The following is a 57,671-nucleotide window of genomic DNA, read 5'->3' as shown; positions in this document are numbered from 1 at the left end:
TTTGGAGAGTGGCAATCACTAAAAGATGACTGATAAGGACGCATTCTGATGAAGCCTGTAATGGCCGGTTTCAGGATGCGTCATTTTTTCACTTTAAGAAGTTTAATTTTGTTAAAGGATTAAAGTATAAGTAAAACGAAGGCTTCAGCCATAAGGACTTGGCGACAAGCCAAGTTTTCTAATGCCTGGAAGATAAGCTTTTGCTGATTGTAATATGCTCATTCAGCACTTAATTAAGCTCGCCAACGCATGAATACGCTCGTTCCGTACAGAAATAACGCTCGCCCAGCCTCCATTTATGCTTGCCAATGCGCAATATATGCTCGCCAGACTTCTATTAGCCGCTCTCTCTACTCATCTAGGCTACTAACCGTGGAATAAGCTTTTGCTTGTGATGAACATCACAACTCCACTGCTGTTATTCAGCTACAATAAAAACATGAAGATGGTGGAAATGAGAGTTATTTTTAAGGGGGAAATATCATGTTCAACCGTGATTACAACGAAAATCCTTTTATCGTGATATGGGAATTGACGAGGGCTTGTGAGCTGAAATGTCTACACTGCCGTGCGGAGGCTCAATATAAACGAGATCCAAGGGAATTGACATATGAACAGGGTAAAAAACTGATCGATGACATTTATGAAATGGACAATCCGATGCTTGTATTTACTGGGGGAGATCCGCTCATGCGGCCGGATGTATTTGATATTGCAAAGTATGCAGTGGATAAAGGTGTCAGGGTCTCCATGACACCATCTGCCACTCCTAATGTGACGAAGGAGGCAATGGAAAAGGCCCGTGATGTAGGATTATCCAGATGGGCATTCAGTCTGGATGGGCACAATGCAGCCATCCATGATCATTTCCGCGGCACAAACGGTTCGTTCGACTTAACGATGAATGCTATCAACTACTTGCATGAATTAAACATGCCTATTCAAATCAACACGGTTATTTCCAGGTACAATTATGATTATCTGGAGGAAATGGCTGCTTTGATTGAAAAACTGGATTGTGTGTTATGGAGTGTATTTTTTCTTGTACCGACAGGCCGAGGTCAGGAAAAAGATATGATTACACCTGTTGAACACGAAAAAACATTCATTTGGCTGTATGAATTGTCAAAACGGGTTTCCTTCGATATTAAGACAACTGCGGCTCAGCATTATCGTCGAGTGGTCATTCAAAAGAAAATGAGGGAACAAAAGGTGGGTAGTGATGGCAGGGAAATCCGCTATAAGGATGCACTGATGAATGGCACGACAGGCATGATTGACGGGCTTGGCCGTGCACCAAAAGGAGTAAATGATGGCAACGGATTTGTTTTCATCTCTCATATCGGTGATGTTTACCCGAGCGGGCTGCTGCCGGTTAAAGCAGGGAATGTTAAGGAAACACCACTCGCTGCCATTTATCGTGAGTCTGAAGTGTTTAAAAATCTCAGAAATCCCGATGCTTATAAAGGAAAGTGCGGCGTTTGTGAGTTCCGGCATGTCTGCGGCGGTTCACGATCAAGAGCTTATGCGATGACAGGAGATTATATGGAAAGTGAACCATACTGTGTCTATACACCAAAAGCGATGCGGGAGAAAAAATTGTCCAGTTAAATGGGATTTGAAGAAATGAATTAGGAGGGAAGGGCATGAATTTATATATGCCGAAACAACATGGCGCATGGGCGATGCTGGTACTGCCTTTTTTACTTGGAATAATTGCTGGAGGATTCAGCTGGTGGCAGGTACCTTTATTAATTGGCTGGATTTCCTTGTATCTGGCAACCTATCCATTGATCATGGCAGTAAAGAAAAAGAAGATAGAATTCCATTTGTCCTGGTTCTATAAATATATAAGTGTTGCAACACTTGCTCTGTTACCTGTTGTAATCTTTAATACGACGTTATTCTGGGTCGGGCTCATGATGGTTCCGTTTTTTATCATTAATATAGTATTTGGGAAACATAATAAAGATCGCTCGTTATGGAATGACTTATCTGCTATCGCTGCATTCAGCTTCAGTGGTATGGCAACCTATTATTTAGGTTCGGGTAGTATAGACAGTACCGCCTGGTTGATTGTCGCGATCCCCATTCTTTTTTTCACAGGAAGTACTTTATTTGTGAAAACTATGATCAGAGAAAAGAAAAATCCAGCTTATCGCTGGATCTCCTGGGGATACCATATCTTTGTTGTCGGATTAGGGGCAGCTTTGGGGTCATGGCTATTGACCGTTGCTTTTCTCCCTAGCCTCGTCAGAGCTGTTTATTTATATGGAAGGAAAATGAAACCGATGGAAATGGGGATTCTCGAAATCGGCAACTCTGCAGTTTTTCTGGCAATCATATCGATAAGCTTTTTCTGATTATTCGATCCTGCATAGATAAATGGGGCAGTTGTCACAGTTTATTTCATCTTTTAAAAATGGAAGCTCGTTCACGACAATCTTGTTCCTATCCATGGAAAGAATGCCTTTCTTTTTCAAATCATTGAGCATTCGATTGACACTTTCCCTTGAGGTAGCACAAAAATTGGCAAGCTCCTGGTTGGTAAGGACAATGTCGATCAATATGCCGTCTTCCCGTTTGATTCCATAACTGTTTGTAAGACGAATCAAGGTGGAATACAAAGCGCCTTTTTTACCGTGAAGCACCAAGTCCCGGAATTTTGTCTGGGTCCTTTGTAAATGTTCACTCATCCAGCGCATGAATTCGAAAGCTAGGGGGCTGTTGTGCATCAGCTCCCTTTCGAGATGATCCTTTTTAATGATAGCAACTTCTGCGTCTTCTATAATTTTCGCACTGAACAAATATTTGGCGTCTGCCTGGAACAGGGTCAATTCTCCAGTCATGTCTCCTTCCCGGCAAATACTGATCGATAGCTCGCGCCCGTCCGAGGTGAACTTGCCGATTTGAATTCGTCCGGATTTGATGATGAACAGCTTATCAGCGATTCCCCCTTCATGGAAGAGAAAGCGATTTTTCTTTATTTTCGTGACATGGTCCACGGAGGCTAATAATTCCTTCAAATCCTTGGAGATATACAACCTGGTCTGTTGTTGTTCCACCAAATTGATCACGCCTTATCGTAAATTTTTTCAACACATTGGTTTGGTCTTTTCCATTATATAGGTACCAAAAAGATCCTACAAAGCTTTTTAAACGACAGGATGCCAGGATTTTTGCAAAAAATGGACTGGAAAAAGTTAATAACATAATATAAACCGAACTATTTCATTGAAATAAGTTCGGTTTATAGGTGCGCCAGACAACCGCTTCTTCCAAACACTTCGCTTTCCGTGGCCACGGCTTAAAGTCTTCCTGGTCTGGTGACCTTCTTGGCCAGGTGGACCTTTAACTTGTGCTGTTCCCGCAGTAGTCTTCGTATATACAATGCATCGTTTCTCCCTCTAAGGCTGTCGAAAAAACTTCCGTAACTGTAAAAATAAAAACCTCTCGACGATTTTGGAATGAAGAAGCTTTTCTCAGGTTAAAGAAATAGGATCGCTAATGTTCCTACAATAAAGCAATAGAAGGTAAAATATTTCAAATTACCTTTTGCCATGATATCCATGAACCATAGCAGGGCATAATAAGACGCAACGATAGCTGCTATAACTGCCAGCAGCCAGGGTAGCCAAACCACTGATAAATCATTCTCGAGCAAATCCCCGATAGACAATAACATCGTACCAAGGCTGACAGGGATATATAATAGGAAAGAGAACCGGAGAGCTGTTTCCTGTTTCATCCCGATCAGCATAGCTGCGACAATTGTGGCACCAGAACGGCTTATCCCTGGTATCAAGGCAACGGATTGGGCGAGTCCTACAATCAATGCGTCTTTCCAGGTAAGGGCTCCTTCACCCTTATGCCCGCGCAGGTTTCGGATAATCCAAAGCGCGATGCCAGTGATGATCAATGTAATCCCGACAAGCTTTGGTCCTTTGAAGGTCGCTGCAATCCAATCCTCAAACAATATACCGAGAACACCTGCCGGGATGGTACCGATAATCAGATATAAAATGAAATTGAATTCAGATTGGTCTCTTTCTTCCCGATATTTTATATACCTGAACCCATTCTGAGCAAGCCGGATAATATCATGCCGATAGATGATCAGGACAGCGATCAACGAACCGAAATTGAGGAGGACTTCGAATTCAAGTCCTTTCAGCTGTATGCCAAATATATTCTGAAGCAGTACAAGGTGTCCGCTTGAGGAGATGGGGATAGGCTCGGTAATTCCCTGGAATAAGCCTAAAAATACATATTTTAAAACAATCCAAAATTCTATTGTCGTTTCCACGTCAAAACCCTCCTGATTTTTTACAATTATGTATAGTTGGTATCAAACCTGTCTTCCTGCACATGATAATACTATAAAGACTGGGAAGGAGTGTGTGCAATGGGCCAAAGACACCAATTCAAATCTGGGGACCACGCCCCTAATAATGGTCATTATGTCGAAATAGGTGAAACGGGCAGTATGGTAACGGATCCTCAACATATCCAACTGAAAGCAGGCGACCGTTTTCCGGAAACAACCAATAAAGATCGAGTATGGACATATAAAAGAAAGCCGTAATAAGAAAGCAAAAAGTCGCGCACTGAGCGCGACTTTCTTTCATTCATATGGGATTAAAATCGTGTCAGGCTTCATCCTTAATCAGTGATTCACCAAGCAGGAAGGCAGCTCCTGAGAAGAGTACAGTCAATACAATCACTTGTACAAAGTTGAAATGGGAACCAGACATATTGCTGATTACATATGTAATCATTAGACTTAATAGGAAAGCCCAAAATACCGTCCAAAAATAACGCATGTATGTTCACCTCATTTTGCCTATTCTACACATAGTTTACCAAAGGGCGGCAGAAAAATAAATAGTAATCGCTTGAATGACGGATTAATTGAATATCCCCCAGCCTGGACTGAATAAACTCATAGTATCAAAGGGGGAAATGAAATGGCTTATGTCATCGATTCCTGTTTCCATTGGATTGGTTATCATATGGTTCAGCATTTGCTTAACAAAGGGTTCGAAGTGATTGGTGTGGATGCTCTGGAAGATGAAAAAAAGGAAGCCTTGTATATGTTTGTCGGGAGAAACAGCTGCTTTCAACATTTTCATACACTAGGGGAAATTGAGCGGTATTCAGACCGGGGGCAGATAGATGGGATTATTGGTGTTACGGAAGGGAACTTGCATGATTATCCTTATGGCCAAATTAAAATTGCAGACAGTATTCATGAACTCCAGGAAAGCAAGGATATTGAAAACATACGTGTTCCTCTTTCGTACGGTGAATGGATGCCGCGAGATGAAACTTATGGTTTTCCTGGGGATCATCAGATAGTGATGGAGGATCTGGTTGAATCCGAGTCTGCTTGTTACATTGAAGATTTCATAAAGGAGATTCTTGAAAAGGTTACCGGAAATACCCATAGAACAGGTGGGAAGAGTAACGACATAGCAGCCCGGGACCTGGCAGGCCATTTGAATGACCATTTCCAAAGGCATAAGCACATTTATATGGCAGGTAATTCCATGTGAGAGGCTTTTCACGAACAGCTTAATTGTGTAGAATACGTTAATAATAATGGTAAAACATTTACTTATTGACCAAGATGTAGTTAAAATAAATATAGCAATTATGTATTTTTTTAGGAGTGCTGTTCGTGAAAAAGCTGCTTTTAATGGTATTGTCCCTCCCGGTATTAATGCTTGCTCTTACTGGCTGCAATAACAGCCTCGGTGAGGGCAAGGTCCATTCAGTCGGGATGCTTGTGGAGACCACCATCCATGATCAGGCATGGGGCAAGAAAGGATATGAGGGACTGCTTAAGATTCAAGATAAATACAATGTGGATATCTATTTTAAAGAAGGTGTCAAAAACCAGCAGCAGGTGAACAAAGCCGTGGACGAGCTGGTGGCAAAAGGCGTCAATGTCATTTTTGGACACAGTAGTGTATATGGAGAATATTTTAAAAGCATCCATGAAGCATATCCGGACGTTCATTTCATTTATTTTAACGGTGGGTTTGCTGCAGAAAATGTGACAAGTCTTAATTTCAGCGGGGAAGCCATGGGCTTTTTTGGCGGAGTAGTAGCTGGTGGTTTCACAAAAACCAATCAAGTCGGCCTGATTGCAGCTCACGAGTGGCAGCCTGAAGTGGAAGGGTTTTATGAAGGAGTAAAATACCAGAATCCTGAAGCGGAGGTAAATATCGCTTTTGTCCATAGCTGGGAAAACACAGAGCGAGCGATGAAATATTATGAAAGGATGAAAGAAAAAGGCGTGGACGTTTTTTACCCTGCTGGTGACGACTTCAATCCACCGCTTATCCAGCGCATACAGGAAGATGGGAAATACGCCATCGGTTATGTGTCTGACCAGTCAAGCCTTGCTGAACATACCGTTTTGACAAGTACTGTCCAGCATGTAGATCAAACATATGTACTCGCTATCGAGAGGCTGATTAACGGAGAATTACCTGGAGATACCATGGTGTTTGATTTCCAGGAAGGCGCAATTACGATGGGAAAATACAGTGATGCCGTTCCTGACCAATTAAAAGAAAATGTAAAAGAGATGGTCGCCACGTATAAAAAATCTGGTGAACTTCCAAGAGATAAATAAATGGCCTGGCAGCTGGACTTGAGATTGGACAAGCAGCTGCCGGGTTTTTTTCGCTGTTAAGGAAATTATAATATGAATGGGTGTGGATGACCCTTTGCAGTGGTTTTCATCTAACTTCAGCGCCTACCCCCTCGAGGTCTTAGGCCGAACCTCTCTGTGACATAGCCCGTCACGGCGAGGCTTGGCTTAAGCTGGTCGGGGGTGAGCAAGGCACTTCCGCTTTTGTCGCATCCAGCTTCAGCGCCTACCCCCTCGAGGTCTTAAGCCGATTCTCTCTGTGACAAAGGAGCGTCACGGCGAGACTCGACTTAAGCTGGTCGGGGGTGAACAAGGCGCTTCCGCTTTTGTCTATATAAGGGGAATACTATTTTTTGAACTTTTTGATTGTTTCTGACAAGTTTTTGATGTAAGGAGTAAAGGAACTGTAAGTGTCTGCCATACTTTTCACAATGCTCATCAAATCTACGGATGATTTTTCTTCGCTTTTTTGGTCTTCTTGATGTCCCTCCCGTCGTCGCTGACCAAACATCAGGTCATCGAAGGGGGCACGTCTGTCGTTCGGATTGTCTCGCTGCGCCATAAAAGCACCTCCTGCCACAGTTTATGCGGGAAGGCGGAGATACTCGTGGGCGGGAGAAATGGTTGCGAAAAAGGGTCGGATACATTAAAATTAGTACCAAGTCATAATAATTAGTATTAGATACTACCGTTAAGGGGATGAACACATGAAAGCAGGAATATTAGGTACAGGACATTTTGTACCGGAAAAAGTCCTCACGAATAAAGATTTGGAAGCAATGGTGGAAACCAATGACGAATGGATCCGTACGAGAACAGGTATTGAGGAACGCAGAATTGCTGGAGATGATATCGATACATCTGATATGGCATTCTATGCAGCTGAAAAATCATTGGAGAACGCTGGAATTGCAGCGGAGGAGCTGGATATGATTCTGGTGGCAACTGTAACTCCAGACACACCTTTCCCATCTGTCGCTTGCATGATACAGGAACGGTTAGGGGCTTCTAAAGCTGCTGCCATGGATGTCAGTGCTGCCTGTACAGGTTTTATGTATGGACTGACCACTGCAAAGCAGTTTATAGAATCAGGAGATTATCGTAATATATTAGTAGTAGGTGTAGAAAAACTATCCAAGATAGTCGACTGGGAGGACCGTAATACGTGTGTCCTTTTTGGTGACGGCGCTGGTGCTGCTGTTGTCGGCCCTGTAAGTGAAGGGAAAGGAATTCTCTCTTTTGAACTTGGATCCGATGGGGCGGGAGGCAAGCACCTTTATCAAGGCAAGCACCTCTTTATGAATGGACGGGAAGTATTCAAGTTCGCTGTTCGCCAGATGCCGGAAGCCTCGGTAAAGGTTGTTGAAAAGATCGGCGCCAATAAAGAGGACGTTGATTATTTGATTCCTCACCAGGCCAATATCCGGATCATGGAGGCTGCACGCGAGAGACTCGGTGTTTCGGAAGACAAAATGGCAAAGACAGTCAAAAAATACGGCAACACGTCAGCAGCTTCGATTCCAATCGCTTTAGCAGAAGCGGTGGAAGAAGGTAAAATAAAAGATAATGATCTTGTTGTTCTCGTAGGTTTCGGTGGAGGACTCACCTGGGGAGCCGTCGCTCTTCGCTGGGGAAAGTAGAAGGAGGATTTTAGCAATGGAAAAGAAACGTGTAGTGATTACAGGCATGGGTGCTGTATCACCAGTCGGCAACAATGTCGATGAGATGTGGGATAGTATCATTTCCGGCCGCTCCGGCATTGATACGATTACCAAGGTGAATAAGGACGATTATCCTGCGAAAGTAGCAGCAGAAGTCAAAGACTTCAACCCGACTGATTTTATTGATAAAAAAGAAGCACGGAAGATGGATCCGTTTACACAATACGCAGTAGCTGCTTCTTTGATGGCAGTGAAAGACGCCAACCTTGAAATAACAGATGAAATTGCCTACCGTACCGGAGTGTGGATTGGTTCCGGCATTGGTGGAATGGGAACTTATGAAGAGCAGTTCGAAAAATTCCTTGAAAAAGGTTATCGCCGGGTAAGCCCATTCTTTATCCCAATGATGATTCCGGATATGGCTGCCGGACAAGTTTCCATCACATTAGGTGCAAAAGCCATGAATTCCTGTTCTGTTACAGCATGCGCATCTGGTGCCAATTCGATTGGAGATGCTTTCAAAGTGATTCAGCGCGGTGATGCGGACATCATGATCACAGGAGGCACTGAGTCGCCAATGAACAAAATGTCGTTTGCAGGATTTTCAGCGGCACGGGCTCTATCATTCAATGAAGATCCGCAATCGGCGAGTCGTCCTTTCGATAAAAACCGTGATGGCTTTGTTATGGGAGAAGGCGCAGGAATCATTATTCTTGAAACGTTGGAATCTGCCCAAAAACGTGGTGCACACATTTACGGGGAAATCGTCGGTTATGGCGCAACTGGTGATGCCCACCATATCACAGCACCAGCACCAGAAGGGGAAGGGGCTGTCAGAGCCATGCAGCAAGCGTTGGACGATGCCGGCATGACACCGGAGGATATCGGTTACATCAACGCCCATGGTACTTCCACAGAACTCAATGATAAGTTCGAAACGATGGCCGCCAGACAAGTATTTGGCGATCATGCCAACAAGCTTGCCATGTCCTCAACCAAATCGATGACTGGGCACCTGCTTGGGGCAGCTGGGGCTATCGAAGCCATTATTTCATTAAAAGCTATGGTGGAAGGAACACTTCCTCCAACCATCAACTACGAAACGCCTGATCCGGAATGTGATATGGATTATGTTCCGAATGAAGCGCGTAAAGCAGAGGTTGATGCAGTCATGAGTAATTCACTAGGATTCGGCGGGCATAATGCGAGCCTCGTCTTCAAAAAACACCAATAAATAAATGTAAGAGGATGGCCCGGTTGTTTCAGGCCATCCTCAACTTGTAGAGATTTACTTCTGCAAGTTATTTTTTTGTTTTAATATGCGAGCGAATACCAATCCCTTACCTTGCACGAACACCCAAGGCTCCTAGCGATACTCATGTGGCCATTTTTATAAACTTTTATAAAAGCTAAAGGTACTGTTTAACTTGTGGATTATTCTTACGAATCGCTTGTCGGTGGATGCTTGCCGCGGGCACGGCCTCAGCTAACTTGGTCAAGAAGACCATTTGACCAAGTGGATCTTCGGCTCGTGCTGTTCCCGCAGGCGTCACCACCGATCGCTCATTGTGGAAACGACCAAAATATAATCCTATGTTGTTATAAACTTCAACAGTGGCCAATTTACTCTTGTACCATTACATGAAGCGAATTCCACTCCCTTTCTTTAGACGAACGTTCAAATCACCTGATGTAATTCACATAGCCACTTGAAATACGGCACTGTTAGAGCTTGTTGTTTATTCTTACGAATCGCTTGTCAGTGGATGCTTGCCGCGGGCACGGCCTCAGATAACTTGGTCAAGAAAACCATTTGACCAAATGGATCTTCGGCTCGCGCTGTTCCCGCAGGCGTCATCACCGATCGCTCACTATGGACTCAACTATGATATAACCATAGGTGGTTATAAACATCTCCAATGTCCAGTCAAATAGGGTTGATATACTTTAATTTTAAATAACAAAAAAAACCCCTGATGGAGGTTGTATCTCCTTCAGGGGTTGTCTGTTTTCATCTTATTTGCCAAGAAAATCCTGGATGGCCTGTCGGTTCTCTTCTTCATCATAGGCAAGTATTGCGCCTACACCTGGAACAGAATCATTCCAGAACGAACCTTCAACAGGAAGTCGGAGTGTTTCGACATTCTCCGGTGGGTTCAGGAGAAAATCTTTTGCCAAATCAAGCATCTTGCCGCTCCCGATGTTTGTATCAATGAACGGCTGTAAGGTGCCGATCAAACGCGGGATTTTCAACAAGCCGCTTGCAGACACTAGTTCCTCTTTTAATGCCTTCATGACCTGCTGCTGTCTCCGTACCCGGCCGAAGTCACTTTCTGCATCATGACGGAACCGTGCATATCCAAGCAATTCATCTCCATTAAGCGTCTGCGTTCCTTCCTCAAGATCGATGGTGCCTGCATTATCTTTGTAATACATATCCTTTTCGACATCGATGGTGACGCCATCTGGTGCTATGGTATCCACGATTTGCTTAAAGCCTTCAAAGTCTACTATTGCATAGTATTCAGAATTAATACCGAAATTCTCTTTAATTGTCTGTCTCAAAAGCTCTGGTCCTCCAATGGCAAAAGCAGCATTCAGCTTATTTTTGCCATGTCCAGGGATATCCACATACATATCACGCATCAAGGATACCAGTTTAGCAGAATTTTTTTCTGGATCGTATTGGGCTACCATGATGGTGTCTGTCCGGGCGACATCACCTTCTTCACGGCTGTCTACCCCCATTAGCAGGACGGTAGTTTTTCCGTCTTCATTATCGACACCTTTGAATTCGTCTGCATATTTGCTCACATTTTCGAGCTCACCACTAGATTCACCCATGGCATCGCGTTTTCCTGCCATATATTCATAACTAGTCCAGCCAATACCTAGGAGTAAAAACAGCAGCAGGCTGGATAAGAATATTTTACGTTTACGCTTTTTTTTGTGCCTTCTATATTCACGGCGTGATTCAACCATTACTATCACCTCATTTGATAGGACTCTGTTCATTCTACTTTTTTTGACAACATTCGTAAATAGTTTATCACGGACTTCACACAAATGGATAGCATGTCTTCCTGCCTCTACTCATATATTAACAAAAAAGGACAGGCTGGAGGGCTGCTTATGATTTATTGGTTCGGATTTCTGGTCGGCTTTGGATTTACTGTAAGCGGCGGCATCTCGTTGATTTCTTATATGAACTTTCTACCTGCAGGCTTCACTTGGACAGAATACCTCCTGTTTGTCCAATCGCGAACGGAATGTTGGTTATTTCCTATAGGAGTGTTCCTTATGTTTGTGACGTCACTGAAAATCGGCCATTCTTCCTGTCATTAATTACCTGAAGAAGAATAAAATTTCCATTTTTGGTCATAATGATGAGCAAATAAACTAAGGGATGGAAGGTGAACACCGGTATGTTATATCTGCATGATGTCTGGGTGAACTGGTTTGAAGGAGAAGAAAATGGTTACAACGTATCTCCATTTCATGAATGGAGAAAAGAAGATGGGATTGAGCTTTTAGATCAGGCACCTTTGCTATATGTAACGGATGATTTGTACCAATACATTGAAAATGATTTACAAGACCTGCCTGTTACTTTGCTGGAAACAATCCACAGACGGGCTTATCTGAGAAAAAATCAAGAACGGACCTCCTTAGATTATGCAGCAATCGTAACGAATGGAACGGCGGTATTGGCATTTGACACCCTTGGTTATACGCTTCCCGTTCGTAAAAGCAGGCTGATTCCACGTCAGGAAAGGCTGGCATTTGAAATGATAGAAGGACAAAAACCAGCCAAATTTGATTGGAGCAGCATCCCATCGAAAAAAGAACATCACATTTTATCGCTATCACCAGAGTATATGTTGGGATTGACCCGTAAAGAAAGACAGTTAAAGCAGCTGTTAATGATGGCCCTGGATCAGTTGAAACACACTGAAAATCCGGAAGAAATCCGTTATTGGCTGACAGAATGGGAGCCGAGCCTCTATCCTTCTATCAAAGATCTGACAATTGAAGAAGCATGGCAGAAGCTCTATGATGGAACAACAATGGGCTGGAGCAATGAACATGAAGATTTGTGCGGAAAGATAATCAAAGGGCAGCCATTTTTTGAAAAAATCTGGGAAATTGAAAACCAAAAAGCAGAAACAAGTATAAAAAACCAGAATTGAAGTGGATAACTTCAATTCTGGTTTTCTTTGTCTAGGAAATTATAAAAATGGATGTTTGTGGATGCCCTTTCTGCTTTTGTCGCATCCAGCTCCAGCGCCTACCCCCTCGAGGTCTTAAGCCGATCCTCTCTGTGACAAAGGCCGTCACGGCGAGGCTTGGCTTAAACATGTCGGGGGTGAGCAAGGCGCTTTCGCTTTTGTCGCATCCAGCTTTAGCGCCTACCCCCTCGAGGTCTTAAGCCGATCCTCTCTGTGACAAAGCCCGTCACGGCGAGGCTTGGCTTAAGCATGTCGGGGGTAAGCAAGGCGCTTTCGCTTTTGTTCTTATTTCTTCTTGCGGACACGGCCAAGTCCCATGGCTTTCTTTGCTTTACGGAGCATCTTTTCTGCTTCTCTATTGGCACGATCTGCACCATTGTCCAGGACAAGGTCGAGCTCCTCGGAATCAATCAGTTCATCATAGCGTTCTTTTATTGGCAGGAGAACACTTTTTACTGCGTCTGCAACGTCCTGTTTGAATTCCCCGTAGCCTTTTCCTTCATATTTACGCTCAAGTTCCTCGACTGATTCACCGGTGCAGCTGGAATAAATATTCAATAGATTAGAAATCCCTGCTTTATTTTCTTTGTCATATTTCACAATACCCTCAGAGTCGGTGACAGCACTTTTGATTTTCTTTTCTATTCTTTTTCCATCGTCGAGCATGGAAATATAGGATTTTTGATTTTCATCAGACTTGCTCATTTTCCTAGTCGGATCCTGCAAGGACATGATTCTTGCACCGACCTTAGGGATGCGCACTTCTGGAACAGTGAATATATCATTGTATTTATTATTAAATCGCTGGGCAAGGTTGCGCGTAAGCTCAAGGTGCTGTTTCTGGTCCTCACCTACAGGTACGATATCTGTTTTATATAGAAGAATATCTGCTGCCATAAGTGGAGGGTAGGTTAATAGACCGGATGAAACAGCTTCGGCACTTCCTTTCGATTTATCCTTGAATTGAGTCATCCGCTCCAATTCCCCGATATAACTCACACACTGGAGCATCCAGCCTAGCTGGGTGTGTGCGGAAACTTCTGATTGGATGAACAGGGTGGATTTTTCCGGATCAATTCCAGAAGCTACATATAATGCAGCAAGTGATTTGATATTTTCTCTTAGCTTCAAGCGGTCCTGGGGGACGGTGATGGCGTGTTCGTCAACAATACAGAAATAGCAGTGATTGTCTTCCTGAAGATCGACGAAATGTTTCATCGCTCCTAGATAGTTCCCGAGTGTCAGCGTACCGCTCGGCTGGATTCCTGAAAAAATGGTCTTCATTTTTATCACCTCATATTAAAGTTTTAATAACTTCTAAAGACATAAAAAAATTCATTCTTCCCCATAAAGAAGGGACGAATGAACCGTGGTGCCACCCTTGTTATCCCGCATTGGAGCGAGATCACTCAAGTCCTTTAACGCAGGTATACGCCGCAGCAGCGGTGCTCTAAAAGCCCAATTCCCGGTTACCTTTGCAAGCTGCTTCCACCAAGCCGCAGCCTCTCTGTAATGCATGGAGGTCCGGTACTTCACTTTTTCATCGCATTTACATATCCAAGAAAATTATAAAGAAGTTTATCTCCCAATGCAACTGAACAAGTCACCCTTGATAATACAGGAGAAGCAGTCCCATCAGACCAAGCATCAAGAAAAATCCCTGGAACAAAAAGAAACTGACCACAGAACCGTTGATATTTTCTGAAGGGAGCGGCTTCGTTTTCCAATCTTCCATATAATCGCTGGTCTTAGCCACTCTATGGTAGACTCTTCGGAAGCTATAAGTGATGGAGTCGAAAAAACCACCTCGTATCACCAGCATGAGCAATCCTAACAACAAATAAAAATAAGCGATGTAAAACAATTGATTGATAAAATGGAACAAATCTTTTTCTGGTGCCCGTATATTGAAGAGCAGCACGACAAGAAGTACATTCAGCCCCAAAAAAAACCATTTGTTTTTAAATATTACCAAAGAAACTCACATCCTAAGTAGAATATTACTTTTCCTATTATAGCATGGGCAGTTCATTTGGCTGCATTGAAATTGACTGAAATGGAATGTCATAATTGAAAACTTTTATGTAAAACCTTTAAAATCTCTTGTAATCTAACCTTAAAAATGGTTCAATTACCCCCATTTCCATCTAGGTCCTTTGTAAAATAAACTAGGTAATTATTCCTATTTTTTGTTTTATAAACGTAATAATGACAAGGTTCTTACATTTTAAGTAAAAATATTATAATGCAAAATTGTTAGAAAACTTGTATAATTCGTATTGTAGATGAAAAATCTGCGTAAATATTTAGAAAACTTTGGGGAGGTCATTCTTTCATGAGAAAGACAAATTGGCTTTTGCTTGGACTAGCATTAGTTCTAAGCATGTTCCTAGTGGCTTGTTCTGGCGGCAGTGATAATGCCGACGGAGGAGACACAGGAGGAGAGAAATCAGGAGAAAAAAGCGGCGAGGCTGCTGAAGGGGAGCCTAGTGGTGAACAAGTTCTAAATATCACCGACTCTGCTGAGATTCCAACAATGGATCCATCATTGGCAACTGACGCAGTTGCATTCCAATGGTTAGGTTCCACAATGGACGGTCTATACAGACTAGGTGAAGATGCAGAGCTTGAACCTGCCATTGCTAAAGAACATAAAGTTAGTGAAGATGCACTTACTTGGACTTTCACACTTCGTGAAGATGCAACTTGGACAAACGGTGACCCGGTTACTGCCCATGACTTTGTATTTGCATGGCAGCGTGCGGTTAACCCTGAAACTGGTTCCGAGTACGGACCATACATGATGAATGGTGTTATTAAAAACGCAGAAGCTATCTCATCTGGCGAAATGCCTGTGGAAGAACTTGGCGTTAAAGCAGTAGATGACTATACATTAGAAGTACAATTGGAAAAACCAATTCCATATTTCCTTTCCTTGACAGCTTTCGGTACATTCCTTCCGTTGAACCAGGAATTTGTCGAAGCACAAGGGGACAAGTTTGGTCTAGAAGCGAACACTATCCTTTCAAACGGACCATTCAAGATGACGGAATGGAAACATGAAGAAGGATGGACACTAGTTAAAAATGAAGACTACTGGGATGCTGAAAAAGTAAACCTTGAAAAAATTAATGTAAGCGTAGTAAAAGAAACATCCACACGTGTAAACTTGTATGATTCTGGTGAAATCGATGCTGCTGCCCTAAGCGGTGAATTCGTACAGCAAAAAGCTGGCAGTGACGAATTGAAGGTCGAAGAAGAGCCAGTACTATTCTACTTGAAGATGAACCAGCAACATGAAGTTCTTGGTAACGTTAATGCACGTAAAGCGATTCAAATGGTCATCAACCGTGAAGACCTTGTAAACGTAATTCTTGCTAACGGATCCATCCCTGCTGTGGGTGATATCCCTCAAAATTTCGTTAAGCATCCAGAAACTGGTGAGGATTTCCGTGAAATTAACGGTCCACTCATCGAAACTAATGTAGAAAAAGCGAAAGAACTTTGGGCTAAAGCTCTTGAAGAAATCGGAAAAGATACCGTTAACCTTGAATTGCTTGGCGGTGACTCCGAAGTAGCTAAAGAAATGGATGCATATCTGAAAGCACAGCTTGAACAGTTGGAAGGCTTGACAGTAACAGTTAAACCTGTACCTTTCAAAGAGCGTCTACGTTTGGATACTTCAATGGAATATGAATTGCAAAATGCTGGTTGGGGACCTGACTACATCGACCCTAACACATTCCTTAACTTGTGGGTTACAGACGGAGGTAACAACAAAACTGGTTACTCCAGCGAGGAATATGATGCGCTTATCGAAAAAGCTAACAATGAATACGCAACTCAACCTGTTAAGCGTTTCGAAACATTCCTTGAAGCTGAAAAGATGTTGATCCAAGAAGACGCAGTAATTGCACCTCTTTATCAACGTGCTGTAGCTAAGCTTTGGAAGCCTTACGTTAAAGGTGTAATCACTAACCCAATGGGACCTGACTACACTTACAAATATGCATATATCGACAAAAAATAGGCATATATTGACAATTAAATAAAGAATACTCAGAGGGGGAGAGAGTATATAGCCAGGTGTTATTTGGCATATGCTCTCTTTTTCCCTGCCATAAAATATTTCTCAAAATAAACAATATTCAGTTATTTTTCGACAAAAAAATAACATAGGAGGTGGGCAAGGATGGCGCGATATATTTTTCAGCGTGTGTTATATATGTTTTTGACGTTAGTGCTGATAGCAACATTTTCATTTTTTCTTATGAAGATGCTGCCAGGGACACCGCTGACAATGGAAGATAAATTATCAGAAACTCAGAAAGAGATCATTCTTGAAAAATATGGATTGGACGATCCAGTCCCGATTCAATATCTTAAGTATATGGCTGGATTAGCCCAAGGAGATTTGGGGATATCCTTCCAGTTTGATAACCGTGAAGTGACCGATATAATCCTGAGTCGGATTGGCCCATCCATGCAGTTAGGGGCACAGGCATTGTTGATCGGGACAGCTTTAGGAATGCTTTTAGGGCTCATATCGGCGATTTATCATAACGGTTTCCTGGATTATTCCTCAACCTTTGTGGCAGTAATAGGTAAATCGATTCCGTCCTTTATTTTTGCGGGTTTACTGCAATATTATGTAGGTTTGAAGTTAGGTTGGTTTCCAGTTGCCTTATGGGGGACCTGGGAGCACACGGTGCTTCCGACCATTGCTTTAGCGATGTTCCCGATTGCGATAGCAGCAAGGTTTATGAGAACGGAAATGCTCGAGGTATTAGGTTCTGATTTCATCCAGACAGCACGGGCAAAAGGTGTCAATAAATTTGGAGTCGTATTCAAACATGGTGTACGAAATGCCCTGATTCCGCTAGTAACGGTAATGGGACCATTGGCTATCTCTTTGATGACAGGGACGCTTGTAATCGAAAAGATTTTTGCCGTACCAGGAATTGGCGAACAATTCGTCATCTCCATCACAACTAATGACTTTCCGATAATCATGGGGACAACTCTATTCTTCTCTTTCTTTTTCGTATTTATCATACTAGTCATTGATCTCCTGTATGGAATCATAGACCCTAGAATCCGACTTGCCGAAGGAGAGAAATAAATATGGATAACAGCAAACCATCAAAGGACCTTTTTGTCCCTGTCGACTTGAAGGACTCAGAGAGTGAGAGACTGACACGTCCCAGTCTGTCATTCTGGCAGGATTCATTCAATCGACTACGGAAGAATTTCGGTGCGATGGCAGGGATAGTAGTTTTACTGATTTTGATTTTAATGGCCATATTCGGGCCTTATATGAATAAATTCGATCCTTATTCTCAAAACCTGGATCACTCTTTCATCCCACCTAAAGTTCCAGTACTTGAAAATATAGGGTGGCTGGGGCTCGATGGCGTGGAAACGGCGATTATCGAGGGCGAAACAGTGGAATCAGCAATGACGACCGTTAAATTGAGAATGGGTCCAGAAAATGCAGAGTTTGTCGAAACCCGCGTTATCAGTGAGGGCGGCAATGGCGAACCTGCAAAGATTGAAGCGAAATTGGATATTTATAAAGCAAAAAATATTGAAACGAGCTACTGGTTTGGGACGGATAGTCTTGGCCGTGATTTATGGACAAGGACATGGCACGGTACTAGAATATCGCTTTATATCGCTTTCCTTGCTGCAACGATTGACATGGTGATTGGTGTCATTTATGGTGGTGTATCTGCTTACTATGGCGGCCGTGTTGATAACTATATGCAGCGTGTCATTGAGATCCTCGTTGGTATACCAAACTTGGTTGTGGTAATTTTAATGATCCTGATTATGGATCCGGGAATATTATCGATAACCATTGCCTTGACGATAACCGGCTGGATATCGATGGCGAGGATAATCAGGGGGCAGGTGTTGAAGCTGAAGAACCAGGAATTTGTGTTAGCTTCCCAAACACTTGGTGCCCCGGATAATAGAATCTTAAAAAAGCATTTGATTCCAAATGTAACAGGTCTGATCGTCATCAACACGATGTTTACGATTCCAAGTGCTATTTTCTTTGAAGCGTTCTTAAGCTTCATTGGTTTAGGGCTTCCGACCCCGACCGCATCCTTGGGGACATTGATCGATGACGGCTTTAACTCACTCCAGACAAATCCACACGTTTTAATTTATCCAGCGATCATCATTTCATTGATCATGGTTGCATTCAACGTAGTGGCTGACGGACTGCGAGATGCATTTGATCCGAAGATGCGTGAATAGGAGGAAGGAATACCATATGGAAAAACTTCTACAGGTAAATAACTTAAAAGTTTCCTTTGACACCTATGGCGGTGAAGTGCAAGCTGTCAGGGGAGTCAATTTCGAAGTGAATAAAGGGGAGACCCTTGCTATAGTAGGTGAATCCGGTTCAGGAAAGTCAGTTACGACTAAAGCGCTGATGCGCCTGATCCCTCAGCCGCCTGGCCGTATTAAAGAAGGGGAAATCCTTTTTGAAGGGAAAGACCTTGCGAAATACAGTGAAAAACAAATGCAGAAAATCCGTGGGAAAGATATATCTATGATTTTCCAGGATCCTATGACATCCTTGAATCCGACAATGAAAATTGGAAACCAGATCATGGAAGGTCTCGTCAAACACCAGAAAATGAGCAAAAGTCAGGCCAAGAAACGGGCAATCGAGCTTATGGAACTGGTCGGCTTGCCAGATGCGGCAAACCGGGTTAATCAGTATCCCCACCAATTTTCAGGTGGACAGCGCCAGCGTGTCGTAGTCGCGATCGCACTGGCGTGTAATCCGAAGCTATTGATTGCTGATGAGCCAACGACTGCTTTAGACGTAACCATCCAGGCGCAAATTCTGGAATTGATGAAAGATATTCAGAAGAAGACTGATTCTGCAATCATTTTCATTACCCATGATTTAGGGGTAGTTGCCAACGTGGCAGATCGTGTTGCTGTCATGTACGCCGGAAAAATCGTCGAAATAGGAACGGTGGATGAAATATTCTACAATCCAAAGCATCCCTATACATGGGGACTACTTGGTTCCATGCCATCCCTCGACAGTGCTGATGATGAACTATATGCGATACCTGGCACACCGCCAGATCTTTTGAACCCGCCAAAAGGCGATGCGTTTGCAGCACGGAACGAATATGCGATGAAAATAGACATGGAGCAGGAGCCGCCAATGTTTAAAGTATCTGATACCCACTATGCAGCAACATGGCTTTTGCATGAAAACGCTCCGGACATTGCACCACCGCCTGCCATCCAGCGCAGAATGGAAAAGATGTCCAGGGATGTACAATATCAAACGAAGGGTGATCGCCCATGAGCAAGGAAAAACTGGTTGAAATCAAAAATTTAAAACAGCATTTTAAAACCGGGCGTCACAGTGTCGTCAAAGCTGTGGATGGGCTTACCTTCGATATTTATAAAGGGGAGACCTTTGGGCTGGTAGGTGAATCTGGTTGTGGTAAGTCCACTACTGGCAGAACCATCATCCGGTTGTATGATGCTACAGACGGGGAAGTCATTTTCGGTGGTGAAAATGTCCACAACAAAAAGAATAAAGCGGACCTTAAGAAGTTCAACCGTGAGATGCAGATGATTTTCCAGGATCCTTATGCATCCCTGAATCCGAGGATGAAGGTCGAGGATATCATAGCTGAAGGTATTGATATCCACGAGCTTGTTAATTCCCCTCAAGAACGGAAAAAAAGGGTCCATGAATTGCTGGAAACAGTTGGCCTGAACAAAGAACATGCTAACCGCTATCCACATGAGTTCAGTGGCGGACAGCGCCAGCGTATCGGTATTGCGAGAGCTTTGGCAGTTAAGCCCAGCTTTATCATTGCCGACGAGCCTATCTCGGCCCTCGATGTGTCCATCCAGGCGCAGGTAGTAAATTTGATGAAACAACTTCAGAGAGAAAACGACTTGACGTACTTGTTTATCGCCCATGATTTATCGATGGTCAAGTATATCAGTGACCGTATCGGCGTTATGTATTTCGGTAAACTTGTGGAATTAGCTGATGCTGATGAATTGTATAAACACCCAATGCACCCATATACGCAATCCCTATTGTCTGCGATTCCACTTCCGGATCCAGACTATGAACGTAACCGGGTGAGAAAGGGCTATGATCCAAATCAACATGACACTAGTGAAGAACCGGAATTTCGTGAAGTCCGCCCTAACCATTGGGTTCTTTGCACAACGAAAGAAATGGAACACTATAAAAAAGAACATGCGACCGTTTAAACGGCTTTAGAGAAGGCAAGGTACATTCTTTCAGAGAATGCAGCCTTGCCTTCTTGTATATAGATGAGAAAAGGGGAGCATACGAATTTAGTCCATTCGATAGATTTTTATGAAATTCTACAAAAAATTTCTAGTAATGCTACCATTTTACATTTCAAGTCTTTTATAATGAAGAAAGAATAAAAAAGGTGGGAGAAGGATCAATTTATGAGGAATGTGCAACTGAAGAGGCTTATATTTATTGGAGTGTTTTTGATTGGTTTGTGGGTGCCACTACATAATGTTCATGCAGAAGAAGGGCAGGGAGAGGCACGCAAGGGGAACAATTACGAATCAAGACCGCTTGCATTGAAAAAAATAGACACCTCCGAAACGTTTGCCCGATTTGTCTATGATTCCGGACTTGATTTTGAATATCCGGATGCCGTGCGGGGGATTTATGTGACTGGTAATTCAGCAGGAGGAAGCCGGTTTGAATCTTTATTAGAGCTGGTTGAAAACTCCGATCTGAACGCAATGGTAATTGATATAAAAGAAGACCATGGTAATCTCACATTTATGCCAGATAAGGATTCTCCATATTATGATATTGCTAAGCCATTCATCAAGGACCCTCGCAAGATGCTGGAAGTGTTAGAAGAAAAAGGGATTTACCCTATCGCAAGAGTCGTTGTGTTCAAAGACTCCATTCTGGCGGAAAAACAACCAGAATTATCATTCCGGGAAAATGGAGAGATATGGAGAAATGGCAGAGGAGAAGCCTTTGTTAATCCATTCCTTAAAGAAGTGTGGGAATACAATGTCGGTATTGCAAAAATGGCTGCTAAATTAGGGTTTCAGGACATACAATTCGACTATGTCAGATTTCCGGAAGGTTTTGAAAAAAGAGCCGATGATTTGCAGTATAACCAGGGAGAATATGCGGATCTTGATATCAGCGAAGTTGATAAGCGCGTAAAGGCTGTGACAGATTTCGTTGAATATGCACATAAGGAATTAGAAAACTTTGGTGTTGATGTGTCTGTCGATATTTTTGGTTATTCTGCAACGATACCTGCAGCACCTGGAATAGGACAGGATTTCTCTAAAATCAGTGCTAATGTAGACGTCATTTCATCGATGATTTACCCGAGCCACTGGACCGCCTATTTTGGAATTCCTTTTCCAGATAAAGAGCCGTATAAGCTCGTTTCAGAATATGCAAAAGTGGAAAACCAAGTGCTTTCCAAATTAGAGGATCCTCCGACATCGCGTCCTTGGATTCAGGATTTTGAAGCTCCTTGGCTATATTCTGGGGCACCAACCGAGTATGGAAAAGCAGAAGTGGAAGCACAAATTCGCGCACTTAATGAACATGGCATTAAAGAGTTCTTGCTTTGGAATCCTGGTAACAGTTATACACCAAACGTAGATTACACCCCATTAGATTAATAAATTCAGCTGACACGACTGCAGGATTACACTTGTTAAAAAGAAGTCAAAAAGCCGTGGAGAAATTAAACTTTCTCCACGGCTTTTTTAGATTCACTTGGATTAAAATTAAGCGGGTAGAGTGATCCCTTGGAGCGATCATCCAGCTTCAGCGCCTACCTCCTCGAGGTCTTAAGTCAATCCTCTCTGTGACAAAAAGCGTGTCACGGCGAGGCTCGTCTTAAGCTGGTCGGAGGTGAGCGAGGCGCTTCCGGCTTTTGCGATTATCCAGCTTCAGCGCCTACCTCCTCGAGGTCTAAAGTCAATCCTCTCTGTGACAAAAAGCGTGTCACGGCGAGGCTCGTCTTAAGCTGGTCGGAGGTGAGCAAGGCGCTTTCGGCTTTTGTTCTTACTTCTTCGTGCCTCCGACTTTTCTCCAGTTTTCCTGATAGGCACGAGATTTATCAAGGAAGTCACCTTTTTTCCCATGACTGAACAGTTTATTGCCTGTACCATTGACGATGACAGCTAAGAACGCAGTAAGTCCGACGACTCCAAGACCAATAAGTGCTACATCCAGCATCAATCCTGCCAAGCGATCCCCTCCTGTTCTGTTATCTTTATTTTAGTCGATGTTTAATAAAATAGAAAGTAGGGAATAAGTAATGTTGAAATGCGTACTTTGTGGGTTTAACAATTCGGAGATTTTTCTGTATAATTAACATTGACTAACTGATAAGGAGCAGATTTATGAATTGGTATGAAAAGCTGAAACAGTACTTTCCAATCGAAGAAATGAAATCCAGGGAGCACATGGAAACGCTTTTAAAAGAAAAAGGCGACGTGTACCATAAGGATGAAGGTGAGCATCATGTATTAATGTATGCGGAATTCGAATCATTCATTTTCATTGATTATGTGTATGTATCAGCTGCATCACGAGGCCAGGGTCTTGGTCATAAGCTGATCGAAAAAATGAAAGCGAAGAACAAGCCAATCATTTTGGAAGTGGAACCCGTTGACTATGATGAAACAGATACAGAAAAGCGGCTTCGTTTCTATCAACGCGAAGGGTTCAAGCATGCTCAATCTATCGGTTACACGAGAAGGTCATTGGCCACTAATGAGCCTACGCCTATGGAAATCCTCTATTGGTCCCCTGAAGATGCATCTGAAGAAGAAATTTATGAACAGATGAAAAAGATGTATGAAGAAATCCACACGTATAAAGATACTCAATTTTATGGTAAGTCCTATCAACCGGTCGATGAAGTATTATCTATCGATGAAGACCGGGACTGCGAAAATATCATCGAGAGTTTAGCTGAACAAGAAAAAGCATAAGGAAACAGAAAGCTGTCTCTGGTGAGGATGATTGCTTCCCCTTGTAGGTATATCCGCCTTTAATTATCTGGGGAATTGCATTAGGAGGCCTTATCTCGAGACGGCTTTTTCAATTCCTGCTGCCTAAATGAAAATGGTTAATAACAAAGTATGCAACTTTATTCAAATATCATGTTTAACTGCATGGCTAGAGGGTATATTAAAACAAACAGATGTTCATGTTTGTTTTGTACAAGTTTTGTATAATAAATATCCAATTGGCCTAGCTAATACTTGACATATGTGATATATTATACATAGGCTGTTATTTAAACTAATTTTAAACTAGCAAGCACTTACAAATCTTGTATGTTAAATACATTTTATTGAGGAGTGAAGTTCCAATGGTAACACTTTATACCTCACCAAGTTGTACATCCTGCCGCAAAGCAAAAGCGTGGCTAGAAGAACACGATATTCCATTCAAGGAACGGAATATTTTCTCGGAATCTTTAACGCTCGACGAAATCAAGGAAATCCTTCGTATGACTGAGGATGGAACGGAAGAAATCATTTCCACCAGGTCGAAAGTTTTCCAGAAGCTAGATGTTGATTTCGATCAGATGCCATTGAAAGACCTTTTCGACTTGATTCAGGAAAACCCAGGCTTGCTTCGCCGTCCGATCATCTTAGACGAAAAGCGCCTGCAAGTAGGGTACAACGAAGATGAAATTCGTCGTTTCCTTCCAAGAAGCGTACGTACATTCCAACTTCGTGAAGCACAGCGTCTCGTTAATTAATATCAGAAAAATTTGGCTTGTCGCCTAGTCCTTTTGGCAAAAGCCTTAGTTTTACTAAACTTTAATTCTTTAACAAAGTTAAACTTTCTTAAAGTGTAAAAAATGGACCGCAGAAGACAAAAGCGGTCTATTTTTATTTTTCCGCTAGTTGATTAGATCGATGTCCCCAGGCCAGGACTAATAGGATGATGAGAAATGGCAGCAAAAACGTTATTCCCTCCATTTGCTGAAAAAAGGGCTGAAGACGTTTTTCTTCCAAGATCATTTCTGAAGCCGTATAGGCAAGAATTCCGGCCCCGATGTATACAAGCGTCGGGAACTTCTCCATTAAAGACAGGATGATTTTACTGCCCCATACAATGATTGGGACAGATACGAGCAGACCTGTAACCACTAAGAGCAGGTTATCGTGGGAGGCACCTGCGATTGCCAGTACATTATCAAACCCCATGACAATATCTGCGAACACAATGGTTTTGACAGCGGAAATCAAACTGTCCCCAGCTTTAATATTCGGATCTTCGTCATTTTCGGTCAATAGTTTGACCGCTATGTAAATGAGCAGAAGCCCGCCGACAAATTTTAGGAACGGGATATGCAATAGATACAATGCGATTGCTGTCAGTAGCACCCGTACAACAATTGCTAAGCCTGTCCCGAAAAATATCGCTTTATTCCGCTGACTCTCCGGCAGCTTCCTGCTTGCCAGAGCGATGACGATTGCGTTGTCACCACCCAGAATAATGTCGATTCCAATAATGATGAATATGGATTGAAACAATTCCCATTCCATAAAAAACCCCCTGTTATCTAGTGACAAACAACTGAAAATGAGCTAAAATTAACTACTAATATCCCTTTGAGAAAAACGGTCTTGTCCAAGTTCACGTAATGACAAACTTGTGACAATCGTTTGTTTTTGCGTATTCAAAGCATTTTGTTTTCCATATTCGGTGACGCTGTCATACAATAGAGTAAAGAAATACCTGCCAAAAATGATTCCTGAGATTGATTCGAAGGAAGATGGGGTAAGGTATATATAAATAACTTCTGAGGGTAAATAAGTCCCTTCCGCTTATTTGAAAATAGAAGGGAGAGAGATACATGGAAATCGAAAGAATCAATGAACACACCGTCAAATTTTATGTCTCTTACCAAGATGTAGAACAGCGCGGTTTTGACCGAGAAGAGATCTGGTATAATCGTGATCGCAGCGAGCAGCTGTTCTGGGAAATGATGGACGAAGTTAACGATCAGGAGAATTTCCACGCAGATGGTCCATTATGGATACAAGTACAAGCGATGGAAAAAGGCCTGGAAGTCATCGTCACAAAAGCACAGCTCTCCCAGGATGGGCAAAAGCTCGAACTTCCGACAGAAAATGGCAAGACAATTGATATGCCAGTTGATGAAAAAATAGAATCTTTGCTGGAAGAAAAGTTGAATGAAGCTGACGAAAACTCTGACCAGCTTGATGATGAAGACAGTGATGCACACTCTGAAATGGAACAACTCAATTTCACTGTCCAATTTGACAACTTTGAAGATGTGATCCAGTTAAGTCATTCTTTCCAGACTTCGGAAGTATTTGCACAAAGTCTTTATCATTTTGAAGATGCCTACTATTTATATATTCAATTCGATGATGAAAATATGAATGATGATGTGCAAGAAAATTTATTAAGTCAAATTCTTGAGTATGGTCATGAATCCTCTTTGACAGTTCACCGTTTGGAAGAGTACGGAAAAGTTATTTTTCATGATGACGTATTCAAACAAATCAGGGATTATTTCCCTCAATAGATATGAGCATACCCTTGTGGTGTGCTTTTTTTTGTACATTAAAAGGAGTTTTTTGACGTAGGGAAGTTTTAATGTTTCAAGTACAAATCTTAGGATGTAGGGGGAGTCTGCACATTTGTTCCGAACAGACTGACCAGAAGTGACTTGTCAAGTAGGAGTTCTACATAACAAAGGCGAATAGGATAAAAGCGAAAGAGGTGATGATTTGCTTAGCGCTTTATCTGAAAGTGGAAAAACCGTTCAATTGATCGGACAGACAAGGGAAGAAATCGATCAGTTAAAGAAGGAGAGGTATTATTGTCCCAGTTGCAAGGAACCGGTGCTGATCAGAGCCGGGAGTGTGGTGATTCCACACTTTGCCCACCTCCCCAATAGTATTTGTCCGGATAAGGAAGGAGGAGAGGGAACATATCATCAAACCGGAAAAATTCACTTGTACCAGTGGTTGAAAGGTCAGGGCTATGATGTTGAACTGGAAGCTTATTTGAAGGATATCAAAAAGCGTCCCGACATTCTGATTAACTGGAAAGGAAAGCAGATCGCCTTGGAATTTCAATGTGCCACCATCCCACAGGAAGACATCAGAACAAGGAGTGAAGCCTATCGTAAGAAAGGCATTTACCCTTTTTGGGTACTTGGAGGCAGACAATTGAAACGTCAGGGCACCTCCACCATACAACTCCACAATTTTCATCGTCAGTTCCTCTACAATTTTGGTAACTGCACCCTCTTTTACTACGACCCCATCGCATTCCAGTTTGTAGTTGCCCGCCACATTCAGGGAACCGGGAGCAGGACAGCGTTTTCTGATCTTCGATTTTTCCGACTGCCATCGACTGGCTTTCCCGATTTGTTCGCTGAGTCCAAATTACCTTTGGATAACTTCTGGAATTATTGGGAGAAACATGTGTTCCGCAGCCGCACACATGTAAAACCCTATCTATCTAAACAGGAAAAATTGTGGACCAATGTGCTGTACCAGCAGGGTTTGCATCGTTCTACCTTGCCGACTGCCGCATTTTTGCCTGTATCTAGTCAGGTTCATATTAAAGATCCACCATGGATTTGGCAGAGCCGCTATCTTCTCGATATTTACCACCCAGCTCCAACTGGAACCATCCTTCGTAAACAACATTCTCCTGAACTTCATGACCTTCCCCATCATTTACTATCTCCTGATCCACTTGTCGAGTATCTGGATTTGCTATCAAGATTAGGCTTTACAAAACATGTAGCTTCTGGCATCTATCGTAAGGAAAGGGAATTGATTTTCCCAAAAACCGTCATGGATGCTTTGCAGCAGGATAAGATAGATTTTCAAAAGCTGAAAAGCCAGTCTCAGAAAATAGGTACATTGCAAACATAGAATTGACAAAACTTCATAAAATAGGAAGGTATTTTCCACTTTTTTAGAGAATTTGTTACGATGACGAAGTGATATCAAGGAGGAATAGCAATGGCGCCATCTACCAAAGAATTACCTAAGCGAGAAGACATTCCTGTTGAACATACGTGGAAGCTTGAGGATATTTTCCCAAGCGATGAAGATTGGAAAAAAGAATTCGAAGCAGTCAAAAAGATGCTTCCGGAAGTGAAAGAATATCAGGGAAAGCTGTCCGAATCAGCTGATCAGCTGTATGGACTGTTCAAGCTTCAGGACGAAATATCGAATCGTACAGGTAAGCTGTTCACATATGCCCACATGCGAGCGGACCAGGATACGACGAATTCTTTTTATCAAGAACTTAATTCCAAAGCGGAAAACCTTTATACACAAGTGGCTTCTGCCATGAGTTTTATTGTACCGGAAATCCTTGCGATGGAAGAGGGTAAGGTGGAGCAATTCTTAAGCGAAAAAGAAGAACTGAGGCTCTATAAACATACATTGGACGAAATCACTCGCCAAAAAGAGCATGTACTTAGTGAAAAAGAGGAAGCTCTCCTGGCTGGATTTTCAGAAGTTGCTTCCAGCCCGTCACAGACCTTTGGCATGCTGAATAATGCCGACTTGACGTTCCCGAGCATTAAGGATGAGGAGGGAAATGAGGTCGATGTGACCCACGGCCGCTATATCCGCTTTATGGAATCGAAGGATCGGAGCGTCCGGGAATCCGCATTCAAAGCGATGTATGATACTTTTGAGAAATTCAAGAATACGTTTGCTTCCACCTTAAGTGGAAACGTGAAGAAAGACAACTACTTCGCCGAAGTACGTAATTACAGTTCAGCACGGGAAGCGGCGCTTGATGACAATAAAATTCCTGAACAGGTATACGATAACCTGATCGATGCTGTAAATGAGCGTTTGCCGTTACTTCATCGCTATATTCAGCTGAGGAAAAAAGTGCTCGGCCTTGAGGAGCTTCATATGTATGACCTTTATACTCCTCTCGTCAAAGATGTTGATATGGATGTCAGTTACGAGGAAGCCAAGGGACTTGTCTTAGAAGGTCTCGAACCTTTGGGGGAAGAGTATACCGGAATTATCAAAAAAGGCTATCAGAATCGATGGATTGATGTCGAAGAAAATAAAGGGAAGCGGAGTGGCGCTTACTCCTCTGGCCATTATGGAACGCATCCTTATATTCTCCTGAACTGGCAGGATAACATTAATAACCTGTTTACGCTTGCCCATGAACTTGGTCACTCCTTGCACAGCTATTACACGTTTGAAAATCAGCCGTACCGATATGGCAATTATTCCATTTTCGTTGCGGAAGTGGCTTCGACTTGCAACGAAGCACTTTTAAACGATCATCTGCTTAAGGTGACGGAGGATGACAAGAAGAAGATGTACCTGCTCAATAATTTCCTGGAGGGATTCCGAGGTACCGTTTTCCGTCAGGCAATGTTCGCTGAATTCGAGCATGATATTCATGTTCTTGCGCAGAATGGTGAAGCGCTGACTGCTGATAAATTGACTGAGCTCTACTATGATCTGAATAAGAAATATTTTGGTGATGAGCTTGTGATTGATGATGAGATCGGTCTAGAGTGGGCACGTATCCCGCATTTCTATTACAACTATTATGTTTATCAATATGCTACCGGTTACGCTGCAGCGACAGCACTTGCTTCCCAGATTCTTGAAGAAGGGGAAGGAGCGGTCGAACGCTATAAAAACTTCCTGAAAGCAGGCAGCAGCGACTATCCGATTGAAGTGCTGAAACAGGCAGGTGTCGATATGACCTCTAAAGAACCTCTTTTGGCAGCGCTGGATGTCTTCGAACAAAAACTGACCGAAATGGAAGAACTATTGAAATAATCATGTGATGGTAAAAACCACTCTACTAAGATAAAGGGCTGTCCCATAAGTCTGTAATAGGCTAATTGGGGCAGTCTTTTCTGTAATGTTGATACCGGAAAAGTGGGGCTGGGAAACCTTCGAGGTCACTGAAAAAAGAAGATTTTGTTTTAAAAATAGCGGTCGATTCTCCCTGTGGTAAAAAGCGTCAAGACAAGAATCTCCTTAAGCTTGTCAGGGGTGGGCAAGGTGGTTCCGCTTTTGGTTTAATTTTAGAGGATTTAATCTTACAGTGGTTTTATTTAAAGTATTGTGGCGCGAGAAAAAAGTGATTTTCTTAAAAAACAAAGAAAATCACCCTTTTTTGATTGATTGGCGCTGTTAAAGTTTATTGCGGTATACGGTTATTTCATGGCTGATCCCACGATGAGCTAGATGCGGTGACGACTGCGATAACAGCACGAGCCGAAGATCCACTTGGTCAAGCGGTCTTTTTGGCCAAGAAGGCTTGAGGCTGTGCCCGCGGCAAGCTTCCGCCGGCATGCGATTCGTTGGTTAGTCAGCTGATCGATTCTTGAAATGCAGATTTCAGCTTCAATCGAAGCCTTTGAACCTGCGCCTATGTAAAAGCGATTTGATGAAAATATAAATCAGCAGAAATAGCACCGGTGATGTTACATAGAGGGGATAAAGGCGCATCAGCCCGAAAATGTTAATGGTAAAGGCAACCAAGTAAAGAAAGACGAATAAGATGATGTAAGGGGTTTTCACGGCAATCGCCTCCTCACCCCCATGATATGCTTATCCTTTTCTGCATAGAACATTATGATATAAGAAACGCACAGCCGCTTTCAGGCTGTGCGTTTGTGTTTAACCCTCAGGTTCATATCTCCAGAACACCCCGTATTTGACAGGGACTTCCTTTACTTTTTGTTTTAGGACTAGCTTTTTCATTTCTTTTTTAGCCTGTTGCTCTGTCCAGTCGAATACGACGGCGATTTCTTTATTGGCAACAAAATTATAATAGCTTAAAAATTCCTCGAGAGTGGGTTTATTAGCAGGTTTCGGATCTTTCTGCAACATTTCCTTCAATACATTGACATAGACGTTATAAGCGTATGTTCCTGACACTTTCAGACCAGCATCTTCATCGGACTGGTTGAATAGGACAAGTGTAGGGATGGAATCGACATCCATTTCCCTCGTCAATTTAAAATCACATTGTAAGGCTCTTCTCGCTGCATCGGAATGCAAGTCTTTGACAAATTCATCCACGTCAAGCTTGCTTTTTCTTGCACATTCTATCAATACTTCCTCTTCTGAGATATTCTGTTTTTCAAGGAATACATACTCTTGTACTTTTCGTAAAAAGCGCATCCCCGGCTTTTTTCCTTGAAGCTCTGCTGCCTTGATGGCGAGCGAGGTTATCAATGGGGAGGAGATTGGGTTTTCAAGCCAGACATCCCCATCACAGCACATACCCGTCCGGTTGGCTGTTTTATCCCATACTTTTTTCAAGTGAGATGGTTTATCCAGTATCTTCTTATGAAGGGACGTCATTTTTCCGCTGATAATCGGGCGAATCGTGAAAAATCGTCCATACTCTATGGTAAGTTTCTTTATTATCGGTTCTAATGACCAGCATTCGGGACATAGAGGATCTATAAAGACATATATTTCTACTGGCCTTTTCAACAGGTCAAAAAAACTGATTTGGGTATTCGGTTGTTCCTGCGATGTTCCAGTAGCTTTCCAACTCACATAGATTCTCCTTTCTCGTCCTCTGTTGTATTCATCATATGCTGCGCTGTCATAGTCAGCCGTTCGAATATGGCCTGACGATAGGGCTCTTCTATTTCTGCTTCTTCAAGGGCAGCTTCCATGCATGCAAGCCAGGCATCCTTTCGTGTCGGGGTGATCGGAAATGGCAAATGTCTGGCGCGCAGCATTGGATGACCGTGCTCTTCAGTATAAAGGGCCGGTCCCCCGAAAAATTGGGTTAAAAACTGCTTTTGCTTACGTGCAGTCTCCGTCAAATCATCAGGGAATATAGGTATCAGATCTGGATGCTCAGCCACACGCTTATAAAAAGCATCAACTAGGGCGACAACTTTATCTCTGCCACCGATCGCCTCATATATTGTACCTGGTTTGTGCATAGTCAAGACACCTTTCTTTACTTGTTATTCATTGTAGCAACGGTCCTCCGCTACGGCAAACGTTGTGTTTTTAACGCAAGGTCTGGAAGAATCGTTTGATTTTATTATCGGTTGGTCTTTCCGGGATTTCATGGTCCGTCAATAACTGATGGAAAATTTTCTCCCCATGGGCCCGGTGATCGGCTTCCAGCTCGAGCTCATAGTCTTCCACATCGTTATAGCTGCTGTGGTCAAGCACCACGGTTGTATCATGGTAGATGATTTCATTCCTTCTGGTGGTGAGGGCGCCCCAGTATCTCAGCCTGTCCGGCTCAATTCCAAGTTCATTCAATTGTTTCTCCATATATTCTTTCCTCGCAGGTGACCCATTTATCCAGCCTTGGAATTCATCTGGCGTAACAGGCTCATGCGTTTCCAGAAGATCCTCGCCTTTGGGCTGTTTCAATGTCATGGTATATACGCCGTTTTTTTCTCTGATACGTAGGGCTGACCCTCGATCACGGAGAGCGAATTCCGGCGTTTCAAAATAATGGTTCGTCTGTGTCTCTGTTTTTGCCCGGTCAAACGGGAGGGTTGTTTCCAAACGATGGAACTCATCTTCCGTCAATAAATTTTTAAATTCGATTTCAATTTCCTGTGTCATAATGAATGCCTCCTCAACCCTGCAATAATTATGAGGAAGATAACCTATGATTGCAAAGATTATTTCTTATTATCTTTTATGATACAATGAAATGGAGTGAAATATCACATATTTGCTACACAGTAAGCTACATAAAGGTGGGAACTCGGATGGATTGGGAGGTTTTTTTAGCACCTTATACCCAAGTGGTAGATGAACTGAAAGTAAAATTAAAAGGGATGCGCGCCCAATTTGAATACGAATTGGAACACTCACCGATTGAATTTGTGACCGGCCGAGTGAAACCGATCACCAGTATCATTGAAAAAATGCAGCGCAGGAATATTCCTGCTGCCGGAATGGAAGAAGAAGTACAGGACATCGCAGGCGTCCGTGTCGTCTGTCAATTTGTCGACGACATTTATGTGGTGGTCAACATGCTTAAGCACAGGCACGATTTTGAAATCATCGAAGAAAAGGATTATGTTTCAAGAAAGAAGGAAAGCGGGTACCGTTCTTATCATCTGATAATTTCCTATCCGGTAGAGACGATTCATGGGGAGAAAAAGGTACTTGCTGAAATACAAATCCGGACATTGGCGATGAATTTCTGGGCAACGAATGAGCATTCCCTGAACTATAAATACTCAGGCCAGATTCCTTCCAATGTGAAAACAAGATTGAAAAGTGCATCTGAAGCTGCTTTCCGACTTGATGAGGAAATGTCTAAAATTAAAAATGAAATCCAGGAAGCTAAGAAAATTTTCAATCGAAAAGACCAGAACAGCCAGCCGGAAAACTAGTTTAATCTGAACTGAGGTGTATGGACATGAAATTTGCGATATTATCTAAAGGCGACGACAAATCGAATAACCTATGCGCTAAAATCAAGAGCTATTTGACGGAATTTGAATTGGAATATAACGAAGAGGTCCCCGACCTGGTCATTTCGGTTGGCGGGGATGGCACGTTGCTGGAAGCTTTCCATCAATATGTCCATCGGTTGGATCAGACTGCGTTCATTGGTATCCATACCGGCCACCTCGGATTCTATGCCGACTGGATGCCTTCCGAACTGGAAAAATTGATCATCGAAATTGCCAAAACACCATTTCAAGTGGTGGAATATCCTTTGCTGGAAGTCATTATCCGCCCTAAAAATGGCGGAGAGGAAAGCCGGTATCTTGCTTTGAACGAGTGTACGATCAAAACGTCGGAAGGTTCAGTCGTATTTGATGTGGAAATCAAAGGAGATCATTTTGAAACCTTCCGTGGCGATGGGCTGTGCATTTCAACACCATCAGGAAGTACAGCGTACAACAAGGCACTCGGAGGAGCGATTCTCCACCCTTCTTTGGAGGCGATCCAGATTGCAGAAATGGCCTCTATCAACAACAGAGTGTTCCGTACTATTGGTTCTCCATTGATTTTACCCGGCCATCATACCTGTCTGTTAAAGCCGCTCCATGACAAGAGCTTCATGATCACCGTCGACCACATTACCCATACCTATAAAGACGTAAAATCGATTCAGTTCCGTGTGGGTAAAGAAAAGGTACGCTTTGCGAGGTTCCGTCCGTTTCCGTTCTGGAAGCGAGTCCGTGATTCCTTCGTCGCCGACGACCGCGAATGAAGAGACTGAACCTGTCGTGGGAGATTGAAGAAGAACATGAGGGAATGCTTCTTCGGGATTATCTATATGTCGTCAGAGGCTTCTCGCGCCGGACGATCAAACATATCAAAGAAAATGGAGAGCTGATAGTCAATGGCCGGGAAGAAACCGTCCGGTACAAACTTTGTCAGGGAGATGACTTGGTTATTGTTTTTCCTGAAGAACATCCTGCTGGAAATTTGCAGGCAGAGGAGATGCCGCTTACCATCGTATATGAAGATGATCTGCTTCTAGTCCTGGATAAGCCGGCAGGAGTTGCTGTAATGCCATCGATGAACCATGATGTCACCATCGCGAATGGCCTTGTCGCCTATTATCAGGAAAAGGGTTTAGCAGCAACTGTCCATATTGTAACCCGTCTTGATCGCGATACATCCGGTTTGATGTTGATTGCCAAGCACCAGTACAGCCATTCGCTGCTGGCCAGAAGCAAGGTACAGCGAACATACGGGGCACTTGTAGAAGGGCAGTTACCAACGGAAACAGGTGTTATTGACGCACCGATCAGCAGGAAAGCTGGCTCTATCATCGAACGGGAAGTGCATGCGGATGGAAAAAATGCCGTCACTGAATACCGCGTCATAGAGAAGTTTGCCGACCATTCCTTTGTCGAGCTTAAGCTGCAGACAGGGAGGACTCATCAGATCCGTGTCCATATGGCACATGAAGGCTGCCCATTAGCAGGTGATGACTTGTATGGTGGTTCCCGGGAATTAGTGGGGAGGCAGGCGCTCCATTGCATGAGGCTGCATGTTAAGCATCCTCTGACAGGACAGGCACTTGAGTTTACTAGTACGTTCCCTGCGGATATTCTCCATAAAGTGAAAAGATGATGGAAACGACTTAGGTTTACAGTCGTTTCCATCATCTTTTTTCATTTGCAATGCGGGAATCAGCGGACGGGTGGAGGAATCGGCGGACGAGGTGCGAGTATCTTCGTTGAGCCGACAGCGCATATAAATAACATATGAAAATAAAAGCTCGAGGAGGAGTCCTCGAGCTACATAATGAAGTTTAATAACGAAATTTTTCCTCGACGAACGGCATGCTGGAGGGGACGCTGACGATTGCTTCCTCGGGCAGTCGGAAAGCGGTCAGTTTATTTCCAAATACACAGCCGGTGTCAATGTTCACTGTTTTGTTGACGAAGCGGGGTTCCAAAGTCGGCGTGTGGCCATAGATGATCCACTTGTCACCCTGGTAGCTTTGAGCCCAGTCACGGCGTACCGGCCGGCCATCTTCATGCTTTTCGCCAGTGATGTCGCCGTAAAGGACGAACGTTTTGACTTTTTTTCCGTGCTGCCCGATGTAATCCTGACGAATACCAGCATGAGCAATTACGGCATCGATTTCCGGAATTTCCAGATAAAGAGGAGACGCATCCATCAGCTCCATGAACTTATCTCTGACTTCCTCTCGTTCTTCTGGAGGGAGTGCTTTGTATTCAGCTGTAGTTGTTTCGAGCCCGTGTTGTTCTTTGACTGGATTTCCGTGGAAGTAACGATACAATTTATTGCAATGGTTTCCAGGAAGATAGCGTGCTGATTTTCTTTCCATGACGAGCTCATATACGAATCGGATCGTCTCAACGGAAGCAGGGCCGCGATCTGTGATGTCACCAACAAAAACAGGCACCCTGTTATCGGGATGACTCGGCATCCCGTCTTTCCATTCGTATTCCAATTTATCAAATAGTGCTTTCAGTTCGTCCAGGCAGCCATGGACATCTCCGATAACATCAATTTTCATCGTATTCCCCCTTCTTAGAGGTCGGTTTCCTATGCTATTATTCCCTGTAAAAAGGGAAACAAACAGATATATTTTCAGGATGTCCTTTCAGTTCAGGAATGAGGCTAATAATGGATGCACAGGTTAAATAGGAAACAGGATTACAATATTATTGACAAACCATGGTGATGCAATTACGATAAAACGGTCAATGACTCATGTCTACATAATAAGGAGGGGATAGTATATGGAACATTTGGAAGAGCAGGAGCTCTTAAGGATTTGGGAAGAAATTCGCGAAGCCTTGAAAAATGAGCAAATTGATCGTTTCCGTGCCGAATTTTTAGAACTTCATCCCTATGATCAGGCAAGTGTTTTTGCGGAAATGGGCGATGAGACGAGAAAGAATGTTTATTTGTATCTATCCCCCGAAGAAATATCTGAAGTCATGGAGCATATCGACTATGAGGATACCGAACCTTATTTTACCGAAATGGATCCCCGATTTGCGGCACAGGTATTTGCAGAAATGTCGACGGATGATGCTGTCGATATTCTGAACGAATTGGATAAAAATAAGGTTGCCAGCTTTTTGACGATCATGGACGATAAGGATGCAGAAGAAATCAAGGATCTGCTTCATTATGAGGAAAAAACGGCTGGAAGTATCATGACGACGGAGTTTGTTGCGTTAAAAGCGGCACAGACCGTCCGGGAAGCAATGCTCCATTTGAGGAGAGAGGCTCCGGATGCGGAAACGATCTACTATACCTATGTGATCGATGAAGATAAACGTTTGGCCGGTGTCATTTCCTTACGTGATCTGATCATTGCAGAAGATGATTGGAAAATTGCGGAAATCATGAATGAGCGGATCGTATCCGTTTCTGTAGGGGAAGATCAGGAAGAAGTTGCCCGGATGTTCCGTGACTATGATTTCCTCGCACTCCCTGTTGTTGATTTCCAGAATCATTTGTTAGGAATTATCACGGTTGATGACGTCCTTGATGTCATGGAAGAAGAGGCGAGTGAGGATTATTCCAAGCTTGCGGCGATTTCAGATGTGGATAGTCCTGACGATAATGCATTTGCTTCTGCGAAGAAACGTCTGCCTTGGCTTATCATTTTATTGTTTTTAGGAAGCATGACGGCAAGCCTGATCGGACAGTTCGAAGCAACACTGGATAAAGTAGCAATCTTGGCAGTTTTTATTCCGCTCATTGCCGGTATGGCAGGAAACACAGGTACACAGGCACTGGCAGTTGCCGTAAGAGGGATGGCGACTGGAGAAATCGATAAGCAGGGTAAACGAAAAATGATCATGCGTGAAGCTTTCACCGGGCTGATTACCGGTACAGCGTGCGGTACACTTATTACGCTGATCGTCTTTTTCTGGAAGCATGATTTCTTTCTCGGTCTGCTTGTAGGCATCTCGATTATGGCAACACTTATTGTTGCGACCCTGGCAGGATCACTTGTCCCACTGGTCATGGATAAGCTGAATATCGACCCCGCCGTCGCATCCGGACCATTTATCACCACGATAAACGATATCATTTCCATCCTTATTTACTTTGGGATGGCAACAGCATTCATGAACTTATTGATTTGAAAAAGGGGGACTTGTGAATGGAGCACGGAGCTTCGGTCACCTCATTAGTCATTGTAATCATTGCAGCATTCATAACTCCAATTATCATGCATCGCTTAAAACTTAAGGTGATCCCCGTAGTTGTGGCTGAAATCATTGTCGGGCTGATTATCGGAAAAAGCGGCTTTGACATTGTTGAGCCTGGGAGCTGGATTGAGATCCTCTCCACACTCGGTTTCATTTTCCTGATGTTTTTAAGCGGGCTTGAAATAGATTTTTCGATTTTTGGAAAAAGAAAAAAGAGCAGAAAGCAGTCCGGGAATGGTGTGGATGCACCTAACCCGGTTTTGATCGCCTCTCTCATATTTGCATGTATTTTCGTATTGTCACTCGGGCTTTCCTACTTGTTCGTCTGGGGTGGCTTAGTCGACAATGCCTTCTTAATGACACTTATAATATCTACCATCTCCCTCGGGGTGGTTGTGCCGACATTGAAGGAAGCACATATGATGAAATCGACGATCGGCCAGACAATTCTGTTGATTGCGGTCATTGCTGATCTCGCAACCATGATTCTTCTGGCAGTATTCGTTTCTTTATACGGCGAAGGTGAGAGTAATATGTGGCTTCTCCTCGTTCTTTTTGGAGCAGGGGTCCTCATCTATTTCATCGGAAAATATTATCGCCATCAATCCTTCATGGAAACGATGACGAAAGGTACGATACAGATCGATACACGAGCTGTATTTACCTTGATCATCGTGCTGGTATCGCTATCAGAAACAGTCGGTGCTGAGAACATTCTCGGTGCATTTCTGGCTGGAACGCTTGTGTCCTTGTTATCGCCTAACCCTGAGCTGGTCAAACGGATGGACAGTTTCGGTTACGGTTTCTTGATTCCGATTTTCTTCGTCATGGTCGGGGTGAAAATAGATATTTGGAGCCTGATTCAGGAGCCGAAGGTTATGATCCTCATTCCGCTGTTATTTATCGCCCTGTTCATTTCGAAAATAGTCCCGACGCTCATCCTGCGTAAATGGTATGACTGGCGGACAGTAATGGGCTCGGGTTTTTTGCTTACTTCCACCCTATCACTCGTCATTGCAGCAGCTACCATCGCTGAGCGGGAAGGTTTGATTGACAATCAAATGGAAGGCGCGCTGATTTTGCTGGCGGTTCTGACATGTCTGGTGACACCGATGGCTTTTAAAAAAATCTACGGGCGTTTTGAAGAAGAACACCATGTTCAGCTCGTTTCCTTTGTCGGTTCAAACCGGATGACGCTGCCTGTGGTAAGAGAGCTTGACAGCAAGCAGTATGAAACCCATCTTTACCATACAAAAGTGGACAAAATCGATGATAAAATCAGCCGTTCCTGTTTTGATATTAAGGAGCTCGACAGCTATGACCCGGAAGCGATGAAGCAGGCCGGCGTATATGATGTCGATATCCTTGTCGCATCCACAGGAAATGATGAAAAAAATGCTGAAATCGCACGCTATGCCAAAGAGCTGGGAGTAGAGCGTGTCATCGTAAGGGTTGAATCGCCAGAGCTTGAAAAAGAACTGACCGCCCTGAATATCGATGTATTTTCTGTGTTCTTATCAACAAAAGCTCTGCTGAAAGCAATGATTGTTGCTCCGGATGTCGTAGAAATTCTTACCGATCAGGACAGTGCATTGTATCAAATCAATATGAACAATGCCGAATACGATGGTGTCATGTTGCGGGAATTCCCGTTCACAGGTGACGTCATCATGGTGCGTATTTTCCGCGGGGAAGATTCGATTGTTCCACACGGAGATACAAGGCTTCGTTTGAATGATCATCTGATCGTAACAGGATCGCCGGAATATGTAGAAGAATTAAAAATGCAGCTGGAATACTGGCATTGGAGCTAAATGAAGGACCCCTGTTGGAGCAGGGGTTCTTTTTTATCCCTCGAGAGTTGAAAATGGATAGTAGTGGATGTTTTTTTGAAGCAGCTCCATCGTCTATCCCCTCGAGGTCATAAGCCGGTTCTCTCTGTGACAAAGACCGTCACGACGAGGCTTGGCATAAGGCGCTTCTGCTTTTGTTCTTAACCTCTAACTGATTCCGACACCGGCACTGGAATAGCCGGTAACAACGACAGCTAGAGGAGCGCCGCCTGTTACCGTAGCCGTAAATACCATTAACAATCGATCTCCAGGCTCTACAGGAATTTCCAGCCCGTCTGTCAGACCTTGAAGGGAAGTTCCGATTTCAATGGTACCTGTCAAAGCAGGGGCCAAGTCAACGCTTGCGCCTTCAATAGGTGTGAATTGGTCTGTAGCAGGTGCAGCAGAGCGATATAGCTGGGCTGAAATAGTAATTTCAGAACCAAGCAGATCAACGGCGGCAAGTGTGGAGAAATAAGCGGCTATGGAAGTGATCGTTCCTTCCCGCGGTACGGAAAAAGCCATATTGAGCGCAAGGCCTTCTGCTCCTGTAAGCGAAATCGTCCCATCCTCAGCAATGGTTACATCATTAGCGGAATTCCCAAATCCAAGTAAGCTCGCTGTTCCTACAACATCATCCAATACCATAGTCATTTCAGACGGGGTGCCGGAAGAAAAAGGGATAATGGCACCTGCTCCAGGTACACCTGGTTCTCCCTGGATACCTTGAGGTCCTCGCAAGCCCCTTGGTCCTCTTGGTCCTCGAGGCCCAGTTGCTCCCCGAGCTCCAACACGCCCTCTTTCTCCCTGTGGTCCTTGATAACCCGGATTTTGAGGGGCTGATAAAGCTTCACAAGGAATTGATCGACATGAGTAACAGTTGTTATTATGGTTCGACATTCATCTTTCTCCTTTTCATAGGTAGTCCCTTAAATTGTATGTGAATTCCACTGATATGCCTGTACGAATGCCATATTTCCTGCGTTAAATGGGGTATATATATGAAATATTTTCCATTTTCAAGGATGCAAATCAGATACATAGGCATAGGAGCGAAATTGGTTATAGTCCTATTACCTTTTTTTAACGTAAAATTGGCCACAGCACCATTGAAGAATATAAAATATTCCATATTTGTATTTCCTCATTATTTCCGATAAAATAGGAGCAGGTACTAATAACAAATCACAAATCATTTTACGAAACAGTATTACCTCAAGGAGGTCATGGAATGAAATTTTCACTAGAAGGTCGCACATATGTAGTCATGGGTGTGGCAAACAAACGCAGTATCGCATGGGGAATTGCCCGTTCTTTACATGAAGCGGGTGCCCGCCTGATCTTTACTTATGCATCTGAACGGTTTGAAAAGCCGGTTAGGGATCTGGTTGATTCCTTAGAAGGACATAATTCTTTATTCTATGAATGTGACGTTACGGATGATGAAGCAATCATCAAGACATTCGAAAATATTCAAAATGATGTTGGCGTCATTCACGGCCTTGCGCACTGTATCGCATTTGCTAATAAGGACGAACTGTCTGGCGATTACATGAACGTGTCCCGTGACGGTTTCCTTACCGCACACAACATCAGTTCATACTCGTTGACAGCTGTTGCTCGCGCGGCACAGCCATTGATGACGGAAGGCGGAAGCATCCTTACGCTTACTTACCTTGGCGGCGAAAAAGTCGTCGAGAATTACAATGTTATGGGTGTTGCTAAAGCGAGCCTGGATGCAAGCATGCGCTATCTTGCGAACGATCTTGGTAAGCATAATGTCCGCGTTAACGCCATTTCTGCAGGACCAATCCGTACCCTTTCCGCAAAAGGTGTCGGCAGCTTCAACTCTATCTTGAAAGAAATCGAAGAACGTGCGCCACTGCGCCGTCCGGTTACCCAGGAAGAAGTCGGGGATACTGCTTATTACCTGATGAGCGATCTTTCCCGTGGTGTTACAGGTGAAATTATTCATGTGGACGCCGGTTTTAGCATCAAAGGATTTTAATTGAATTATATGGAAGAAAAAAGGCATTCCATAATGATGGGATGCCTTTTTATAATGGTTAGATTGTAAACCACCTCGCTCCATGACTGGGTGAAAATATGCTCACCCGCATCCGGAATCCGCTGGTGCATCAGTAAAATATACTCGTCCATGGCCAGAATACGCTCTTTCTCTGGTGAAATATGCTCTTCCACTTCCAAAATACGCTCCCCAAGCAAGTAATGCCAGCCAGGGGGTGTAGCTTTTTTGGGCTGATTTTCGGCTAATCTGCACAAATGAAGAAATCTGGGCATATATATGAAAAGACGAATAGCTGGAAAAGGAGTGTGCCCCACCATGGCCAAGCAAAAAAAGCTTGTGCAAGAACCGATGTTTTATATCACCCAGCCTAAGCTGACTCCATCCACAGCTTCGATGCAGACGATGTACCACAGCAGAAAAAGCAGCGAAGCCCCTGTCCGGAAAGAAAAAGAGGTTACTCCGGTGGAAAAAGAAGTGCGCCATCGTCAGTTGGCAGCGGATTCCCTGGAGGCTGAGCAGAAGTCTGAAGGCAGTCTGGAAGAAAGGGAAGAGCGGGAAGAGGAAATGGAAGAATCATCCGTCAAGACGAGGAGAGACCGCAGGCGGCGTTTCAGGGATATGGATTTAGAGGAAAAAATTTTTTACTTTGTCAACCTCCCATCTCAGGTTCCGAAAATGAAATGTGAAGTCGTGACGAATACTGACAGGTTTAAAGGTTATATCAATGATTACCGAAAAGGAATCGTGTATATGAAGACATTCCAGCGGCCGTTCAAAAAGGAAATCGCTTTTGAGGACATTGAAGAGATTAGTCTGATGGGATTTTAGCGCTGCTAAGTAATATGAAAAAAGTCGCGCCATCAGCAGGCGCGACTTTTTCTGTTTCCTTCTTAGGAAATGGCATCAATTGCTGGCAGGCAGGTGATATGACAGAAGCAGTTCAAGTCTACTGTGATACAGATGCCTGTAGCTCTTAGACGGCCAGTTTTTTGTTCAACCGGATCATCTGGATTATCTTCGTTGTCATTCGGATCACGCAGAAGTTCAAGCGTCGCACAGTTGTCATCGTCTACCTCTTTGACTCGGAAGTAAAAGCTTCCTACCACGTCGCCAACTGCTCCTCTTGGGGCACCGAATCCCTTAAAAGGTTTACATGTACCTTTACAGTAAAGCAGCACTGGGACAGTATCTCTTCCTGCACCATTTGATTCACCCAACAGGTCGTTGATCGATTGCTCACAGCTCGAACTGCATTCAGATAGTACATCATTTTGCGCAGCTACTATCTCGTTTAGTATATCGCTGACGCAATTGCCTGTATCGAAGTGTTTTCCACAGCTCATATATTTTTCCCCTTTCTGTCTGTTCTTGACATATTGTCTTTAATAGAATATGAACACTTGCCCTGTTGGTGTGGGCATTCGTCGCTATTTTTCCTTTTTACCCAAGAAAAAAACAGGAAGGAAGCCCATACATCCTGGCGGTAGATACATAGACTAATAACGATTAATGGACGATAAGGAGATGAAAAAATGTCTGAGAGAAAACGCGTGATCAAGGTGGATAACCTTGTCATAGAAGCGGAGAATGTGTTCATCGAACCGCGTAGACGTCGTCATGATGATGACCATAAACACGACAGACGAGTGGATCCATTTTTCGGGCGTCAACGCCATGATGATGACCGTGTGGATCCATTCTTCGGCCGTCGCCACAAAGATGACGATGAAGTCGGAGGCGCGGAAGACAGAGATCACAAAAGAGATGATGTCCGGGGCGAAGAAGATGAGAACGAGCGCCATCATCGCAAACGTGGTTTCTGGTTCTAAATGATGCAGGTATCCCATCCGGCTCACAAGGATGGGAGATACATAGCCGCTGGCTACCAGAGGGGGATAAGTATTGGAAATCACCTGGATGGAACTACTTCTGTTCGTACTGGCAAGCTTCCGCCTGACGAGGCTGTTCGTCGATGACACCATCACTGAATGGCTGCGGGCGCCTTTTTTATCTTATAAAGAACACGAAAATGAAGACGGTATAGTCGAGCTGCACCTGGAAATTAAGGGAAGTGGGTTACGTGCATTTATTGGTGAGATCCTCAGCTGTCACTGGTGTATGGGAATCTGGTCGACAGGACTGCTCCTCGCTGCCTGGGAATGGGTGCCTTATACGGAATGGCTGTTATTGCTGCTTGCGATCAGTGGCGCGTCAGCGATAATCCGCGTATACTTGGATATTTAAACCACACATGTGCACGCATCAGCGAATAAGCTGTTATTAAAAAGGATAGATGCAATCATGAGAAGAGGGACGAGAAGACCCGTAAAATCATCCACCCTATCAAGGCCTGCGAAGAAAAAAGGGTGCGGTTGCGGGAAGAAGAAGGGATCAAGATGAGTTTAAGAGGGATGATGCGAGTAGTCGACCAAATCGATCGGATGCTTTCGGACAGTTCTAGCATTAAACAAAATCCGAAAAAAATGTTCAAGGAATTTGAAAGAATGATTGGCAAGTTTGATAACTTTTATCTCAACGAAATGAGAGATATCGAAAAGCGGGTCGAGAAAAAAGCACGGAAAATTCAGAATTTTTTCGAATAACCCCTCTAAAATGTAAACTTTCACGTATATTTTAGTTATATAGCGGGTAAGTAATCTATAACGAAGATAGGAGGGGGAAGTATGGGCTATATTTTACCGGTTCCTATGTATCAGTACGATGACTACCAGGAGCGTATCATCAAACCGAAACAATCCCCTTTCACAATAGAGGGTGTGTATCGGGTCACTTTAGATGAAAAAATGGACCAGCCGGAAGACGGCGGCCAACATACCAATAGAGGACCACAGGTCAAAAAAAACGGTAAGCACTTGTATCCTCCGAATGTCCATGCTGCCGCAGAGAAGATTTATGCGGAAGTGACTGGTAAAGGACTTCATTTCAGCGATAGTATATAAGTGAACTTAAAAGACCATTCCTGCTTTTATCCTGGCCAAGTGCAGCGACTTTCCGGATAATGGCGGCAATGGTCTTTTTATGGAGTAGAACCCGGATAAAAGTTCCGCATTTGGATTCAGTAACAGGAATATAATGCTGTTTCAGCGAAAGTATATAAACAGTACATAGGCTGAAAAAGGGGTTACATACAAATGGAATTTATTCGAATCAACGACCACTGCTGCTATTTTCACGGGGCTGTCAATATTGGATATGTTCATGATGGAGACAATGGCCTGATCATTGACGCAGGGATTGATAAATCAACGAGTAAAAAAGTACTGAGAGAGCTTGAAAACAGAGGTCTTCCGGTCACACACCTGTTCATTACACATGCCCATGCCGACCATTATGGGGGAGCAGCCCATATTCAATCAAAATATCCTGTCCATACAATTGCCCCTCACTTGGAGAGTGCCATTCTTGAGAACCCAATACTAGAGCCGCTATATTTATTCGGTGGGAATGATCCCATTTCCGAGCTCAGAAATAAGTTTCTCGAAGGGCCGCCTATTAAAGTGGATAGCCATATAACAGAAGGGGTGCAGTCATTTGCCGGAATGGAACTGGAATTTGTGCTGCTCCCAGGTCACAGCTATCAGCAGCTTGGCGTGAAGGCGTTTGATGTGTTGTATGCTGCAGATAGCTATTTTGCAATTGATCAGCTTAAAAAGCACCGGATTCCATACATTACAGACGCGAAGCTCACGATAAAAAGTTTAGAAAAATTACTTCAGATAAAGTGCAGTGGTGCTGTTCCTGGTCACGGAGAATACGAAGAAGATTTCAAAGCTACGGTCAGGGGTAATATCGATTATCATCAAAAGCTGCTGGACTGGCTGCGTATCTTTATTAGCGGGAATGAAGAAGGGATCAGTCATGAAGCAGTTGTCCGGGACATGTGTAACCATTTTAGTGCAAACCCGTCTCAGCTCGGGCAATGGCTGCTGTTCAGAACTGCTGTGACCGCTTATGTAACAGCTCTTTATCACGAAGGGAGCGTCATATTTTCCATAAAAAATAATACCTGGTTGATCGAGCCAAAAAGAGAGGACTAGTATGGCAAGACATACAAGTCCTCTCCTTCTTTATATTCGGCAAAAAACACATCCGAAAATGCCGTTACGTTCTGCCGCCTCAGCTGATCATGCAGCCATTGCTTATTGAGCCCGGCTTCTTTCAAATTATCCCACAATACCTCGCCATCGCTGATCAGCGCCATCGGCAAGGGAACGGTTTGTGGCTTGAGGTTCAGATCCTGCCGGGTCGGTGTCTGGGCCGTCGACTTCTTCAACACCGATATGGTCCCGTCGGTTTCGAGAATAGCAAATTCCACATCCTGGATGGAAAACACTTCTTTTGAGCGCAGCAGATGCTGGAGCTGATTGAGATCCAGTTTACTTTTCAGCATCTCCTGTTTCAGGATTTTCCCTTTATTAATGACAATCGAAGGCTTTCCTTCCAACAGGGATCGGGATTTCTTCACTTTTTCCGTAACCATTTCCGTAACATATAATAAAATTCCCCACACCAATACGGCATAGCCAATCTGGACGATGCCGACCTCCGGGTCATACAGCGCATTACCGACAAGCTCTCCGAGAATCATGGCAGCGATGAAGTCGAACGCGGTAATCTGCGTGATTTGCGACTTGCCGAGCACTTTCGTCAAGACAAACAGCGCCCCAAAGCCGAATATGGTTTCCGCCAATATCCGTAGGTAATCCATAGTTATCACAATCCCTTTGCTTAACTGTTAACCAGTTTAGACAGGGAAAGCGTTTGATATACAAAAAACCTGGAAGCGATGTGCTTCCAGGTTCTTTACCTAATTTGTTTAATCATCGTTACATGAGGGATGCCGGCATCCATGAATTCAAAGGAGACTTTTTCATAGCCCAGGTCTTTATAAAAATCCTGCGCATGAGTCTGGGCATTCAGCTTGGCATGGACCAGACCTTCTTTCCTGATTCTGTCTTCCATGGCTTCAATCATCTGTCTGCCATATGATTTTCCACGGAGTTCCTTCAACACACAGATCCGCTCCAGCTTTCCATAGTCGTCAACGAAGCGGAGTCGTGCGGCCGCTGCAGGTTCCTTATTTTCATATCCGACAAAATGCAGCGCAGTTTCATCGTGTTCATCGAGTTCCAGATCCTCTGGCACCTGCTGTTCATCCACGAAAACAACTCGGCGCACACGGTAGGCGTGCTGCAGTTCTTCATCTGTCTCGACTGCTTTGATAATCAATCTTATCCCTCTCCCAATACGAACGTTTCGTGTACAGTCCATGAACCATTTTCCAGTTGATACAACAGTTGAAAGCGATCCACTTTTTCCTTCAAGTCAAAATCATTCATGCGCAGACTTCCATAGATATCCGAGAACTCGTCTTCAGACAGCTTTTGGGCAATTGTGATATGCGGAACAAAAGAATACTCCCGGTTATCAGACAAATTGCCGGAATGCAGTTTTTCATTCAGCTCGATAATTTCTTCTGAAGGTTCTACTTTTAAATAGATGGTATTCGTCACAGGCGAAAAGGAACTTACCTTTTTGATTTCAATATCGAATGGTCTGGTTTCCCGCGCGATTTTTTCCAGCTCGGGAACGATTTTTTCGATATCTTCTTCTTCCGCTTCAAATGGTTCCTTAAGCGTGATATGAGGTGGTATCAAGGCATAATGTACATCGTATCGTTTACGATAAGAGTTGGCGACATCTTGTATTGCTTTTGGTGGAAAAATAGCTATTCCGTATCTCATCTTTACCCCTCCTGAAAATCTACTAATCAAGTATCATGATTGCTGAGCATTTTTGTTGGTTATTGATGCCTATATTATATCAAAATTATTCACAGAATACATCGGCTCAGGAACCAAACATCGTAAGCAGCACACGTTCCATATCCTGCTGCCAGTATTTCCATGTGTGGTCACCTTCAAGCTCATGGAAAATATACGTGGAAGGCTGTCTGTTTAAATAATCCCTTAACTCGCGATTGGGTTTAAGGAAGTCTTTGACATCCCCGTTCGTCGTTTCGACCTCTGTTTCCTGATCGCCGATCGTGTGATAGATGGCAAGGGAAGCTAAGTCTTTACTTCCTTTTACTGCATTCATCACGGCATCATTGACAAAAGGGGACTGCATGACGACATTCCCGAATATATTTGGATATTTGATCGCCGTCATCAGCGACACTGTACCCCCAAGGGAGTCTCCCATCAGCGTCCGACCGCTGCCCATATGGTATCCAGGGAACTCATCATCAAGAAACGGAGCCACCTCATTGACGAGGAATTTGATATACGCTGCCTGCTTTTCCCCGTTCGGATGATACTTATCCTGACGGTCGTAGCGGTCTTTGTAATGAATTCCGACAAAAATCGTACTCTCGATTTGTTTCTGTTCATGTAATTTATCACTGAGCGTTGCAACACGCCCCATCTGATAATAATCGTTACCATCCTGCATGATGCAGATATGATATTTATATAGAGGAGAAAAATTTTCCGGCAGATAAACCTTCAGTTTCATCTCCTCATTTAAGTAAGAACTCTGAATCGCATGATCCTGCATTGTTCCAGCTCTTCCCATTGTTTGCCCTCCTAAGCTGCACGGAAGTTACCGTTATGTAAACAGTTACGTGATCCGATAAACATAACATACCCATTTTATCATAAAGTTGTCAAAAAAGTAGAACAGCTGAGGTATTCTGACATAGATTAAGAAAAAAAGAAGGAAGAAAATCAATCTCAAAAAAGTTGTCGAATAGTTATTGACAACAGTTCCTAAACATATTATATTAATACTTGTCCGATAAAAACTTAATAAAAACTTAACAATACGATTCCGTAGCTCAGCTGGGAGAGCGCCACCTTGACAGGGTGGAGGTCGTTGGTTCGAGCCCAATCGGAATCACTTAAGTGCCAAAAGTCTCTAAACGTTGCTAACAACGGTTAGGGGCTTTTTTTTGCTTAAATAGAGTATCTATATTCCCTGCAGCTTCAAGGACATGTCCATAAGTGTCCATAGTAATTCGTATGTCTGCATGCCCTAAACGCTGAGAAATAATTTTAGCATGCACACCCTGATTAATTAAGAAGGTGGCTGATGTATGGCGAAGGTGTCATGAAGTCGTATATAACGGATACCTTTACGTTCCGTGAACCTCCGCCCCCAGATTGTTGGTGAGGTAGGGTAAAAATGTGTGCCATCCTCTTTACAGAATAACCATTCGTGGACGTGTTCCTTCCAAAGGTCTCCTACCTTCAGACTGTTATAATGACTGCCTATTTTTGTGTTAGTTTAATAGTGCAAAGAAAGGGGAGGATTTATGAAAAACAGAAAGAATCAATATATACAAGCACTTGTAGCACTCATTCTTCTTGTACTAGCTGTATTTATATTCGACCTACCTAAAACTAGCAGTTTCATTATTATAGGAGTAATACTTCTCATTAATGTACTAGTTTTTGAACTTTTTTATTTTGGAAACAAAAATAAGAAGTAAATAAAGTAAGTGACCAATATCCATATTAATAAGGCTGTCTATTTAATATAGACAGCCTTATTAATATGGATATTTTATTTCTTTCAATAAAGGGGATAAATAGTCATATCTTCTAGCGTATACCAATGATACCAACTACCGCGATGTTCATAATCATACTCTGCATAGACGTAGAAGTTGTTGGTTGTATATGAAAATAAGGCATCTTCTACCTCATTTGAACCAAAGTCATTACTAATAATCATGGCTGAAATGAGCCCGCTAGCTCCCCCAGCTACCTATAACGGAGTGTGAGAGGATGACGATTGAAGGTAAAGATAAGAAATGGCCATTGACTTGGAGAGGTCCTTATTAATTAAAAAAAGCAAAAGAATTAGGGATAACATGGTCATAGCTTAGAAGGTTCCTTCAAGGAAATAAGACGATAAACTGTTCAAACGTTAGTTACAAAGAGGCCATTTTTTAAAAAAACTGTCTCTAAGTAACGACTGAACATTGCTTTAGCTTAATTGCTGAAAATCACCTAAGTTTTTAGAAAAACTCTCCAACATTAGCCATCCTTTTTATAAATTAAATTTGCTGTTGACAATTTAACTACTTAGGTAGTAATGTATAGATTAAATAAAATATACTACGAAGGTAGTAACATAATGAGGGGTTAAAGTGGGAGATATTATAACAGCGTTAAAGGAATTTGGAATGACTGAGTATGAGGCTAAGATTTATGTATCCCTTTTAAGCAATCAACCAGCTAATGGGAATAATATTTCAAAATTTTCAGGTGTACCTGCTCCAAAGGTTTATGGAGCACTGCAAAAAATGAAGGAACAGGGTTTAGTTTTTACCGTATCTGGAGGCAATAACGGAAAACAAGTTCGTTATAGTCCTCTGCCATATAAAGAACTTTTAAAAACTAAGAAAAATACTTTTATGGATCAGCTGCAGTTTCTTGACCATTCGCTGGAAGAGGTTTCATCAAACAGTGATGTGAATTGGTCGGAATTGTTTCTAATTGAGGGATATTCATCGTCAATGGAAGTCGTTAAAACTGCCATTGACGAGTGTGAATCAGAAATAACATTAAGCTGCTGGAAAAGAGAGTTTGATGAACTGTATGAGCTCCTATTAAAGGCACAGGAACGAGGAGTCAAAAACGTGACCTTAATCTTTGATGAGGATCAGATAGAGGTTCCATGGGATAATTTCACTCATTATAAAGAAGAGTTAGCTCTTGGCAGACATAGCGGCGAATTATCTATAGTTATTGACGACAAAAAAGCAATATTACTTCAGTCTTTAGAGGATTCGCCTCATTCCGTTGTCTCGAATCATCCTGTCATGGTATCTACTACCAGAAATTATATTAGACATGATATTTATGTAAATAGGATTATCAACGACTTTAAGAAACCAATTACAAACTATTATGGCAATAATCTAGAAGGTCTGATTAATGATTTTTAATTAATAAAGGGTTACTAAGAATACCTGCATAGAAAAGATTCTGTTAATTAATTCTATGAGGTTTTCCCTTCCCTTAATTGAAAGCGCTTTAAATCTATTAATAGAAAAAATAATTTATGGAGGAGATTAATATGGAAAAATTAATTATTACAGTGGCTCCCACAGGGGCACAAACAACCCGTGACCATACCCCCTATATTCCATTAACCCCAGAAGAAATTGCTGACTCCATATATGAATCTTGGAAAGCTGGAGCTGCTATTGGACATGTACATGTAAGGGATGTTATGGGAGAAAACACCATGGATCTGAGTATTTACCAGGAAGTTATTGACCGTGTTAAAGAAAAATGCGATATCATTTTAAATTTAACCACAGCCGGAGGATTAGAGACAACGGAAGAGGAAAGGCTTCGTGTTTGTGAATTGAATCCAGAGATGGCCACATTTGATGCAGGTACCATGAATTTTGGGTCAGGGGTATTCTATAATTCTCCTAGTTTTTTAGAAAAACTTGCAACCGAAACCCAAAAACGCAAAATAAAACCTGAAATTGAAGCATTTGATGTCGGGATGATCCACAATGCGTTGAGAATTGCTAAGAAAGGATTGATGAATGAGCCATTCCATTTTCAGTTTGTGCTTGGAGTCGCAGGTGGTATGCCGGCTACACCTAAGAACTTGATGCATATGGTTGATAGCATCCCGGCAAATTCTACTTGGTCAGCGATTGGTGCCAGCAAACATCAGTTAACCATTAATACAATGAGTATATTATTAGGAGGACATGTGCGTGTAGGGATGGAGGACAGCGTATATTTTCGTAAAGGTGAATTAGCAAAAACAAACGCACAGTTTGTAACTCGTATAGTTAATTTAGCAGAAACACTTGGGAGAGAAGTGGCTACTCCTGATGAGGCTAGAGAGATTTTACACTTGCAAAACAAAAACAAGAATAAGGTAGGGGGGAAAATATGAAGATTGCCGTCCTAGGTGCGGGTGCTTTAGGGACCATTATTGGCTCTTTAATAAAACAAGGCGGTTACAATGTTGATTTAATAGATGTAGATCATAAAAATATAGATGCATTAAACCAGAACGGGGCAACACTTACAGGGATTTTAGATAGAACTATCCCCGTAACAGCTAAACATCCTAATGATCTAAATGATGAGTACGATGTCGTCTTTCTGCTTACAAAGCAGGTGTACACTCAAAATGCATTAAACTCCCTCTTACCATTCATTCACGAAGACAGCATAATATGTACGCTTCAAAACGGCGTTCCGGAAGAAAGAGTAGCTTCTATTGTAGGTAGGAAGAAAACCGTTGGTGGGGTTGTCGGTTTTGGAGCTACTTGGTTAGGTCCGGGGAATTCTGAGTTAACAACCGAACTCAATACTATGAAAAACTATGCATTCGATGTTGGAGAATTAAATGGGGAAGTAACAAATCGTATTAATCAGGTCAAAACACTCTTAGATACAGTTGGGAGATGTGAAATAACTACAAATATACAAGGTGTGAAATGGTCAAAACTACTCATGAATGCCACATTTAGTGGTATGTCAGCTGCGCTCGGATGTACGTTTGGAGATATATTAAACAATCCCTATGCTATGAAAAGTTTAGCCAACATTGCTAATGAAACAATAAAAGTCGCTCATTCACATAATCTAAAATTGGCAAAAATGCAAGGGAAAGATTTTGAAATTTTGGAATTAACGGAACAATCCGATATTAAGGAAAAAATGGGGTTTTATCATGAAGTGTGGGGTCCGCACGCGAAGCTAAAAGCGAGTATGTTACAGGACTTAGAAAAGGGAAGAGCGACTGAAATTAACTTTATAAATGGACATGTTGTTGAAATGGGAAAACAGACTAAAGTACAAACTCCTTTTAATGAGTTAGTCTGTAAACTTGTTCAAGAAGCAGAGCAAAAAAGCAGGATACCAGAATTCAAAGAAAATATCGTTAATTTCAAGTCACTTTTAGATAGTTATGTAAGCGCATTCAATTGATGAGGAATTGTTTAGCTTTTTATATGACTTAAAAGGGTGGTGCAAACATTGTTCCTTGCATTATTGATATGGATTCTAATTATATTATTCGCATTGGTATTTGGAACCTATTTGTGTTTCAAGGTTGAACAACATGGAGTTAAACGTTGGGGGGCTACAGGAAGCTTATTTAAGTATCGACAAAAAGGGGAGGAGTAAGGGGAATGCTATATTTAATAGTTCTTGGTTTTTATGTTGCCTTTATCATATGGACATCATTAAGGAGTCTAAGACAAGCAGAAACTATGTCCGATTTTACTACTGGTGGTCATCGCATGGGTTTATTGCTAGGAATTGGAACAACCACAGCCACATGGGTCAGTGTTGCTTCCGTTATGGGAGTGCCTGGTTATTTATATAGTAATGGTGTTTCCGCAATTATCGGATGGGTAGCAGGGTGGTTTCTGGCAACTTCACTGATTCCATTGGTAGCTTATAAAATTAGAAGACCTGTAACTCCAGCCCATACCTTTCCGGAGTATATTCACCTTAGATTTGAGCCATTTCGAAAAGTGAGTCATTTAAGAACCATTGTAGGAGCTATAATGTTTATTGGGTATTTTTTATTTGTGCATTTACAGGTGGTCGGGTTTGGAATAGTATTCTCCACGATAACAGATATAGATTACAAATATGCTATTTTCGCATTTTTAATTTTCCTCCTTTTTACAAGCATCGGAGGGTTTTGGTCCGTGGCAGCAACAGATGCATTAAATACTACCCTGATCGTTATTGGTGTTATTTTAGGTGGAGGCGCAGTTTTAGCCGCGACTGGGGGATGGGGAAATATAGTAGATACTATTTCCGTCACAACCAATCCAACAAATATAGGAGGAGAGGAAATACCTGCAGGGTCAATGATTTCCCCCGTCGGTACTTTTGGTTTAGGAGCTTTATTTGCGATATTTATGTCGAATGCAATAGGTTCTATCGTTTCTCCCCATTGGGTAACTAGAATGTTAGCCCCAAAGAATATTAAAGTTGCTATTCTGCAAATCATGGGATCCATTATTGTTTTGACAGTTATCTTTGTACCATTAATTATTATGGGATTAGGTGCGAAGACATTGATTCCAAGCCTGCCTGCAGACCAGACCACAGATTATATCATTCCAGTAATTATACAGGAATATACTCCTCCTCTAGTAGGTGCTTTGACATTAGTAGCATTATGCGCAGCTGCTGTCTCTTCGGCTAATTCCATGCTTCTACATTGCGCTACATCCGTATATTACGATGTTTATTTGAACATATTTCCCAATAAGAAAATAAGTGAAAAGAAATTTAATAGAAATCTTAGAATAGGAATGTTTACAATTGCTGTAATTGCTGTCATTAGCGCAATTACACCTCCTTGGTTCCTGGCCATGGGATTCACTTATGTTTATGGAGGATTTGGGGCAGTGTTTTTTGCTGTAGTCATCTTAGGGCTGTACTGGAAACGTATGAATCGAGCAGGAGCTTACGTTTCCATGCTGGTTGGGCTTTTTACGTATATTATTGCACAATTATTCCATGCGACCAATCCCTTCTTAATCGCCCTGATAGCTTCATTAGCAGGAGTGTTGCTTGTTGTATTTTTCACAAAAAGAGCTCCGATTGAAGCTTATGAACCCTATTTTAAAGCAGATATAAGTCCTTCAACTAAACAAACAATAATGAATGTACTAAAGAGTGAAAAAAATGAGAGTGACTTTAGTGAGGGAGCAGAAATAAAAAAGGACGCATAAAAAGGGAAAGTAGTTTTAGGAGAGGTGGAGCAGATGAAGTTATTAAATAAAACTGCCATTATTACTGGGGGCTGTAAAGGCATAGGTTACGCTACTGCGCAAAAATTTTTAAAAGAAGGCGCTAATGTTGTAGTCGTTGATTTAGATCAAAATGATATTGAACATGCAGTCACTACGCTTAAAGAATACAGTCAAAGGATAGAAGGATTTGCAGCAGATGTCAGTAATAAGAGCAAAGTGCAGGCAGTTATTCAATATACCATAGAGCAATTTGGTTCTCTAGATATATTAATAAATAACGCAGGTATCGTACAGGATGCTCAATTATTAAAAATGAAAGAAGATCAATGGGACAGGGTAATAGATGTTAACCTAAAAGGGGTATTCCTAATGACTCAAGCAGCTGGTTTACAGATGAAGGAGCAAAACAGAGGTGTGATTCTAAATGCATCTTCTGTAGTGGGGATTCACGGAAATTTTGGACAGACAAATTACGTTGCTTCTAAATCTGGAGTTAATGGAATGACAAAAACGTGGGCTAAAGAGCTTGGCTGCTATAATATTCGCGTCAATTCCATCGCTCCAGGATTTATATTAACAGATATTGTTAAAAATATGCCAGAAAAGATTCTAAATATGATGAAAGAAAAATCTTTGTTAAATGATATAGGTACACCTGAAGACATAGCCAATGCCTATGCATTCTTAGCATCAGATGAAGCTCAATTCGTAACAGGTACTATATTTAGTGTAGATGGAGGTTTAACACCTTAAGAAACGTATCCAGAACAAGAGCACATGGAAATAGGAAGATATAATAAAAAGACGTCATAGTCGCGCTAGGCTATGGCTTCTTGCTGTGTTTACCTGGTTATGAGCATAAATTTAGTGGTCAAATTCTTAACGGTTAAGATCATTGTAGCAGTTAGCAAAAGGCACGGGTCCAGGGTATAAATATTGGCATACTTTTTGACATACTAATAATCATAAGCATTTATTTCTCATGCTCGTGCAAGTGGCCTTGAACTTGATGAGAATGGTGACCTTATAAATTAGATACTATTTGTTCCTATTAAACCCGGTGAATTCATAATACGCATACCGCCCACACTTTTATGACTGGATTTTGACTGGATATTATTCATGAACATAGATATCTTATTTTGCCTCAAGATCAAATGCCGATTGTAAAGGCGTTTTGAACTCTTATTTTTAAGTATTTATTCTACTCAGGGAATGGGCGGCATGATGTAATAGCGCCTAAAACCCTTTTAACATAGGGTTTAAAAGCAATTTTACTGGATTTTGACTGGTATTTAAAATTATTTACTAAATCTAAAAAGCTTCTCAAGAGTTTATAAACTTTTGAGAGGCTTTTCTTTTATTATTAAATATGAGCCGGGGGAACAATTGTTTAAACTAGGATTAATATTGGAGATGTTTACAGAAGAAGAAAGAGAAGTCTACTTTAGTATGCGTTGTTCATTTTGGTTAAAAAAATATTTAGAGGAGTGCACGTATATTTATTTATTACTTAACATCAAATAAACCCATATCGGTTATTTTTGATCAGGAATGACCGGTAATGCCAAGAAAGGGTTAGAAAAGGATTGAATTTCTTCGAAGCCTCTATGTAATCAAGACCTTTCTATAATTTTATTAATTTACTGTATACCTTTTCTGCTGGTCCATCAGATAGTAAACCTGCAATAGGTAAGGCTAAGGAAGCTATTACTTTTTTATTTTCGACAATTACTAAACCTCCACCCATCTCTTTTATCGTATCTATTGCAAATAACATATCCTTCTCATTCGTACCACAATAACATTATTATGCTAATCATGAGCGCCTGATCTTCGCGAGCTTTTAGCTGACTTGTCTCTTCTGCTTTCAACCAGTTATAGTATCCAGCCCGACTGACGCCTGGAACTTCACGGAAATGTTCAAAATTTTAGTGATATGCGCTTAAATGTTCATAATAAAAGGGATGTTCTTTTTATGTTAGCTAAAATGTTGAAAATTATAGGAATTTTATAAACAGGAGGTAAATATTTTGGGTACTATTAGTATGGAATTACTGACAATGAAAGTCATAATTGGTTTTTTTACACTCTTTTTCATTGTCATCTTAACAGGAAAAACAGCCATATATCAGCTAACACCATTTCACTTAGTTTTTGTGCTATTGCTAGGAGGGTTTTTAGAAAATACTATTTATGAAGATGATATCGGAATTTTGTCTTTTTTATATGCTGTTGGTTTGTGGACATTGCTGATGTTGGGTGTAGAATTTCTTACTATGAAAATAAAATCGACACGCTCTATATTGGTAGGGAAACCTGCAATAATCATTCGAAATGGTATCATTGACCGAAATATAGCGAAAAAAAACAAATTAGATATGAATCAAATATTAAGCTTACTTCGACAAAATAATGTTTTTTCCGTACGTGAAGTCAAATACGGCACACTCGAACCTAATGGTCAAATCAGCACCCTGCTAAAATCTAAATATCAACAACCAGACAAGCAAGATCTCAACCTGCCAGAAAGCTTTGTAGATCTACCGATCAGCTTAATTATTGACGGTGAAGTTTTATGGGACAATTTAAGTGAGTGCGGATTTGATGAAGAGTGGCTAAATAATGAACTAACAGCTAATGGGTATAATGATAAAACCAAGGTTTTCTATGCAGATTGGAGAAAAAGTGAGGGTATTCATATAAGTCCTAAATAACAACTCTTCCTGCTTATTTTAAATCATTAAGATCAGCATTTAACTAAATCAACGACAATTTATCAGTCCTTCCATGTATAAAACAGTAAAGGCTCGCAAATGGTATAAAAAAAAGGGAGGGGTCCAATTGCAGTGGATTCTTTGGTTATACCTTATAAATACAATAGTTATGTTAATTATAGCAGTCCGCGAAGTCCGCAGACCAGCTAAGGCTTTAAACTGGCTGGCGATTTGTCTTGCTTTACCAATTATTGGTTTTGTATTCTATATTAGTACAGTGGATCCCAAACGTGTTCATAAAGAAAGGCTCTCCTTTTCAAGTGATAACTTCTGTGAGCTGCATTCCTTTAGTCCATCAGCTTCACGCATTGCTTATGCATTACAGAAATTAAGTGTAAGTGGGCTGCATAGTGCTAAAATCCAAGTACTTATAAACGGGATTGAAACTTACAAACAGATTTTCGAGTCTCTAAAAAATGCCCAAAAAACGATCGATCTTGAATATTATATTTACCGTGATGATCAAATTGGTAAGAGGATTACGGAATTATTAATCGAACGAGCAGAAGCTGGAGTGCAAGTTCGTTTTATAAGAGATGGCTGGGGAAGCAGGAAGTTTCCCCGCAGCGAAATCAAGCGTATGATGAACGTTGGAATTGAATGCCGAACAATTTTTCCATTGCGCTTCCCTTGGATAACGTCAAACTGGAATTATAGAGATCACTGCAAGATAATTACGATAGACAAAAAGGAAGCATTTACTGGTGGAATCAACATTGGATATGAGTATACGGGATTGAAGCCTGACGTAGGATTTTGGCGTGACACGCATGTGCAAATTTCAGGAGAAGCCTCAGCAGATTTACAGAGGATTTTTGATGTCCATTGGAACATCGCTGAAGTGGAAAAGAGCAAAATGAGGGATACACAAACAGGAGGTACAAAGAACAAAATTTCCTCCGGCAAATCATTAGAGTGGACAACAGAAATGAGCACAGAATTTCACATCAAGGAGAATGATACCGAATCGCCTGCAAAA

Annotated in this window: 63 protein-coding genes, 1 tRNA gene and 1 other annotated feature (2 of these 65 running past the window's edge); of the genes, 41 read left to right on the top strand and 23 right to left on the bottom strand. The window is 42.3% G+C overall.

The genetic code is table 11. From position 1 onward, the window contains the following. From JOC33_RS14510 to JOC33_RS14500, 3 genes are all read left to right on the top strand, one after another. Nucleotides 1-29, top strand: the end of a protein-coding gene (locus JOC33_RS14510) for a DUF2249 domain-containing protein (RefSeq protein ID WP_205093358.1). 202 nt of this gene lie to the left of the window's left edge; 29 of the gene's 231 nt are visible here — the last part of the coding sequence; its start codon lies off the left edge, out of view; the stop codon is at nt 27-29. A gap of 454 nt (nt 30-483) precedes the next feature. Then, nucleotides 484-1,611, top strand: a complete 1,128-nt coding sequence (locus JOC33_RS14505; RefSeq protein ID WP_205093268.1) for a TIGR04053 family radical SAM/SPASM domain-containing protein — start codon at nt 484-486, stop codon at nt 1,609-1,611. 35 nt (nt 1,612-1,646) lie between these two features. Then, a complete protein-coding gene (locus JOC33_RS14500; RefSeq protein ID WP_205093267.1) occupies nt 1,647-2,363 on the top strand; it encodes a YwiC-like family protein in 717 nt (238 codons plus the stop codon). Here the strand turns inward: JOC33_RS14500 and JOC33_RS14495 are convergent, their stop codons facing one another. Then, nucleotides 2,364-3,044, bottom strand: a complete 681-nt coding sequence (locus JOC33_RS14495; protein WP_205093357.1) for a Crp/Fnr family transcriptional regulator — start codon at nt 3,042-3,044, stop codon at nt 2,364-2,366. A gap of 443 nt (nt 3,045-3,487) precedes the next feature. Then, nucleotides 3,488-4,306 (bottom strand): undecaprenyl-diphosphate phosphatase, encoded by an 819-nt coding sequence (locus JOC33_RS14490; protein WP_205093266.1) that lies wholly within the window; start codon nt 4,304-4,306, stop codon nt 3,488-3,490. Nucleotides 4,307-4,405: 99 nt separating this feature from the next. Between JOC33_RS14490 and JOC33_RS14485 the strand changes: the two genes are divergently transcribed. Continuing rightward, on the top strand, nt 4,406-4,585 hold the full coding sequence (locus JOC33_RS14485) for a YjzC family protein (RefSeq protein ID WP_205093265.1): 180 nt from the start codon (nt 4,406-4,408) through the stop codon (nt 4,583-4,585). 64 nt (nt 4,586-4,649) lie between these two features. Here JOC33_RS14485 and JOC33_RS14480 read toward each other — a convergent pair whose 3' ends face one another. Next, nucleotides 4,650-4,823, bottom strand: coding sequence for a YjzD family protein (locus tag JOC33_RS14480; RefSeq protein ID WP_205093264.1), 174 nt, complete (start codon nt 4,821-4,823; stop codon nt 4,650-4,652). A gap of 144 nt (nt 4,824-4,967) precedes the next feature. Here JOC33_RS14480 and JOC33_RS14475 point away from each other — a divergent pair, with 144 nt between their 5' ends. Together JOC33_RS14475 and JOC33_RS14470 are read left to right on the top strand one after the other, a co-directional pair. After that, nucleotides 4,968-5,555: a hypothetical protein gene (locus JOC33_RS14475; protein WP_205093263.1), complete on the top strand. Its 588-nt coding sequence runs from the start codon at nt 4,968-4,970 to the stop codon at nt 5,553-5,555. 125 nt (nt 5,556-5,680) lie between these two features. Further along, entirely contained in the window at nt 5,681-6,643 is a 963-nt protein-coding gene (locus JOC33_RS14470; RefSeq protein ID WP_338054531.1) for a BMP family ABC transporter substrate-binding protein, read from the top strand. 364 nt (nt 6,644-7,007) lie between these two features. On the opposite strand, the gene JOC33_RS14465 is transcribed toward JOC33_RS14470, so the two are convergent. Beyond that, nucleotides 7,008-7,223 (bottom strand): hypothetical protein, encoded by a 216-nt coding sequence (locus JOC33_RS14465; protein WP_205093262.1) that lies wholly within the window; start codon nt 7,221-7,223, stop codon nt 7,008-7,010. 145 nt (nt 7,224-7,368) lie between these two features. On the opposite strand from JOC33_RS14465, the gene JOC33_RS14460 reads away from it, so the two are divergent. Together JOC33_RS14460 and fabF are read left to right on the top strand one after the other, a co-directional pair. Continuing rightward, the gene (locus JOC33_RS14460) at nt 7,369-8,301 is read left to right on the top strand and encodes a beta-ketoacyl-ACP synthase III (RefSeq protein ID WP_205093261.1); all 933 of its coding nucleotides are present in this window, start codon (nt 7,369-7,371) and stop codon (nt 8,299-8,301) included. A 16-nt stretch (nt 8,302-8,317) separates the two neighbouring features. Next, a complete protein-coding gene (gene fabF, locus JOC33_RS14455) occupies nt 8,318-9,556 on the top strand; it encodes a beta-ketoacyl-ACP synthase II (protein ID WP_205093260.1) in 1,239 nt (412 codons plus the stop codon). A gap of 782 nt (nt 9,557-10,338) precedes the next feature. On the opposite strand, the gene JOC33_RS14450 is transcribed toward fabF, so the two are convergent. Continuing rightward, entirely contained in the window at nt 10,339-11,304 is a 966-nt protein-coding gene (locus JOC33_RS14450; RefSeq protein WP_205093259.1) for an LCP family protein, read from the bottom strand. 150 nt (nt 11,305-11,454) lie between these two features. On the opposite strand from JOC33_RS14450, the gene JOC33_RS14445 reads away from it, so the two are divergent. Further along, complete coding sequence (locus JOC33_RS14445) at nt 11,455-11,667, top strand: YuzI family membrane protein (RefSeq protein ID WP_205093258.1); 213 nt, start codon at nt 11,455-11,457, stop codon at nt 11,665-11,667. A gap of 80 nt (nt 11,668-11,747) precedes the next feature. After that, entirely contained in the window at nt 11,748-12,512 is a 765-nt protein-coding gene (locus JOC33_RS14440) for a YjbA family protein (RefSeq protein ID WP_205093257.1), read from the top strand. 324 nt (nt 12,513-12,836) lie between these two features. Here JOC33_RS14440 and trpS read toward each other — a convergent pair whose 3' ends face one another. Both trpS and JOC33_RS14430 read right to left on the bottom strand, forming a co-directional pair. After that, a complete protein-coding gene (trpS, locus tag JOC33_RS14435; protein WP_205093256.1) occupies nt 12,837-13,835 on the bottom strand; it encodes a tryptophan--tRNA ligase in 999 nt (332 codons plus the stop codon). Between the two features lie 67 nt (nt 13,836-13,902). Continuing rightward, nucleotides 13,903-14,104 (bottom strand) — a binding site (T-box leader). 50 nt (nt 14,105-14,154) lie between these two features. Beyond that, the gene (locus tag JOC33_RS14430; RefSeq protein WP_205093255.1) at nt 14,155-14,526 is read right to left on the bottom strand and encodes a DUF3899 domain-containing protein; all 372 of its coding nucleotides are present in this window, start codon (nt 14,524-14,526) and stop codon (nt 14,155-14,157) included. A 360-nt stretch (nt 14,527-14,886) separates the two neighbouring features. Here JOC33_RS14430 and JOC33_RS14425 point away from each other — a divergent pair, with 360 nt between their 5' ends. From JOC33_RS14425 to JOC33_RS14400, 6 genes are all read left to right on the top strand, one after another. After that, nucleotides 14,887-16,581, top strand: coding sequence for a peptide ABC transporter substrate-binding protein (locus JOC33_RS14425; RefSeq protein ID WP_205093254.1), 1,695 nt, complete (start codon nt 14,887-14,889; stop codon nt 16,579-16,581). A 162-nt stretch (nt 16,582-16,743) separates the two neighbouring features. Beyond that, nucleotides 16,744-17,673: an oligopeptide ABC transporter permease gene (gene opp3b / locus JOC33_RS14420; protein ID WP_205093253.1), complete on the top strand. Its 930-nt coding sequence runs from the start codon at nt 16,744-16,746 to the stop codon at nt 17,671-17,673. Between the two features lie 2 nt (nt 17,674-17,675). Continuing rightward, nucleotides 17,676-18,818, top strand: coding sequence for an oligopeptide ABC transporter permease (opp3C, locus tag JOC33_RS14415; protein ID WP_205093252.1), 1,143 nt, complete (start codon nt 17,676-17,678; stop codon nt 18,816-18,818). A gap of 16 nt (nt 18,819-18,834) precedes the next feature. Beyond that, entirely contained in the window at nt 18,835-19,896 is a 1,062-nt protein-coding gene (locus tag JOC33_RS14410; RefSeq protein WP_205093251.1) for an ABC transporter ATP-binding protein, read from the top strand. After that, complete coding sequence (locus JOC33_RS14405) at nt 19,893-20,828, top strand: ABC transporter ATP-binding protein (protein ID WP_205093250.1); 936 nt, start codon at nt 19,893-19,895, stop codon at nt 20,826-20,828. Before JOC33_RS14410 ends, JOC33_RS14405 begins: the two co-directional genes overlap by 4 nt. A gap of 207 nt (nt 20,829-21,035) precedes the next feature. Beyond that, on the top strand, nt 21,036-22,259 hold the full coding sequence (locus tag JOC33_RS14400) for a putative glycoside hydrolase (RefSeq protein ID WP_205093249.1): 1,224 nt from the start codon (nt 21,036-21,038) through the stop codon (nt 22,257-22,259). Between the two features lie 388 nt (nt 22,260-22,647). Here the strand turns inward: JOC33_RS14400 and JOC33_RS14395 are convergent, their stop codons facing one another. Then, the gene (locus JOC33_RS14395; RefSeq protein ID WP_205093248.1) at nt 22,648-22,833 is read right to left on the bottom strand and encodes a hypothetical protein; all 186 of its coding nucleotides are present in this window, start codon (nt 22,831-22,833) and stop codon (nt 22,648-22,650) included. A 155-nt stretch (nt 22,834-22,988) separates the two neighbouring features. Here JOC33_RS14395 and JOC33_RS14390 point away from each other — a divergent pair, with 155 nt between their 5' ends. Both JOC33_RS14390 and spxA read left to right on the top strand, forming a co-directional pair. Continuing rightward, complete coding sequence (locus JOC33_RS14390; protein ID WP_205093247.1) at nt 22,989-23,582, top strand: GNAT family N-acetyltransferase; 594 nt, start codon at nt 22,989-22,991, stop codon at nt 23,580-23,582. Between the two features lie 383 nt (nt 23,583-23,965). Further along, the gene (spxA, locus tag JOC33_RS14385; RefSeq protein WP_205093246.1) at nt 23,966-24,361 is read left to right on the top strand and encodes a transcriptional regulator SpxA; all 396 of its coding nucleotides are present in this window, start codon (nt 23,966-23,968) and stop codon (nt 24,359-24,361) included. 133 nt (nt 24,362-24,494) lie between these two features. On the opposite strand, the gene JOC33_RS14380 is transcribed toward spxA, so the two are convergent. Further along, nucleotides 24,495-25,154: a TerC family protein gene (locus JOC33_RS14380; protein WP_205093245.1), complete on the bottom strand. Its 660-nt coding sequence runs from the start codon at nt 25,152-25,154 to the stop codon at nt 24,495-24,497. A gap of 311 nt (nt 25,155-25,465) precedes the next feature. On the opposite strand from JOC33_RS14380, the gene mecA reads away from it, so the two are divergent. From mecA to pepF, 3 genes are all read left to right on the top strand, one after another. After that, a complete protein-coding gene (gene mecA / locus JOC33_RS14375) occupies nt 25,466-26,164 on the top strand; it encodes an adaptor protein MecA (protein ID WP_205093244.1) in 699 nt (232 codons plus the stop codon). Nucleotides 26,165-26,369: 205 nt separating this feature from the next. Then, nucleotides 26,370-27,530, top strand: coding sequence for a competence protein CoiA (locus JOC33_RS14370; protein WP_205093243.1), 1,161 nt, complete (start codon nt 26,370-26,372; stop codon nt 27,528-27,530). A 90-nt stretch (nt 27,531-27,620) separates the two neighbouring features. Then, entirely contained in the window at nt 27,621-29,429 is a 1,809-nt protein-coding gene (pepF, locus tag JOC33_RS14365; protein WP_205093242.1) for an oligoendopeptidase F, read from the top strand. A gap of 573 nt (nt 29,430-30,002) precedes the next feature. Here pepF and JOC33_RS14360 read toward each other — a convergent pair. The 4 genes from JOC33_RS14360 to JOC33_RS14345 all read right to left on the bottom strand — a co-directional run bounded on the left by JOC33_RS14360 (nt 30,003) and on the right by JOC33_RS14345 (nt 32,210). Continuing rightward, complete coding sequence (locus JOC33_RS14360; RefSeq protein WP_205093364.1) at nt 30,003-30,179, bottom strand: hypothetical protein; 177 nt, start codon at nt 30,177-30,179, stop codon at nt 30,003-30,005. A 99-nt stretch (nt 30,180-30,278) separates the two neighbouring features. Further along, a complete protein-coding gene (locus JOC33_RS14355; RefSeq protein WP_205093241.1) occupies nt 30,279-31,169 on the bottom strand; it encodes a DsbA family protein in 891 nt (296 codons plus the stop codon). Next, the gene (locus tag JOC33_RS14350; RefSeq protein ID WP_205093240.1) at nt 31,166-31,567 is read right to left on the bottom strand and encodes a globin domain-containing protein; all 402 of its coding nucleotides are present in this window, start codon (nt 31,565-31,567) and stop codon (nt 31,166-31,168) included. Before JOC33_RS14350 ends, JOC33_RS14355 begins: the two co-directional genes overlap by 4 nt. A 70-nt stretch (nt 31,568-31,637) precedes the next feature. Beyond that, the gene (locus tag JOC33_RS14345; RefSeq protein ID WP_205093239.1) at nt 31,638-32,210 is read right to left on the bottom strand and encodes a CYTH domain-containing protein; all 573 of its coding nucleotides are present in this window, start codon (nt 32,208-32,210) and stop codon (nt 31,638-31,640) included. Nucleotides 32,211-32,359: 149 nt separating this feature from the next. Between JOC33_RS14345 and yjbM the strand changes: the two genes are divergently transcribed. Genes yjbM through JOC33_RS14330 form a run of 3 tightly spaced genes read left to right on the top strand, consistent with a single transcriptional unit; the run spans nt 32,360 to nt 34,694 of the window. Further along, nucleotides 32,360-32,992: a GTP diphosphokinase gene (gene yjbM, locus JOC33_RS14340; protein WP_205093238.1), complete on the top strand. Its 633-nt coding sequence runs from the start codon at nt 32,360-32,362 to the stop codon at nt 32,990-32,992. 26 nt (nt 32,993-33,018) lie between these two features. Further along, entirely contained in the window at nt 33,019-33,822 is an 804-nt protein-coding gene (locus JOC33_RS14335) for an NAD kinase (RefSeq protein ID WP_205093237.1), read from the top strand. Beyond that, nucleotides 33,819-34,694 (top strand): RluA family pseudouridine synthase, encoded by an 876-nt coding sequence (locus tag JOC33_RS14330; protein ID WP_205093236.1) that lies wholly within the window; start codon nt 33,819-33,821, stop codon nt 34,692-34,694. The genes JOC33_RS14335 and JOC33_RS14330 overlap by 4 nt, the downstream gene beginning before the upstream one ends. 181 nt (nt 34,695-34,875) lie before the next feature. Here the strand turns inward: JOC33_RS14330 and prpE are convergent, their stop codons facing one another. Further along, a complete protein-coding gene (prpE, locus tag JOC33_RS14325; RefSeq protein ID WP_205093235.1) occupies nt 34,876-35,610 on the bottom strand; it encodes a bis(5'-nucleosyl)-tetraphosphatase PrpE in 735 nt (244 codons plus the stop codon). 226 nt (nt 35,611-35,836) lie between these two features. Here prpE and mgtE point away from each other — a divergent pair, with 226 nt between their 5' ends. Beyond that, entirely contained in the window at nt 35,837-37,201 is a 1,365-nt protein-coding gene (mgtE, locus tag JOC33_RS14320; protein ID WP_205093234.1) for a magnesium transporter, read from the top strand. 17 nt (nt 37,202-37,218) lie between these two features. Continuing rightward, nucleotides 37,219-39,081, top strand: coding sequence for a monovalent cation:proton antiporter family protein (locus JOC33_RS14315; protein ID WP_205093233.1), 1,863 nt, complete (start codon nt 37,219-37,221; stop codon nt 39,079-39,081). Between the two features lie 186 nt (nt 39,082-39,267). Here the strand turns inward: JOC33_RS14315 and JOC33_RS14310 are convergent, their stop codons facing one another. Next, complete coding sequence (locus JOC33_RS14310; protein WP_205093232.1) at nt 39,268-39,840, bottom strand: exosporium glycoprotein BclB-related protein; 573 nt, start codon at nt 39,838-39,840, stop codon at nt 39,268-39,270. Between the two features lie 490 nt (nt 39,841-40,330). Between JOC33_RS14310 and fabI the strand changes: the two genes are divergently transcribed. Then, nucleotides 40,331-41,107 carry an enoyl-ACP reductase FabI gene (gene fabI / locus JOC33_RS14305; RefSeq protein WP_205093231.1) on the top strand — a complete coding sequence of 259 codons (777 nt, stop codon included), beginning with the start codon at nt 40,331-40,333 and terminating at the stop codon, nt 41,105-41,107. 5 nt (nt 41,108-41,112) lie between these two features. On the opposite strand, the gene JOC33_RS14300 is transcribed toward fabI, so the two are convergent. After that, complete coding sequence (locus JOC33_RS14300; protein WP_205093230.1) at nt 41,113-41,307, bottom strand: hypothetical protein; 195 nt, start codon at nt 41,305-41,307, stop codon at nt 41,113-41,115. Between the two features lie 136 nt (nt 41,308-41,443). Here JOC33_RS14300 and JOC33_RS14295 point away from each other — a divergent pair, with 136 nt between their 5' ends. After that, nucleotides 41,444-41,956, top strand: a complete 513-nt coding sequence (locus tag JOC33_RS14295) for a CotO family spore coat protein (protein ID WP_205093229.1) — start codon at nt 41,444-41,446, stop codon at nt 41,954-41,956. Between the two features lie 62 nt (nt 41,957-42,018). Here the strand turns inward: JOC33_RS14295 and JOC33_RS14290 are convergent, their stop codons facing one another. Continuing rightward, entirely contained in the window at nt 42,019-42,471 is a 453-nt protein-coding gene (locus JOC33_RS14290) for a CotY/CotZ family spore coat protein (RefSeq protein ID WP_205093228.1), read from the bottom strand. Nucleotides 42,472-42,678: 207 nt separating this feature from the next. Here JOC33_RS14290 and JOC33_RS14285 point away from each other — a divergent pair, with 207 nt between their 5' ends. From JOC33_RS14285 to JOC33_RS14265, 5 genes are all read left to right on the top strand, one after another. After that, nucleotides 42,679-42,957, top strand: a complete 279-nt coding sequence (locus JOC33_RS14285; RefSeq protein WP_338054530.1) for a hypothetical protein — start codon at nt 42,679-42,681, stop codon at nt 42,955-42,957. A gap of 73 nt (nt 42,958-43,030) precedes the next feature. Then, a complete protein-coding gene (locus JOC33_RS14280; protein ID WP_205093226.1) occupies nt 43,031-43,372 on the top strand; it encodes a DUF1360 domain-containing protein in 342 nt (113 codons plus the stop codon). A gap of 152 nt (nt 43,373-43,524) precedes the next feature. Then, nucleotides 43,525-43,731 (top strand): hypothetical protein, encoded by a 207-nt coding sequence (locus tag JOC33_RS14275; RefSeq protein ID WP_205093225.1) that lies wholly within the window; start codon nt 43,525-43,527, stop codon nt 43,729-43,731. Nucleotides 43,732-43,812: 81 nt separating this feature from the next. Further along, the gene (locus JOC33_RS14270) at nt 43,813-44,088 is read left to right on the top strand and encodes a hypothetical protein (RefSeq protein ID WP_205093224.1); all 276 of its coding nucleotides are present in this window, start codon (nt 43,813-43,815) and stop codon (nt 44,086-44,088) included. 192 nt (nt 44,089-44,280) lie between these two features. Continuing rightward, a complete protein-coding gene (locus tag JOC33_RS14265; protein WP_205093223.1) occupies nt 44,281-45,186 on the top strand; it encodes an MBL fold metallo-hydrolase in 906 nt (301 codons plus the stop codon). On the opposite strand, the gene JOC33_RS14260 is transcribed toward JOC33_RS14265, so the two are convergent. From JOC33_RS14260 to JOC33_RS14245, 4 genes are all read right to left on the bottom strand, one after another. Next, nucleotides 45,183-45,857: a DUF421 domain-containing protein gene (locus JOC33_RS14260; RefSeq protein ID WP_205093222.1), complete on the bottom strand. Its 675-nt coding sequence runs from the start codon at nt 45,855-45,857 to the stop codon at nt 45,183-45,185. The genes JOC33_RS14265 and JOC33_RS14260 overlap by 4 nt on opposite strands. Nucleotides 45,858-45,952: 95 nt before the next feature. Continuing rightward, entirely contained in the window at nt 45,953-46,378 is a 426-nt protein-coding gene (locus tag JOC33_RS14255; protein WP_205093221.1) for a GNAT family N-acetyltransferase, read from the bottom strand. Nucleotides 46,379-46,380: 2 nt separating this feature from the next. Continuing rightward, nucleotides 46,381-46,893, bottom strand: a complete 513-nt coding sequence (locus JOC33_RS14250) for a YjcG family protein (protein ID WP_205093220.1) — start codon at nt 46,891-46,893, stop codon at nt 46,381-46,383. A 106-nt stretch (nt 46,894-46,999) separates the two neighbouring features. Beyond that, nucleotides 47,000-47,725, bottom strand: a complete 726-nt coding sequence (locus tag JOC33_RS14245) for an alpha/beta hydrolase (RefSeq protein ID WP_205093219.1) — start codon at nt 47,723-47,725, stop codon at nt 47,000-47,002. Nucleotides 47,726-47,976: 251 nt separating this feature from the next. On the opposite strand from JOC33_RS14245, the gene JOC33_RS14240 reads away from it, so the two are divergent. After that, nucleotides 47,977-48,049 (top strand) — tRNA-Val (locus tag JOC33_RS14240). A gap of 28 nt (nt 48,050-48,077) precedes the next feature. Here the strand turns inward: JOC33_RS14240 and JOC33_RS20670 are convergent. After that, on the bottom strand, nt 48,078-48,215 hold the full coding sequence (locus tag JOC33_RS20670) for a hypothetical protein (protein WP_338054529.1): 138 nt from the start codon (nt 48,213-48,215) through the stop codon (nt 48,078-48,080). Nucleotides 48,216-49,304: 1,089 nt separating this feature from the next. Between JOC33_RS20670 and JOC33_RS14230 the strand changes: the two genes are divergently transcribed. From JOC33_RS14230 to JOC33_RS14210, 5 genes are all read left to right on the top strand, one after another. Further along, entirely contained in the window at nt 49,305-50,105 is an 801-nt protein-coding gene (locus JOC33_RS14230; RefSeq protein WP_205093218.1) for a helix-turn-helix domain-containing protein, read from the top strand. 131 nt (nt 50,106-50,236) lie between these two features. Next, nucleotides 50,237-51,082, top strand: coding sequence for a beta-keto acid cleavage family enzyme (locus tag JOC33_RS14225; RefSeq protein WP_205093217.1), 846 nt, complete (start codon nt 50,237-50,239; stop codon nt 51,080-51,082). Next, entirely contained in the window at nt 51,079-52,125 is a 1,047-nt protein-coding gene (locus JOC33_RS14220) for a ketopantoate reductase family protein (protein ID WP_205093216.1), read from the top strand. The genes JOC33_RS14225 and JOC33_RS14220 overlap by 4 nt, the downstream gene beginning before the upstream one ends. A gap of 203 nt (nt 52,126-52,328) precedes the next feature. Further along, entirely contained in the window at nt 52,329-53,894 is a 1,566-nt protein-coding gene (locus JOC33_RS14215; RefSeq protein WP_205093215.1) for a sodium:solute symporter family protein, read from the top strand. 33 nt (nt 53,895-53,927) lie between these two features. Then, the gene (locus tag JOC33_RS14210; protein WP_205093214.1) at nt 53,928-54,668 is read left to right on the top strand and encodes an SDR family NAD(P)-dependent oxidoreductase; all 741 of its coding nucleotides are present in this window, start codon (nt 53,928-53,930) and stop codon (nt 54,666-54,668) included. An 874-nt stretch (nt 54,669-55,542) separates the two neighbouring features. Here the strand turns inward: JOC33_RS14210 and JOC33_RS14205 are convergent. Further along, nucleotides 55,543-55,695, bottom strand: coding sequence for an adenine deaminase C-terminal domain-containing protein (locus JOC33_RS14205; protein ID WP_205093213.1), 153 nt, complete (start codon nt 55,693-55,695; stop codon nt 55,543-55,545). 253 nt (nt 55,696-55,948) lie between these two features. Between JOC33_RS14205 and JOC33_RS14200 the strand changes: the two genes are divergently transcribed. Then, a complete protein-coding gene (locus tag JOC33_RS14200) occupies nt 55,949-56,632 on the top strand; it encodes a DUF421 domain-containing protein (protein WP_239534220.1) in 684 nt (227 codons plus the stop codon). Nucleotides 56,633-56,759: 127 nt separating this feature from the next. Then, nucleotides 56,760-57,671, top strand: partial view of a cardiolipin synthase gene (cls, locus tag JOC33_RS14195; RefSeq protein WP_205093212.1) — the 5' portion only. 558 nt of this gene lie beyond the right edge of the window; only the first 912 of its 1,470 coding nucleotides appear in the window; the start codon lies at nt 56,760-56,762; its stop codon lies off the right edge, out of view.

The organism is Thalassobacillus pellis, from assembly GCF_016908295.1.
In the GTDB taxonomy this organism is placed as follows: Bacteria; Bacillota; Bacilli; order Bacillales; family Halobacillaceae; genus Thalassobacillus; species Thalassobacillus pellis.
The sequence above is the reverse complement of the archived record's forward strand: the minus strand, read 5'-3'. Positions and strand labels throughout refer to the sequence as shown.

Coding starts and splice junctions, on each gene's coding strand:
- opp3C (WP_205093252.1), top strand. CDS start 17,676: ATGGATAACAGCAAACCATCAAAGGACCTTTTTGTCCCTGTCGACTTG.
- JOC33_RS14275 (WP_205093225.1), top strand. CDS start 43,525: ATGAGTTTAAGAGGGATGATGCGAGTAGTCGACCAAATCGATCGGATG.
- pepF (WP_205093242.1), top strand. CDS start 27,621: ATGGCGCCATCTACCAAAGAATTACCTAAGCGAGAAGACATTCCTGTT.
- JOC33_RS14405 (WP_205093250.1), top strand. CDS start 19,893: ATGAGCAAGGAAAAACTGGTTGAAATCAAAAATTTAAAACAGCATTTT.
- JOC33_RS14485 (WP_205093265.1), top strand. CDS start 4,406: ATGGGCCAAAGACACCAATTCAAATCTGGGGACCACGCCCCTAATAAT.
- JOC33_RS14265 (WP_205093223.1), top strand. CDS start 44,281: ATGGAATTTATTCGAATCAACGACCACTGCTGCTATTTTCACGGGGCT.
- JOC33_RS14245 (WP_205093219.1), bottom strand. CDS start 47,725: ATGGGAAGAGCTGGAACAATGCAGGATCATGCGATTCAGAGTTCTTAC.
- JOC33_RS14350 (WP_205093240.1), bottom strand. CDS start 31,567: ATGCACAAACCAGGTACAATATATGAGGCGATCGGTGGCAGAGATAAA.
- JOC33_RS14205 (WP_205093213.1), bottom strand. CDS start 55,695: ATGTTATTTGCAATAGATACGATAAAAGAGATGGGTGGAGGTTTAGTA.
- JOC33_RS14390 (WP_205093247.1), top strand. CDS start 22,989: ATGAATTGGTATGAAAAGCTGAAACAGTACTTTCCAATCGAAGAAATG.
- JOC33_RS14450 (WP_205093259.1), bottom strand. CDS start 11,304: ATGGTTGAATCACGCCGTGAATATAGAAGGCACAAAAAAAAGCGTAAA.
- JOC33_RS14425 (WP_205093254.1), top strand. CDS start 14,887: ATGAGAAAGACAAATTGGCTTTTGCTTGGACTAGCATTAGTTCTAAGC.
- JOC33_RS14270 (WP_205093224.1), top strand. CDS start 43,813: ATGGGCTATATTTTACCGGTTCCTATGTATCAGTACGATGACTACCAG.
- JOC33_RS14260 (WP_205093222.1), bottom strand. CDS start 45,857: ATGGATTACCTACGGATATTGGCGGAAACCATATTCGGCTTTGGGGCG.
- spxA (WP_205093246.1), top strand. CDS start 23,966: ATGGTAACACTTTATACCTCACCAAGTTGTACATCCTGCCGCAAAGCA.
- JOC33_RS14500 (WP_205093267.1), top strand. CDS start 1,647: ATGAATTTATATATGCCGAAACAACATGGCGCATGGGCGATGCTGGTA.
- fabF (WP_205093260.1), top strand. CDS start 8,318: ATGGAAAAGAAACGTGTAGTGATTACAGGCATGGGTGCTGTATCACCA.
- JOC33_RS14460 (WP_205093261.1), top strand. CDS start 7,369: ATGAAAGCAGGAATATTAGGTACAGGACATTTTGTACCGGAAAAAGTC.
- mecA (WP_205093244.1), top strand. CDS start 25,466: ATGGAAATCGAAAGAATCAATGAACACACCGTCAAATTTTATGTCTCT.
- JOC33_RS14440 (WP_205093257.1), top strand. CDS start 11,748: ATGTTATATCTGCATGATGTCTGGGTGAACTGGTTTGAAGGAGAAGAA.
- JOC33_RS14225 (WP_205093217.1), top strand. CDS start 50,237: ATGGAAAAATTAATTATTACAGTGGCTCCCACAGGGGCACAAACAACC.
- JOC33_RS14345 (WP_205093239.1), bottom strand. CDS start 32,210: ATGACACAGGAAATTGAAATCGAATTTAAAAATTTATTGACGGAAGAT.
- JOC33_RS14445 (WP_205093258.1), top strand. CDS start 11,455: ATGATTTATTGGTTCGGATTTCTGGTCGGCTTTGGATTTACTGTAAGC.
- JOC33_RS14465 (WP_205093262.1), bottom strand. CDS start 7,223: ATGGCGCAGCGAGACAATCCGAACGACAGACGTGCCCCCTTCGATGAC.
- JOC33_RS14330 (WP_205093236.1), top strand. CDS start 33,819: ATGAAGAGACTGAACCTGTCGTGGGAGATTGAAGAAGAACATGAGGGA.
- fabI (WP_205093231.1), top strand. CDS start 40,331: ATGAAATTTTCACTAGAAGGTCGCACATATGTAGTCATGGGTGTGGCA.
- JOC33_RS14250 (WP_205093220.1), bottom strand. CDS start 46,893: ATGAGATACGGAATAGCTATTTTTCCACCAAAAGCAATACAAGATGTC.
- yjbM (WP_205093238.1), top strand. CDS start 32,360: ATGGATTGGGAGGTTTTTTTAGCACCTTATACCCAAGTGGTAGATGAA.
- JOC33_RS14400 (WP_205093249.1), top strand. CDS start 21,036: ATGAGGAATGTGCAACTGAAGAGGCTTATATTTATTGGAGTGTTTTTG.
- JOC33_RS14410 (WP_205093251.1), top strand. CDS start 18,835: ATGGAAAAACTTCTACAGGTAAATAACTTAAAAGTTTCCTTTGACACC.
- JOC33_RS14215 (WP_205093215.1), top strand. CDS start 52,329: ATGCTATATTTAATAGTTCTTGGTTTTTATGTTGCCTTTATCATATGG.
- JOC33_RS14295 (WP_205093229.1), top strand. CDS start 41,444: ATGGCCAAGCAAAAAAAGCTTGTGCAAGAACCGATGTTTTATATCACC.
- prpE (WP_205093235.1), bottom strand. CDS start 35,610: ATGAAAATTGATGTTATCGGAGATGTCCATGGCTGCCTGGACGAACTG.
- JOC33_RS14210 (WP_205093214.1), top strand. CDS start 53,928: ATGAAGTTATTAAATAAAACTGCCATTATTACTGGGGGCTGTAAAGGC.
- JOC33_RS14475 (WP_205093263.1), top strand. CDS start 4,968: ATGGCTTATGTCATCGATTCCTGTTTCCATTGGATTGGTTATCATATG.
- JOC33_RS14380 (WP_205093245.1), bottom strand. CDS start 25,154: ATGGAATGGGAATTGTTTCAATCCATATTCATCATTATTGGAATCGAC.
- JOC33_RS14480 (WP_205093264.1), bottom strand. CDS start 4,823: ATGCGTTATTTTTGGACGGTATTTTGGGCTTTCCTATTAAGTCTAATG.
- JOC33_RS14335 (WP_205093237.1), top strand. CDS start 33,019: ATGAAATTTGCGATATTATCTAAAGGCGACGACAAATCGAATAACCTA.
- JOC33_RS14220 (WP_205093216.1), top strand. CDS start 51,079: ATGAAGATTGCCGTCCTAGGTGCGGGTGCTTTAGGGACCATTATTGGC.
- JOC33_RS14315 (WP_205093233.1), top strand. CDS start 37,219: ATGGAGCACGGAGCTTCGGTCACCTCATTAGTCATTGTAATCATTGCA.
- mgtE (WP_205093234.1), top strand. CDS start 35,837: ATGGAACATTTGGAAGAGCAGGAGCTCTTAAGGATTTGGGAAGAAATT.
- opp3b (WP_205093253.1), top strand. CDS start 16,744: ATGGCGCGATATATTTTTCAGCGTGTGTTATATATGTTTTTGACGTTA.
- trpS (WP_205093256.1), bottom strand. CDS start 13,835: ATGAAGACCATTTTTTCAGGAATCCAGCCGAGCGGTACGCTGACACTC.
- JOC33_RS14505 (WP_205093268.1), top strand. CDS start 484: ATGTTCAACCGTGATTACAACGAAAATCCTTTTATCGTGATATGGGAA.
- JOC33_RS14290 (WP_205093228.1), bottom strand. CDS start 42,471: ATGAGCTGTGGAAAACACTTCGATACAGGCAATTGCGTCAGCGATATA.